Origin of the sequence: Burkholderia sp. Ac-20353 (assembly GCF_017104785.1) — a bacterium.
Classification (GTDB): domain Bacteria; phylum Pseudomonadota; class Gammaproteobacteria; order Burkholderiales; family Burkholderiaceae; genus Burkholderia.
Genome location: NZ_JAAGPL010000018.1, coordinates 1 through 57,671 on the forward strand (window position 1 = coordinate 1; position 57,671 = coordinate 57,671).

Below are 57,671 nucleotides of genomic sequence, written 5' to 3' on the forward strand. Positions count from 1 at the left end.
GCGGACGTCGTCGCGTCGGCGGCGCGCGTCGCGGCTGCCGCGCTCGCCGCCGGCGGCTGATCGCTTCGCCATGCGCCGACTTCCGCCCTTGCACGCGCTGCAGATCTTCTCGACGGTGGCCCGCCATCGCAGCTTCACGCGCGCAGCCGAGCAGCTCTGCATCACGCAGGGCGCGGTCAGCCGGCAGATCCAGACGCTCGAGGCGCACTACGGATTCCCGCTGTTCAAGCGGCACGCGAAGGGATTGACGCTGACGGCCGAAGGCGAGCAACTGCTGCCGGTCGTCAACGAGAGTTTCGCGCGGATCGAGGACATCTCGCTGAAGCTCACGCGGCAGCGCACCGATCTCGCGCTGAAGGTGCCGACCTGCGTGATGCGCTGGATGCTGCCGCGCATCATGCGTTTCCAGGGCGAGCATCCCGATCTGCACGTGCAGATCACGACCGCCTGGCAGCATGACGTCGATTTCGCGAGCGAGCCGTTCGATGCGGCAATCGTCTACGGGAAGTCGCCGGGCGCCGGCGTAGCCGCGCTGCCGCTGTTCGACGAGCGGCTGACGCCCGTCTGCGCACCCGAGTTGCGGCAGACGTCGCCGCTGCACGCGGTCGACGACCTCGCGCGCCACACGCTGCTGCATCCGACGCGCGACCATCGCGACTGGCGCGCATGGCTCGATCATGCGGGCGCGCGCACGGTCGATCCCGAGCGCGGACCAAGCTTCGACACGCTCGATCTCGCGACGAACGCGGCGATGCAGGGTTTCGGCGTCGCGATCGGCGACGTGACGCTCGTCGACGACGATGTCAGCGCGCGACGCCTCGAACGGCCGTTCGATATCGTGCTCGAAACGGGCGCCCGCTATTTCTTCGTGTATCCCGAGAGCCTCGGCAACCAGCAGAAGATCCGCGCGTTCAGCGACTGGATCGCATCCCATCGCGACTGACGCGGCGGCGTGCGTACACGCCGCACGAATCGCACGAATGCGATGCGAACCGATGCCGGCGACTGCGTTATTGATAGGTGACGATTGCAATCATTGGTGAATGCGCGTTATTTGCGCGATTCGGTAAATCGATCGAATGCGACAATTGCGTAAATGTCGTCGTCCTGACGGTCTGTTGAGTGGCGGCATCGACGAATGCGATCTGGCCGGAAGCCGGGCGCGGACACTCGGGACGCACGCTCGCTCGAGCGGCATTGGCCGCGTCGACGGCGAACGAGCACGGCGGCTCGACGATCATGCCGATGAAGCGGATGGTGCCGGAAACCCCGTCGGCAAAGGACGGCGGCGACACCAGAAGCGAAGCAGCCAACAGGAACGAGGCGGCAGACAAGCGGTGCTTCATGACAGGCTCCAGGGTGGCAGCGCGTCGCAGCGAGGCCGCTCGAATGGCAGTCCGTCAACGCTGCGAAGCTACCTGCGTAAACGGCAAATGCATCCAACCTCTTGAATGAAAAATTCCAGATAATTGGCCTAAGCCAATAAGCTGCGTATTGCTCGATTCAATATATGCGGAATCTGCGCATTCGCAAGTCGGGGTAATACCGGACGCGATACGATCGGCAATGGCGGCGTGAATCACCGGACACGGCCCGAATGCAAAACGGCCGCTCGTTGTTGCGAGCGGCCGTTGTCGATTGCGATGAGGGCGACGCGCGATCAGCCGCCGGGCTTGTGCACTGCGGCGTCCGCGTCGAGCGCCGGATCGATGCGTCGATAGCCCTCGGTCGCGCGCAGCAGCGAACGCGTGTAGTCGCGCGTGACCTGCCCGGCGCGCACGTGCTCGACCGATAGCTGCTCGACGATCTCGCCGTGCTGCATCACCGCGACGCGCTGGCACAGGAAGCCGACCACCGCGAGGTTGTGGCTGACGAGGATCATCGTGAGGCGCCGCTCGCGGTGCAGGCGGCGCAGCAGGTTCAGGATCTCGGCCTGCACCGACACGTCGAGCGCGGACGTCGGCTCGTCGAGCAGCAGCACGCGCGGCTCGACGATCAGCGCGCGCGCGATCGCGACGCGCTGTCGCTGGCCGCCCGACAGCTGATGCGGGTAGCGGAACCGGAACGCAGGCCCGAGCCCGACTTCGGCGAGCGCACGCGCAATTCGCGCGTCGGCGTCGCCGATTCCGTGGATCGACAGCGGCTCGCGCAGCGTCTGGTCGATCGTAAAGCGCGGATGTAGCGATGCGTAAGGATCCTGGAACACCATCTGCACGTTGCGGCGAAACGCGCGGTCGAGCTTGCCGCCGATCGGCCGGCCATCGATCGACAGGCTGCCGCCCGCGACCGGCACGAGGCCCGTCAGCGCGCGCAGCAGTGTCGATTTGCCGGAGCCGGACTCGCCGACGAGGCCGAACACCTCGCCATCGCGCACCGCGAAGCTGGCGTCGCGCACCGCGTCGACATGGCCGGTACGGGTCGGGAAACGGATCGAGACGTGGTCGACGTCGATCATCGGGAAGCCTCAATGAGCCAGGCCGGATCGCGTTGCAGCACCGGCAGTTCGTCGGGCGGATTCGCGAGCGGCGGGTTCGCCGCGAGCAAGCCGCGCGTGTACGGATGCGTCGCGTGCCGCAGGTCGCGCGCCGCGCAGGTTTCGACGACGCGGCCCGCATACATCACCGCGACGCGATCGCAGAACGACATCACGAGCGGCAGGTCGTGGCTGATGAACATCAGGCCCGTGCCGTGCCGCGCGATCATCGCGTCCAGCACCGCGAGCACCTGCATCGACACCGCCACATCGAGCGCCGACGTCGGTTCGTCGGCGATCAGCAGGCGCGGGCCGGTCGACACCATCATCGCGATCATCACGCGCTGCCCCATGCCGCCCGACAACTCGTGCGGATACGCATCGGCGACGCGTGCGGGATCGCGGATCTGCACGGCCGCGAGCGCGTCGACGATCCGTTCGCGCAGCGCCTTCCCGCGCAGCCCCGGCTCATGCAGCCGGAACGCCTCGCCCATCTGCTTCGCGACCGTCATCACCGGGTTCAGCGAATATTTGGGATCCTGAAGGATCATTCCCATCTGGCTGCCGCACAGCTGCCGGCGTTCGCGCGCCGGCATCGCGAGCAGGTCGTGGCCCGCGAAGCGCAGCGTGCGCGCGGACCAGCGCGCGGCTTCGGGCAGCAGGCCGAGCAGCGCACGGCCCGTCAGCGATTTGCCGGAACCCGATTCGCCGACGATGCCGAGCCGTTCGCCGGGCGCGAGCGTCAGCGACAGGTCGCGCACCGCGTCGCTGACGCTGCCGTCGTGACCGCGAAAGCCGATCTTCAGGCCGTCGATTTCGCACAGCGGCGGCACATTCGGATGATTGGCGCTCATGTCACGCTCCATGTCGCGGATCGAAGACGTCGCGCAGCCCGTCGCCGAGCAGGTTGAACGCGAGGCTGACGAGCAGGATTGCCGCGCCGGGCAGCGTCGCGACCCACCACGCGTCGAGCAACACGTTGCGGCCCGACGCGACCATGAAGCCCCATTCCGGGCTCGGCGGCTGCGCGCCGAGGCCGAGGAAGCCGAGGCCCGCGACGGTCAGGATGATGCCGGCCATGTCGAGCGTCGCGCGCACGATCACCGACGACATGCACAGCGGCACGATATAGCGCAGCAGGATGCGCGCGCCGGACGCGCCCTGCAGCCGCGCCGCATGGATGTAGTCGGCCTGCGCGATGCGGATCGTCTCCGCGCGCGCGAGCCGCGCATACGCGGGCCACGCGGTGATCGAGATCGCGACGACCGCGTTGATCACGCCCGGCCCGAGCGCGGCCGCGAACGCGAGCGCGAGCACGATCTTCGGGAAGGCGAGCGCGACGTCGGTGACGCGCATCAGCACGCTGTCGACGAGCCCGCCGCAGTAGCCGGCCGTCGTGCCGATCGCGAGCCCGATCGGCACGACGATCGCGACGACGAGCAGCGCGATGCCGAGCGTCAGCCGGGAGCCGTCGATCAGCCGCGACAGGATGTCGCGGCCGAGCTGGTCGGTGCCGAGCCAGTGCGATGGCGAGCCGGGCGGCAGCAGCCGGTCCGCGAGCACCTGGCGCAGCGGGTCGTGCGGCATGATCAGCGGACTGGCGATCGCGACCGCGATCAGCGCGACGAGGATCGCGAGCCCGAACAGGTTGAGCGGATTCGTGGCGAAGCGGCGCCAGCGGCGGTACGCGAGGCCGCACGCGGCCTGCGCGCGCGACGCGGGCGCGTCGGACAGCAGCCACGCGCGCAGGGTCGGTTGCTCGGCATTCATGATCGGATGGCCTTGTGCATCGATGGGGAAGGAAAACGCAATGGTTCCATATGCAAACCGACCCTAGCGCGCACGCGGATCGAACACGCGATACAGCGCATCGGTCAGCAGGTTGACGGTGATGAACATCGCGCCGATCACGAGCGTCGCGCCGAGCACCGCGTTCATGTCGGCATTGAGCAGCGCGCCCGTCAGATACGAGCCGAGCCCCGGCCACGCGAACACGATCTCGGTCAGCACCGAGCCTTCGAGCAGGTTGCTGTAAGTGAGCGCGATCACGGTCAGCAGCGGCACCGCGATGTTGCCGAACGCGTGGCGCCAGATCACGCGCCGTTCGGAGAGCCCCTTCGCGCGCGCGGTGACGATGTATTCCTGGCTCAACTGGTCGAGCATGAACGAGCGCGTCATCCGGCTCAGGTACGCGACCGAGTAGTAGCCGAGAATCGCCGCGGGCAGCGCGATGTGCGACAGCGCATTGCGAAACACGTCCCATTCGCCGGCGAGTGCCGAATCGATCAGCAGGCTGCCGGTGCGCGGGTCGACCATCCCGTCGAATACCGGGTCGAGCCGGCCAGGCCCCGCGACCCAGTGCAGCCGCGCGTAGAACAGCAGGAGCCCCATCAGGCCGAGCCAGAACACCGGCACCGAGCTGCCGATCAGGCCCACGAAGCGCGCGACGTGATCGATCGGCCGGTTGTGCTTGACCGCAGCCACGACGCCGAGCGGCACGCCGATCGCGATGCCGATCAGCGTCGCGAGCGTCGCCAGCTCGAGCGTCGCCGGAAACACGCGCCTGATGTCGTCGAGCACCGGGTTCGACGTCAGCAGCGACATCCCCAGATTGCCGTGCAGCACGTCGCGCACGTAGATCAGGAATTGCGTCGCGAGCGGCTTGTCGAGCCCGAGCGCGATGCGCTCGGCCGCGTACGCGTCGGCCGACGCGCGATCGCCGAGGATCGCGAGCACGGGGTCGATCGGCACCTTGCGGCCGATCACGAACGTCAGCGCGAGCAGCCCCGCGAACGTGATCGCGAGCGTGAGCACCCAGCGCAGCACGCGCAGCGCCCGGCGCACGCCCGGGTGCCGCGCGGGCAGCGTGCGCAAGGTTTCGACGGAGGAGGCAGGAGTCGACATGCGGTGAATCTCATTGCTTGTTCAGGTTGCGGTACGACACGAGATCGTTGATCGGCCCGACTTCGAGCCCGCTCACGCCAGGCCGCGTCGCGACCTGCGCGACCTTCTCGAACATGATCACGAACGGCGCGCGCGCGAGCATCGCCTTCTGCATCGCCTGGTAGCGCTGCGCGCGTTTCGCGGCGGACGGCTCGGCGAGCGCCGCGTCGGTGTCCTTCGTGAGCTGCGGAATGTCCCAGCCGTTGCGCCAGGCCAGCATTTTATAGCTCGACTTGTCGCTGTTGTCCGGATTCCACGCAAAACCCTGCGCGTTGCTGTGCGGATCGATGTAGTCGGCCGACCATTCGCCGATGTAGATGTCGTGCTGGCGCGCGCGGTATTTCGCGAGCGTCTGCTTGTTGTCACCCGGGATCAGCTGCACCTTGATGCCGGCCTGCGCGAAGTTCGCCTGCACGGCCTGCGCGATTTCCGTGTATGGATAGTCGTTGCGCACGTCCATCGTCAGCGAGAACCCGTTCGGCACGCCGGCCTTCGCGAGCAGCGCCTTCGCCTTCGCGACGTCGAGCTTGTACGGGTTCGCATCGAGCGTGCCGAGGAAGCCGTCCGGCAGGAAGGTCTGGTGCACCTTGTAGGTCGTCTTCACGACGTGGCCCTGGATGCCCGCATAATCGACGAGGCATTTCAGCGCTTCCTGCACGTCCGGTTTCGCGAGCGTCGGGTTCTTCGTGTTCAGGCCGAGATACAGCAGCGTCGCCTGCGGCGACGGCGTCACTTTCGCGCGGCCGGATTTGACGACGGCCGCGAGATCGTCGGGGCTCAGGTCGCGGGCCGCGTCGACGTCGCCGTTCTCGAGCAACAGGCGCTGGCTGGCCGCCTCGGGCACGTGGCGCAGCACGATGCGCTTCATCGCGAGCGGCAGCCGGTAGCCTTCAAAGCGCTGCAGCACGATGCTGTCGCCGGCCGTCCACTTGACGAGCCGATACGCGCCGGAGCCCGCTTCGTTGGTCTTCAGCCAGCCGTTGCCGAAATCGTTGGCTTGCTGGTGCGACAGCAGCAGCTTCCTGTCGAGCACCGACGCGGGCCACGAGCCGAGCACGTTCAGCACGAAGGTCGGCGCGTATTTCTGGTCGGTCGTGACGGACACCGTCTGGTCGTCGAGCTTCTTCACGTTCGCGAGCACGTTCGCCTTCGTGAGGCCGATGCCTGTCAGCACCGCGGCCGGACCCTTGTCGAGCAGCACTGCGCGCTGGATCGACCATGCGACGTCGTCGGCCGTCAGCGGATTGCCCGAATGGAACTTGAGGCCGTCGCGCAGCCTGAACGTATAGGTCAGCCCGTCGGGGCTCACGGTCCACGACTGCGCGACGTCGCCGTTGAATTTCGATGGATCGCGCAGGTCGACGCGCACGAGGCGATCGTAGGTGTTCGCGACGTATTCCTCCGGCACCAGCTCGTAGATCTCGCCCGGATCGAGCGTCGTGAATTCGTCCAGCAGCGTGGCCATCACGAACATGTCCTTCGGCGTTTCCGCACGCGCGGCGAGCGGCGCGGCAGCGACGAAGGACGCGGCGGCCAGCGCCGCGACGAGCCGGGATGTCAGGGGTTTCATGTGCGCTCCATCGGTCGTTGAACGGGGAAGGGGACGTGCATCACATCAGGCGCCACGGGCCGCTGTCGGCGTTGTCGATCTGCGGCAGCACGCGCGAGCCAGGCAGTTCGTAGTGCCACCATTCGCTCGCGATGTGCGCGAACCCGGCCGCGTGCATCACGCCGAGCAGCAGCAGGCGGTTGCGCTGCGCGGCCTCGGGCAGCCCCGCACGGAAGTGGCCCGACGCGGCCACCATCTCGTCGAAGCCGGTGCCCATGTCGAGCGCATGGCCGTCCGGGCCGACGAGCGTGACGTCGAGCGCGGTGCCGCGGCTGTGGTTCGAGCCGCGGCCGAGATCGGCGACGAAGTCCGGATCGGGCAGGAAATCCCACAGCACCTGCTGCGCCTGCGGCGGGCGGTACGCGTCGTAGATCCGCAGCGTGAGGCCCGCCTGCGCGGCGACGTTGACCGCGCGGCGCAGCGCCGCTTCGGCCGGTTCGAGCAGCAGGCAATGCGCGCGCCGGTAGATCGGCTTGCCGGTCAGGTTGCGGTCAGTCGCGTAGACGAGATCGATCTCGACGCGATGCGTAGCGGGCGTGATTTCGACGAGGCGGGGTGCGTTCATCGGCATTCAGGGCTCGAATTGGTCGAACGCGCGCTGCAGTTCGCGGTTGCGCGCGACGCGCCGGTCGATCGCGGGGCCGAGGCGGTCGACGACGGCCGTGATCAGCAGGTTGAACAGGCAGGTCAGCGGCGCGAGCGAATCCCAGAACTGGCCGACATCGGTCTTCACCTGCAGCAGGTCGGCCGGCCACTCGCGCGCCCACGGGCAGTAGAGGTCGGTGACGAGCGCGAACGGCTGGCCGCGCTCGGCGGCGGCCTCGCAGTAGCGGCGCGCGACGCGCGAATACGCGCGGGTGTCGGTGACGACGCAGTACGGATGGGCGAATTCCGAGTTCAGCGAATCGACATACGAGCCCGACTGGCCGTCCGTGTAGAACACGCGCGGGCGCAGGTATTCGAGGTAGCTGCTGAATGCGTTGCTGATGCCGCGCGTCGACTGGATGCCGAGGATGAACACGGCGTCCGCATGCGCGATCCGGTCGGCGACCTGCGCGAACACCGGATCTTCGGCGAGCCGGTACACGTGACGGATGGCATCGAGCTCGCGTTCGAGCGACTGCGCGAGCGCGCCGTCGGCGCCGGCCGGTGGCGTGCCGGCGACGCGCCGGTATTCGTCGAGGCGGTCGGTGATCATCCACGGCCGGTCGCCGCCGCCGCGCAGTTCGCGTTTCAGGTCGTCGAGATTGCGGTAGCCGACGCTGCGCAGGAACCGCCCGACCGAGATGCCGCTCGTGCCGGCCTGTTGCGCGATCTGGTCGGCGGTCTCGAGGCCGAGCCGATCGAGATTCGCGAGCATGTAGCTCGCGATGCGCTTTGCGGTGGGCGTCAGGTCGGCGAAACGGGCTTCGACGGTTTGGACGAACGCGCAGGTCATCGATTGTTAGATCGTTGTCGCCGGTTGACGAGTTGTCATTCATCTAACAAAGCCAAAATAATTCGCGCCAGACGATAAAAACTATGACGCACGGATCGGCGATAGATGTTGACGGGTGCGTAGAGGGCGGGTGAAGCGTCAGAACATTACTGTCGGGAATATCACGCGTTTATTTGTTTGATGAATATTTTGTATTTATGCGTGACAGGAATATACTGCATTTATTATCCACAGGAATCCGCGCCGTGAACCTGATCGTCAACACCCCCGCCCAGCTTGGCGAGATCCTGTCGTCCGCGCGCCAGGCCAAGAGCATGACGCAGGCCGAGGCCGCCGCCCGCATCGGCATCGGCCAGCCGCGTCTGTCGCTGCTCGAAACCACCCGCACCGCCGGCCTGTCGCTGACCCAGCTCCTCGCGCTGACCGCGCTGTACGACCTCGAACTCAGCATCCGCACGAAGGGCGAGAGCGGTGCGGCCGACGCCGAGTGGTGAGCATGGGCCGCAAATCGCACGGCCGCGCACTGTCGATCTGGGCGAACGGCCTGAGGGTCGGCGTCTGGCGGATTCCCGCGCGCGGCGACATGGAGCTGCAGTACGACGCCGGCTGGAAGCAGTCGGCGGCGGGCCGGCCGTTGTCTCTGTCGCTGCCGTTCGGCATCGGCGACGCGCCGTTGCGCGGCGAGCGCGTGAACCACTATTTCGACAACCTGCTGCCGGACAGCGACGCGATCCGCCGGCGCCTCGCGACGCGCTTCGGCACCGCGACGCTCGAGCCGTTCGACCTGCTCGCCGCGCTCGGCCGCGATTGCGTCGGCGCGGTGCAATTGCTCGGCGAGGACGAGACGCCGGCCGGCTTCGACCGCATCGACGGCTCGCCGCTGTCGGACGACGACGTCGCGCGGCTGCTCGACCAGGCGAGCGGCGTGGCCGCCGGCGTGTGGGACGATGACGACGACTTCCGTCTGTCGCTCGCGGGCGCGCAGGAAAAAACCGCGCTGCTGTATCACGACGGGCGATGGATGCGTCCGCACGGCGCGACGCCGACCACGCATATCCTGAAGCTGCCGCTCGGCCTCGTCGGCAACAAGCGCGCGGATCTGACGACGTCGGTCGAGAACGAATGGCTGTGCCTCGCGATCCTGCGCGCGTTCGGGCTGCCGGTGCCGGATGCGGAGATCGTCAGGTTCGGCGCGCACAAGGTGCTGTCGGTCGCGCGCTTCGACCGCGCGCTGCATCGCGACGGCCGATGGCTGCTGCGCCTGCCGCAGGAGGATTTCTGCCAGGCGCTCGGCGTGCCGCCGCATCTGAAATACGAGTCGCACGGCGGCCCGGGCGTGCCGGACCTCGTCGGCATCCTGCGGCGCTCGGAGGCGCCGGCCGACGATCTCGACACGCTGTTCGCCGCGCTGGTCGTGTTCTGGATGCTCGCCGCGCCGGACGGCCACGCGAAGAATTTCAGCCTGCGGCTGTTGCCGGGCGGGCGCTTCAGGCTCACGCCGCTGTACGACGTAATGTCGATCTGGCCGGTCGAGGGTGACGGCGCGAACCAGTGGTCGTGGCACAAGGCGAAGCTCGCGATGGCGATGCACGGCAAGCGCAAGCACTACGCGATGCGGGACATCACGCGGCGCCATTTCAGCGCAATGGCCGAGCATTGCCTGCTCGGCGACATCGCGACGCCGATCGTCGAGCGGCTGATCGCGGCGACGCCGCGCGTGATCGACACGGTTGGCGCGGCGTTGCCGCAAGGGTTTCCTGCGAAGGTCGCCGACCGCATTTTCGAAGGGTTGCGGCGCGCGGCCGAGCGGCTGGACGCGATGCCGGCCATATGACGCGCGTGCAGGCCGGCCGGCCGCGCCGGCCGCGCCGCGCGCAGGCGGCCAGGGCAACACTTACTTCTTCAGCGTCCGATACGACACGAGATCGTTGATCGGGCCGATTTCCGGGCCCGTCACGCCCGGCCGCGTCGCGACCTGCACGACTTTCTCGAACATGATGATGAACGGCGAGTTCGCGAGCACGGCCTTCTGCAGCGCTTCATAGCGTTGCGCGCGCTTTGCCGGCGACGGCTCGACGAGCGCGGCCTCGGTGTCCTTCGTGAGCTGCGGGATGTCCCAGCTGTTGCGCCACGCGAGCATCTTGTCCTTCGACTGGTCCGAATTGTCCGGATTCCACGCGAAGCCACGCGCATTGCTGTTCGGGTCCATGTAGTCCGGCGACCACTCGCCGATGAAGATGTCGTGCTGGCGCGCGCGATATTTGCCGATCGCCTGCTTCGCGTCGCCCGGGATCAGCTTCACGCGGATGCCGCCCTGCGCGAAGTTTGCCTGCAGCGCCTGCGCGATCTCGAGGTACGGATAGTCGTTCGGCATGTCCATCGTCACGTCGAAGCCGTTCGGCAAACCGGCCTTCGCGAGCAGCGCCTTCGCCTTCGCGACGTCCTGCCTGTACGGGCGCGCGTTCGACGTACCGAGGAAGCCTTCCGGCAGGAACGTCTCGTGCACCTTGTAGGTCGTGCTGACGATGTTGCGCTGGATGCCGTCGTAGTCGACGAGCCACTTCATCGCCTGCTGAACCTCGGGCTTCGCGAGGTTCGGGTTCTTCGTGTTCAGGCTCAGGTACAGCAGCGCGGACACGGGCCACGCGGCGACCTTGATCTTGCCGGCCTTCGTCAGCGTGGCGAGGCTGTCGGGGCTCAGGTTGCGCGCGGCATCGGCGTCGCCGTTCTCGAGCAGCAGCCGCTGCGCGGAGGCTTCCGGCACGTGGCGCAGCACGACCCGCTGCATCGGGTACGGCGTGCGGTAAGCGTCGAAGCGCTGCAGCACGATGCTCTCGTTCGGGGTCCACTTGACGAGCTTGTACGGGCCCGAGCCCGCATCGTTGGATCTCAGCCACGCGCTGCCGAAGTCGTTGCCTTGCTGGTGCGACATCAGCAGCTTCCTGTCGAGCACCGAGGCGGGACATGCGCTCAGCACGTTGAGCACGAAGCTCGGCGCGTACTTGCGGTCGGTCTCGAGCACGACGGTCTGCGGATCGATCGCGCGGACCTTCTGCACGACGTTCGCCTTCGTGAGGCCGAGATCGCCAATGACGCCGGCCGGGCCCTTGTCGAGCAGGATCGTGCGCTGCAGTGACCACGCGACGTCGTCGGCGGTCACCGGATTGCCGGAATGGAACGTGAGCCCGGAGCGCAGCTTGAACGTGTAGCTGACGCCGTCGGCGCCGACACTCCACGACTGCGCGATCTGTCCGTCGAAGCGCGTCGGGTCCTTCAGGTCGACGCGTACGAGCCGTTCGTAGGTGTTGGCGACGTACTCGGACGGCACGAGCTCGTAGATCACGCTCGGGTCGAGGGTCGTGAATTCGCCGAGCTGCGTGGCGACGACGAAGATGCCGGGCGGCGTCGCGGCCTGGGCCGGCGAAATGGACAACGCGGACAACGCGGACAACGCGGACAACGCGGACAACGCGGACAACGCGGGTGTGAGCGCGGTGAGCGCGGCACTGACGAACAGCCTGGACAGCAGATGCTTCATGCGGGCTCCATCGGAAAGAGATCGTGGTGCGATTCTCTCATCGACGGGCGCCCGGATGAAAATAAGTCAGATCAAGCAGCGCGCGATCGCGAAGCGCATCGCTTCCTCGGGCGGCTCGCTGCCGGAGCCGCGCACGACCTTGACGACCGAACCGGCGCCGGACGGCGTGAGCGTGACGAAGTACGAGCGCGAGCCGACCGTAATGTCGGTCACGCCGTTGTGGTGCGACCGCTGCGTGTCCGACAGCCGGCTGTCGAGGCAGTTCGCGATCGCGTCGGCCGGGCGCTGCGACGATACGTAGATCATCGCGCCGTCGCCGCCGGATGCGGCAGTTTCGGACGACGGCGCGGTTCCGCAGGCGGCGAGAACGGCGGCGGGAAGGAGCAGCAGGAATCGTTTCATGGTGGGGTGGTCGTGTCTGTCGTGTCGAGGCGGGAACGCGGGTGCAGGTGAAACGCGGCTGGCGTCAGAGTATACCCGCAGGGTCCGACACGAATCGCATGCTGAAACGATTCGATACAACAAGCACCCGCTGCCGGCGGGGCGGCAGCGGGCGTTCGAAGTTCACCGAAGCGGAGCGCTTATTGGCCGATCTTGTTGCTGACCGCATTTTCCTGCTGGTTCAGCACGCGCTGTTCCGGCTTGGTGAGGTGGCTGTGGTTCTGCGCAGCCATGTCCCGCTCTTCCTGGCGGATTTTCCGGTCGTCGCGATGCAGGCGTGCAGCCTGTGCATGCGACATCTCGCCTTCCTTCACTTCGTGATGGATCCGGCGGTTCTGGTTCGCGAGGCGCTGGTTCACCTCTTCGCGGCGCGGATGCGCTTTCTGCCACGGCGTGTCGGCGAAGGCCGTGCCGGTCAGCACCGACATCAGCGTGGCGGCGATCGCGAGATTGCGGGTGAGGGCTCGCATGGTGTTTTCTCCTGTCGTTGCGCGGAGGAATTTCCGGCGCTTGCCCCAAGAACGCGTCGCGAATCGCCTGTGTTGACGGTCGGTTTGTATCGATTGTGAGGGTTTATTACGCGCGACCCGGTGACGTGCGGCTCGGCGCGCGTCAGGTGAGGCGGTAGTACTTGCCGGGCTTCACTTCGTCCGGCAGCGGCTCGCCGTTGAGTTCGAGCAGCGTGCGCTCGATCTGCCGCGTCATCGCATCGAGCGCGAGATGGTTCGGGCCGGTGCCGAACGGTTCGGCGATCGCATGCGCGATCGCGTCGAGCGCAATCAGCGTGTACGCGACGAACACGGTGACGAACGGCGTCGCCGCACCGATCGAATCGACGAGGCCGAACGGCAGCAGAATGCAGTACGCGTAGATCGTGCGATGCAACAGCACGTCGTACGAGAACGGGATCGGCGTCGACGCGATGCGCTCGCAGCCACTGACCATCGCAACGAGATCGTCGAGCCGCGCGTCGAGCATCCACAGGCGCGTGTCCGGGAGGCGGCCGGCGTCCGCGCGCGCGGCGAACGCGGTGCGCAGCAGGTGCACGATCGCGACCGGCCGGAACTTCAGCGGCGCGACATGCGCGTAGGTCTGTGCATCGAGCAGCGGACGCAGGTCGGCGTCGGGATCGGTGCCGCGCAACTGGTGCTTGAGCGCGTAGACGAACGCGATCACGGTGCGCACGAACGCGCGGCGCTCGTCGTCGGTGTCGAACACGCGGTACGCGAACGCCTGCGACGTCAGCGTGCGCGTAGCGGTCAGCACGCCGCCCCACAGCACGCGCCCTTCGCGATAGCGGTCGTAGCTCGCGTTGTTGCGAAACGCGGCGAAGATCGCCAGCGTGAGGCCGATCAGCGTGAACGGCGTCGGGTTCAGCGGCACCTTCTCGCCCATCACGCGCCCGCCGGTCCACAGTGCGACGATGCTGATCGCGAGTGTCAGCGCGAGCTGCGGCAGGATCGCCTGCAGCACCGAGCCGTTCCAGACGAACAGCATCCGCAGCCAGTGCTCGCGGGGGCGCACGATCATGACGACACTCCTTCAGGCCGCTTGCGACGCGGGCGCGGCGGCGCGGTGCAGCAGCACCGGCACCGACTTCGACGTCGGCGTGTTGCAGACGTCGCCGACGCTGTCGAGCGGCACGAGCGGGTTCGTCTCCGGATAATACGCGCCGATGCAGCCGCGCGGAATGTCGTACGCGACGAGCAGGAAGCCGTTCGCGCGCCGCTCGATGCCGTCGTGCCACACCGTTTCCATGTCGACCCAGTCGCCGGCCTTCAGCCCGAGCATCGCGAGATCGTCGGGGTTCACGAACACGACGCGGCGCTGGCCGAACACGCCGCGATAGCGGTCGTCGAGCCCGTAGACCGTCGTGTTGTACTGGTCATGCGAGCGGGTCGTCATCAGCGTCATCAGGCGTTCGCCGTGCAGCGCGCGGGCGCGCTGGATCGGCGTGTCGGACGGCAGCGCGTGCGCGATGAAGTTCGCCCTGGCCGTCGGCGTCAGCCATTCGCGGTCGCGCGACGCGACGCGCAGGTGGAAGCCGCCCGGCTTCGCGATGCGCGCGTTGTAGTCGTAGAAGCCGTCGAGGGTCGCTTCGATCGCGTCGCGAACCTTCGCGTAGTCGCTCTTGTAGCCGAGCCAGTCGATCTTGCCGCTGCCGAACAGCGCATGGCCGATGTGCGCGACGATCGCCGTCTCCGACATCAGGTTCGGCGACGCCGGCTTGTTCATCCCGTACGACACGTGGACCATGCTCATCGAATCCTCGACCGTCACGCCTTGCGGCACGTTGTCCTGCAGGTCGATCTCGGTGCGGCCGAGCGTCGGCAGGATCAGCGCGTGGCGGCCGTGGATCAGGTGGCTGCGGTTCAGCTTGGTCGTGATCTGCACGGTCAGGTCGCAGCGGCGCAGGCCTTCCCACGTGCGCGGCGTGTCGGGCGTCGCCATCGCGAAATTGCCGCCGAGACCGATGAACACCTTCAGGTGGCCTTCGAGCATTGCCTCGATCGTCTCGACGACGTCGTAGCCGTGCTCGCGCGGAGGCGCGAAATCGAACACCTTGCCGAGCCGGTCGAGGAACGCCTGCGCCGGCTTCTCCTCGATGCCGACCGTGCGGTTGCCCTGCACGTTCGAATGGCCGCGCACCGGGCACAGCCCCGCGCCGGGGCGGCCGATGTTGCCGCGCATCAGCATCAGGTTGGTCAGCATCTGCACGGTCGCGACCGAATGCTTGTGCTGCGTGAGGCCCATCCCCCAGGTCGCGATCACGCGTTCGCTGCGCGCGTAGAGCTGCGCGAGCCCGTCGATCTGCTCGTACGGCACGCCGCTTTCGGCGGTCAGCGCGGACCAGCTTTCGTTGCGCAGGTCGTCCGCGAACGCGTCGAAGCCGGCCGTGTGCTCGGCGATGAACGCGGTGTCGAGCACGCGCGCCGCGCCGTTGTTCCGCGCGTCGTCGTCGAGTTCGAGCACGCGCTTCGCGATGCCCTTGATCAGCGCGAAATCGCCGCCGATCGTCGGCTGGATGAACGTCGATGCGATGCTGGTGCCCGACATCGTCAGCATCTCGAGCGGGCTTTGCGGATCGGCGAAGCGTTGCAGCCCGCGCTCCTTCAGCGGGTTGATCGACACGATCGTCGCGCCGCGCTTCGCGCATTCGCGCAGCTCGCCGAGCATCCGCGGATGGTTCGTCGCCGGGTTCTGGCCGAAGATCAGCAGCGTGTCGGCCAGCTCGAAGTCGTCGAGCGTGACCGTGCCCTTGCCGACGCCGACCGACGGCGGCAGCCCGCGGCTCGTCGCCTCGTGGCACATGTTCGAGCAATCGGGGAAGTTGTTCGTGCCGTACACGCGCACCAGCAGCTGATACAGGAACGCCGCCTCGTTGCTCGCGCGGCCGGACGTGTAGAACGCGGCCTGGTTCGGGTCGGGCAGCGCGCGCAGATGGCTGGCGATCATCTCGAACGCGTCGTCCCATGCGACCGGTACGTAACGGTCGGTCTGCGCGTCGTAGATCATCGGGTCGGTGAGGCGCCCGTGCTGTTCGAGTTCGTAGTCGGACTGTTCGAGCAGTTCGGTGACCGTGTGCCCGGCGAAGAATTCGGGCGTCACGCGCTTGCTGGTCGCTTCGGCCGCGACGGCCTTCACGCCGTTCTCGCAGAACTCGAACGTCGACGCGTGCTTGCGGTCCGGCCACGCGCAGCCGGGGCAATCGAAGCCGTCCGGCTGGTTCTGGCGGAGCAGCGTCCGGTAGTTGCCGCCGGTGACCTTTTCCTTGATCAGGTTGATCGTGACGGCTTTCAGCGCCCCCCAGCCAGCGGCCGGGTGGGTATAAGGCTCGATGCGCGCGGTGGTGGATGTCTTTTTCATGATGCTGTCGTCGGGGTCGATGTGTGGAGCGTACGCGGGACCCGGCGTCGCCTGTGTGTACACCCGTTCACTTCAAAAAAGAGTACAGTTGCGCCAATCTGCCGCAGTGCAGAACGGAACTGTGCTGTTGAATGGTTTTTGAAAGGTGAGGCGGTGAAGCGCTACGAGAAACTGGCCGACGATCTGCAGTTGCAGATCGAGCGCGGCATGTACCGGCCGGGCGAACGGATTCCGTCGGTGCGGCAGGCGAGCCGGCTGCATCGGCTCAGCATTACGACCGTGCTGCGCGCGTACCTGGTGCTGGAAAGCCGTGGCGAGATCGAAAGCCGGCCGCAGTCCGGCTATTTCGTGCGGGCGCGCATGGAGCCGGCGGGTGAGCCCGAGCTGCATGCGTCGGCGCCGGTCGCGACGTCGTCGACCGTCGACGTGAGCCGGCTCGTGCTGTCGACGTTGCGCTCGATTGCGCGCGACGATGCGGTGCCGCTCGGGTCGCCGTATCCGGACGCAACGCAGTTCCCGGTGCAGCGGCTCGCGCGGCATGCGCAGTCGATTGCGCGGCGGCGCACGCGCTGGGGCGTGATCGACGACCTGCCGCCCGGGAACCAGGAGCTGATCCGGCAGATCGCGCGGCGCTACCTCGAAAGCGGCATCGCGGTCGAGCCGGACGAGATCATCGTGACGATCGGCGCGACGGAAGCGATCAACCTGTGCCTGCAGGCCGTCGCGCGGCCCGGCGATACGATCGCCGTCGAGTCGCCGACGTTCTACGCGATGCTGCACGCGATCGAGCGGATGGGGATGCGCGCGCTCGAGGTCGCGACGCATCCGGCCGACGGGATCGATCTCGCGGCGCTCGAGCGGATTCTCGAACGCGAGCGGATCGCCGCATGCATGGTGATGCCGAATTTCCAGAACCCGCTCGGCTTCCAGATGCCCGATGCGCGCAAGCGCGCGCTCGTCGAGCTGCTCGCGAAGCACGGCGTGCCGGCGATCGAGAGCGACGTCTATCACGAACTGTATTACGGCGATGCGCGGCCGAGCGCACTGAAGACGTTCGACCGCGACGGGCTCGTGCTGCACTGTGCGTCGTTTTCGAAGAGCCTGTCGCCCGGCTACCGGATCGGCTGGGCGATGCCTGGCCGATTTCGCGATCAGGTCGAGAAGCTGAAGTTCCTGAACACGCTCGCGACGCCCGTGACCGAACAGCTCGCGATCGCGGAATACCTGAAGCACGACGGCTACGACCAGCATCTCAGGCGGATCCGCAAATGCTTCGCGCAGCAGGCGAACCTGATGAGCGCGATGGTGCGGCGGTTCTTTCCGGACGGCACGCGGCTGTCGCAGCCGCAGGGCGGCTACGTGCTGTGGGTCGAGCTGCCGCCGCAGGTCGATGCGATGCGCCTGTACCAGATGGCGCTCGCGCAGCGGATCACCGTCGGGCCGGGCCACATGTTCTCGGCCACGACGGATTACCGGCATTTCATCCGGCTCAATTACAGCTATCCGTGGTCGGGGCAGATCGAGGCGGCGTTGAAGACGCTGGGGCGGCTGGCCGCCGAGTGCGCGACGGGGTGAGCGCGGCGGGCGAAGCCGTTCCGCAGGTGATGCGCCAGTTCGGTCGCCGCCGGCGAACCCTGGCCGCGCGGCAGATGCAGGTTGATCGCGAACGCGGGCAATTCGGGCAGGCCGCTGTCGGCCGGCAGGATGTCGAGGTCGGCGGGCACGGTGGACGCGAGCCAGACGGTCACCGCGAGGTCCGATCGCACCGTCGCGGCCGTCGCATCGACGCTGCCGTTTTCGAACACGGTGCGCCAAGCGAGATCGCGGTCGCGCAGCGCATCGAGCACGACCGGGCGGAATGCGCAGGTTTCCGCAACCATCGACACGGGCAGCGGCACCTTTCGATACGCGGCCCCGCCTTTCGCGCCGACCCACACCAGCCGATCGACGGCAATGCATTCGCCGCGCGACGAACCGACCGGCTCCTCGACCAGCGCGACATCGATTTCCCCTTTCGTCAGCGCGCGCAACAAGTCTGGCGACGCCGCGCACACGAGCGCCAGCGCAACCTGCGGCCGGGCCTGTGCAAAGCCTTTCAGGATCGGCCCAAGGCAGCTTCCGACGAGGTCTTGCGGCGCGCCGATCCGGACCGTGCCGTCCATCGCGTCCGCTGTCATGTCCGTCCACAGCGCGTCGTGCAGCGCGAGCAGGCGGCGCGCCTGCCCGAGCAGACGCTCGCCGGCCGCGGTGAGGTGCAGGTTGCGATGTTCACGGAACAGCAGTGGCCCCGACAGCGCCTCGAGCCGCGCGACCTGCTGGCTGACCGCGCCCTGGGTCAGATGCAGCGCATGCGCGGCGGCGGTCATGCTGCCGTGATCGGCGACGGTGACGAACGCGCGGAGCAGGGCGATGTCGAGATTGCGTGGCATTCACGCATTATGAACGCTAATGGATCGAATAAGGAATTTTCGCTTTTGTAATGCGTGATGCGCGGGTAAAAACGGAGCTTCATCGACGACTGCCGGGAGGCACTGTGCCGTTTCGCGAATATCTGCCATTGATTCTGTTCGTGATCGTCGCCACCGGCACGCCGGGCGGCGCGACCACGCTGGCGACCGCGTCGGGCGCGCATTTCGGGTTTCGGCGATCGCTTCCCTACATGACCGGTATCGCTGCCGGACTCGCGTCGATGGCCGCGGCCGCGGCGGCCGGGCTCGGCAGCGTTGTGGCCGAGTGGCCGACGCTGCAGTTCGCGTTGAAGGCGTTCGGCTCGCTGTATCTGCTGTGGCTGGCCGCGCGCATCGGGCGCAGCGGCCCACCCCATCTCGATGCGCAGCTGCGCAAGCCGCAGGGGTTCGTGAGCGGCGTCTGGATGCTGTGGCACAACCCGAAGGGATGGGCGATGACCCTCGGCGCCGCCGCGTCGTTTGCGGCGCTCGCATCCGGGCCGCTGCGACTCGGCACGTTGCTCGGCGTCGCGTTCGGCGTGGCCGCGATGGTGTCACTGTCGCTGTGGTGCGCGGCCGGTCTGGTGTTCGCGCGGCTGCTGCGCACCGATGCGCAGTGGCGCTGGCTGAATGCCGGGCTGGGCCTGCTGCTCGTGTTGTCGATCGCGCCGATGTGGCTGCCGTAGCAACGCGGTCGCGGTCGAGAGTCAGGACGTTTCGCGCGAATCCGCCGACGATTGCGCGGTATCCCGCTGGCCGGCTTGCGCGGTATCCCGCTGTCCGGCCGCCTCGGACCACAGTGGCAGCCGAAGCGCCATCACGAAGGTCAGCGCGTGCAACACGCACAGCAGCAGGAACGTCCACGCATACGCGTTCGTCGCGCTTGCGGCGACGTGCGGCGATTGCATCTGCCATGCGAGGAACAGTGTGCACAGCGTGGTGAACGTCGGCCCGCCGAGACGCTGGATGATGTTGAGCGATGTCGTCGCCATCGGCAGATTGCGCCGGTCGACCGACGCATACGCGGCGGAAATCGACGGCGTGCCGACCGCGCTCTGTCCCATTCCGCGCAGGAACAGCGCGGGAATCAGCACGGCCAGGTCGAGCCCGTGCGTCGCCAGAAACACGAACGGCAGCGTCGCGGCGAGCGCCAGTGCGGCACCGGCGGCGGACACCCGCCGCACGCCGAACCGGCTCGTCAGTGCGCCCATCGACGGATACGTGACCAGCATGCCGAGGCCGAGCGGCGCGAGCAGCCAGCCCATTTCGCCGGGCGACCGGCCGCATGCGTCGATCAGGAAGACGGGAATCAGCATCTGGCCGGCATACAGCGCGCCGTTCGACAGGAACTGCGTGCTCGCGGCTGCGCTGAACACCTTGCCGCGCAACAGCTGCAGGTCGATCAGCGCGTGCGCGCCCATGCGCCGCTCGATGCGGACGAACGCCGCGAGCAGCAGCGCGGACGCGGCAAGCACGGCGATGCCGAGCGGGCGGCCGATCCGCTCCGCGCCATACAGGAACAGCACGAGGCCTGGCGACAGCAGCGCGAGGCCGATCCAGTCCAGCGCGCGCGGCTGCGTTTCCTCGCGATCATTCGGCAGGAAGCGCGCGGCGAGCGCGATCGCCAGCACGCCGACCGGCAGGTTGACGAGGAAGAGCCAGCGCCACGACGCATGCTGCAGAATCGCGCCGGCGGCAACCGGCCCGAGGATCGGCGCGATCAGCACCGGCACCGCTGCATAGCCGATCACGCGCGCCATCTGCTTGCCGGCAACCCGCGCGATCATCATCTGCGCCATGGGCGCGAGCAGGCCGCCGCTCACGCCTTGCAGCACGCGAAACGCGATCAGCGACGGCGCCGACCACGCGAGCCCGCACAGCGCGGACGACAGCGTGAACGCCGAGAAGCACCACAGATAGAGTGCCTTGGCGCCGATGCGGTCGACCAGCCAGCCGTTCAGCGGCAGGACCAGCGTGAGTGCGAGCAGGTAGCCGCTCGTCACCCACTGGATCGTCGACAGGCTCGCGTGCAGGTCGGTCGCGAGGCTGGATAGCGACACGTTGACGATCGTCGCGTCGAGTTGCGACAGCAGTGAACCCAGCACGGCGACCGCGCTGACTTTCCAGATCGACGGATCGAGCCGGTCGGCGGCACTTGCGGGCCTGTCGTTCACGTTGGCATCGCGATCATGCATCGGGCGCGTGGAGCGTGTGGGGAGTGTGGGGCGTGTCGAGTGCTTCGAGCAGCGCGACGATGTCCTGCGTGGAACCCGTTTCGCCGAGCCGCGGGAAGATCCGGGCGACGCTGTTCGCGTGCGCGTCGGCGTTCAGGTCGGTCATCGCATCGACGGCGAGCGTCACGTTGTAGCCGAGTTCGTGGGCCTGGCGTGCGGTGGATTCGACGCCGATGCTCGTCGCGATGCCCGCCAGCACGATCTGCGTGACGCCGGCGGCCTTCAGGTGCGCGTCGAGACCGGTGCCGGTGAACGCGCCCCACGTCCGCTTCGTCACGACATGGTCGTGTGGCTGGCGGTTCAGTTCAGGCACGAGGTCGGTCCAGTCCGCGGGCAACGGGCCCTTGAGGCCCGCCTGTTCGGTCCTGCCCGGCGCGCCGCCGGCGACGTTGACGAGCACGACCGGCAGGCCGCGCCGGCGAAACGCGTCGGCCAGTGCGGCCGCGTGCCGGATCACGTCGGCGGCCGGATGGGCGGTGGGCAGTGCGGTGATGCCTTTCTGCAGATCGATGACGATCAGCGCGGGAGTCGGGTCGATGCAGGTTGCGCTCATGGATGGGGCTCCGAGTGGGTGAGGTGGCCTCCGGAACGCCCATGGATTCGCGGGGTTCCGGAGACAGGGTTCACGAGTCGCCGAGCCGCCTGATCAGCGGAATCGCGGCGACGAGCGTTCGGGTTTCGTCCGGATCGAGTTTCTCGAGGGCGGCGACGAGCCATGCGCGCTTCGCGACCGTGCGCTTGCGCCGTTCCTCGATGCCCGCTTCGGTCAGCAGGAACAGGATCTGCCGGCCGTCGGTCGGGTGCGCGCGGCGCTCGACGAGGCGTTCTTCCTCGAGGCTCGCGAGGATCGCCTTCATCGACTGCGGCTTCATCGATTCCGCGCGGGCGAGATCGGCGGTCGTCATCGGCCCGTTCTGTTCGAGCCGCGCGAGCGCGCTCATCTGCGACAGGTTGAGTCCGCTCGAATCGACTTCGGAGCGGAGTCGTCGGATGAGCTGGCCGACGGCAAGCGTCAGGTCGGCGACGACGGTTTCGACGGGGAGATCGGTTTTGCGCGATGAGTTCATGGAGCGGATCATAGAAGAAGACAGTTTAACTTGCAAGTTAAACTGTCAATTTGGATCGGACGAGAGGGCTGATGCCCCCGGTCCGGGGGCGTGCGGACGCGAGACGGTGAGTTACTTCAACGAGCAGGTGAGCCAGCGGTGGATCGTGAGCGCATCGCTCGTCACGCCGGCGCGCGTCGGCGAGCCGAGCAGCACGACGGTTTCCGGCCGGCTGTGTACGTGCATGCGCATCACGACGCCGTACCCGGATTCGTTGATGAAGCCCGTTTTCTGCAGCCGGATCGGCAGGCGGCCGGATCGGACGAGCGGGTCGGAGTTGACGTAGAACAGTTCGTCGTCGCCGGGGCGAACGGTCTTCGACTTGTCCGTCGAGAAGCGCCGGATCAGCGGATCCTGCGCGGCGGCGTCGACGAGCCGCGCGAGTTCCTCGGCCGTCGACACGTTGTGCGGCGACAGCCCGGTCGGCTCCCGGAAACGCGTGTGGCGCATGCCGAGCCGTTTCGCCTCGCGATTCATCGCGGCGACGAACGCGGGGCGTCCGCCCGGATAGTCGCGGCTCAGCGCGGCCGCCGCACGGTTCTCCGACGACATCAGCGCAATGTGATACATGTCGCGCCGCGACAGCGTCGAGCCGACCGCCAGCCGCGAACCCGTGAACTTGATCGCGTCGCGATCGTGTGCGCTCACGCGCAGCATGCCGTTCAGCGGGCGGTCCGCGTTGCGCGCGACGACGGCCGTCATCAGCTTCGAGATCGATGCGATCGGCCGCACCGTGCGCGCATTGCGCGCGACGAGCGGTGTGCGCGTGTCGACGTCGAGCACATAGGCGGCGCGCGAATGGAGCGAATTCACCGCGCGCGTGCTGTAGCCGCAGCTTGCGAGCAGACGCGGCTTTGCGGGGGCCGTGCGGGGGCGGACGGCCGATGCCTGTTTCTTGCCGCGGGACGGCTGCGCGGACGCGTGCTTGTGTGGGGTTGCGCGATGCCGTGCGCGTTTCCGTGTGTCAGGGCGGCGATGCTTGGTGGCCTTGTGGCGTACTGACGGTTTCTTGACCGACGTCGCATGTCCGTGCGCGACACGCTGGGTTGCGCGGTGGGCGGACGCGTTCGTCACGAACGCACACAGGATGATCGAGATGGCGATGAGCCAGTACGTCCGGGCGCGGGGCAGGCGCGCGATGATGCCAGTCAAGCAGCAATCTCCTTGTGTCACGCGGGTTGTGGCGGCGCGCAGCGCGCGAGCGCGGCGAGGGCGGCGGTGGCGCGGGAAATTATACGAGCGAACGCAAACGGGATGCGCCACGGCACGCGCGCGCCGGCGCGCTCAGCGCGGCCAATGCCGGCGCGACACGACGGCGAAGCTGATCGCGATCGAGCCGGTCGTCGCGCGACGTTCGGTGTCGGATATCGCATCGGCGAAGCGCGGGCGGCGGCGCGCGTTGCGTGGGGCCGGCGCGGCTGCGGCGGCCGGATCCGGTTCGCTGTCGCCGGCCGGAGCCCTGTCAACAGCAGGTTCGAGCGCCACGCAGCGCGCCGGATTCATCGGGTGACGGAAAGGCATGACGGAGGGTTCCGGAATGAACATGACCGTATTGAACCGCTCGGCATTCGATCCGTAAAATGAATGTTTTGATCGATACGATTCCTGTCCGGAATGGAACTGAAACTGCTGAGAACGTTTCTGACCGTCACCGAGTGGCGTCATTTCAGCCGCGCGGCGGAGATGCTGCACATGAGCCAGCCGGCGCTCAGCAAGCAGATCGGCGCGCTGGAGGCGAGCCTGGGCGGCAAGCTGTTCGAGCGCGGGCGGCATGGCGCCGAGCTGACGCCGTTCGGCGAACGGTTCCTGCCCGATGCGCAGGCGCTCGTGCGCGATGCCGATGACATCGTGCGGCGCGCGCGCGAGGCGAGCAGCGGCCAGCGCGGGCATCTGCGCGTCGGCATCTGCCTGTCCGTGCTGACGATCGTGCCACGGCTCATCGCCGAATTCCGCCGTCAGCATCCGGATGTGGCCGTCACGCTGAGCGACCTGTCGTCGTCGGAACAGACGCGCCGCTTGCTCGCAGGCAAGCTGGAGGTCGGCTTCCTGCGCCTGCCGGCCGAGGAGGGTCTGTCGTCGTTCCGGATGGTCGACGAGGGGCTCGCGCTGGCATTGCCGCCACACCTTGGATATACGCGCGTTCCCGCCGATCTGGAGGTGCTCAACGAGATCGGCTTCATTGCGCTGCAACGTGCGCGGGGCGCCGGGCTCGCCGCGCAGATCGACCGCTGGTGCATCGAGCGCCGCTTCGTGCCGAACGTCACGCAGCAGGCAGAGGATGTCCAGTCGGTGCTCACGTCGGTCGCGGCGGGCGTCGGCGTTGCATTCATCCCGTCGCGTGCGCAGCATCTGCTGCGTGACGCAACGGTGCTGCCGCTACCCGGCAAGGATGCAAAGTGGCGCGTGGGGCTTGCCTGGCCGTCCGCGCGGAAGGACCCTGTTACCGCGCGTTTTGTCGCGCATGTGCGGGCTGCGATGAAGGTGACTTGAGCGACGCGCGTGTGCTGCCGCACCGCGCGTCAATCAGGCCGATAAACAAGTTAACCGCGGAGTTAACCGCGGAGTTACCGCGGCGTTACCGCGCACCGACGCCCATCACGTCATCAACGGCAGCAGCGTGGCCGCAATCGCCGCGAACGAAGGCCTGCTCTCGACCGTTTCGCTCACGCATGAGGCCGCGAGGGCTTCAAGCTCGCCCGCGCCGGGCAGCGTTCCCGGCTCGCATCGCTCGATCAGTTCCTCGAGCAAATGGCCGAATGCGCGCACTTCCAGCCGCTGCAGTGCCGATCCGAGCGCTCGATCGTCGGTGTCATAGAACGACGCCGCGCCGAAATCTCCGAGCAACGCGCGCCCCGCGCCGCAATGCAGGATGTTATGCGCATACAGGTCGCCATGCATGATGCCTCGCTCGTGCAGATGGCAGGCCGCCGATGCGATGCCATGCGCGATACGCAGTGCCGACGCCGGATCGAATCGCACGTCATCCGCGTAGACATCGCGCGTGCAGGAATCGAGGCTCGGCGGCGCAGCGAGATTCGCGAAGGCCGGATCGATCAGCTCCATCACGAGGCCGTGCGTGTCCGACGGATGGTCTTTCACTTTGCCGATCACCGGGATCAGGTTCGGGTGCTGCCCTGCGTGAATGCAGGCGGCCATTTCGCAGTCGGGCAAGCCGTCGCTCGTCACGGCACCCTTGAAGAGCTTGACGGCGGCCGGCTGCGACGAACGACCGTCATCCGCCAGCCGCGTCGCCCGATAGATGATGCCCGATGCGCCTTCGCCCAGCTTTTGCTCGACCGCGAGCGAAGCCCAGCGCACGTCGGCGATCGACGTGTCGGCGGACGCCGCCGCTTCCAGCGCGCCGGTGAACGGATTGCCTGCGTACGCGAGCCACGCGAGGCGGGGCATCCGCAACAGCCACGCGGGCAATTCGCTCAACCGGTTGGCCGACAGACGCACGAGTTCGAGCCGTGAGCACGCAGCCATTTCCTCAGGCAACGCGCGTAACCGGTTGCCCGCGAGCATCAGCTTCTGCAGCCGTGCGCAGTCGCCGATCTCCGCGGGCAGCGATTCGATCTCGTTGTCGGTCAGGATCAGCCAACGCAGTTCGCGCGGCAGTGATTTGCCCGAAACCTTGCGGATGCGATTCGCCTTGAAGCCGATCATGCTCAGCTGCGGACACTCGCCCAGAACATCGGGCAACTCGGTAAACGGGTTATTCGAAGCAAAGAGGATGCGCAGCCGGCGCAGGCGCGGCAGATCGTCCGGCAGCGTCGAAAGCGAGTTGCCGGACAGGTCGAGCGTTTCAAGCGTGTCGGCAAGATCGAAGATCTCGCGCGGAAATTCGGTCAGCCCGCAAGCGAGCTTCAGATGCCGGGCACCCGCGAGCTGTCCGGACCGGAGTTGTTCAATGGAGGCTGTCACGATGGAGGATGGAAATCGGCTGCCGGTGTTGATCGGCCAACCGCGCCAATTCTACTAGGAGCGGATTCCGGCAGGCGTGCATTTCGGCACCCGACAGGCTGTCGTTACCGTCGCGGCGGGATGCGGCGCCAGGTGACCACCACGACCAGCAGAAACGCGACGTACACGACGGCAAACACCCAGGCCGGCAGATCGTAGTACATCCACACGCTCACCCAATGCTGAATGAATCCCTGTGGGCCGGCCCTGCCGATGCGCAGCCAGTCCTCGAGGACGGTGAGCGGGCAAGGCAGGTCGAGGGCCGCCAGTGCGGCGACGATGCCGATCGCGCCGAGGTGCGCGATCCGGAATGCCCGGTTACGCACCCAGTTGCGCTTGAACGCGGCGCCCACCCAGATCGCGAGCAACCCGCCGACGATGAAGATGACGAGCATCGCGTGCACGACCAGAACCGTATTCGCCAGCCAGATCATCGCGTCCTTCCTTGTGCGTTCGCGCGCGCCGCGCGCGATGCAACCGGCGGGCGTATCCTTGATCGTGGACGCGTCAGCGTACAGGGCGTCGCGCCAACGCGCGTGCGGGAGCCTTGTACAGCGTAGTGGAAAACAGCCCGAATCGTGACGCGTGTCGCCGTCGCGTGTCTGATCTTCTTCGCAGGAGTCGCGATGATGCAGGATCGGTTCATCTACTTTCCCGAGCGTGCCGAGGTCGGCGACGTCGAATCCGGCGGGCTGCACGCGTGGCCGTCGCGAGATGCGTTTCGGGGCTTGCTGGCCGAGCCGGCCGGACCGGTGCGCGGAACGGCCATCGCGTTCCATGGCAACGCCGGGCATGCCGGGCACCGTGCGTACTACGTGACGGCACTCACGCGCTTGGGGTTGCGTGTGATTCTCGCCGAATATCCGGGCTACGGGCCACGTGAAGGTACGCCATCCGAAGCGAGCCTGGTTGCCGACGCGCAGCAGACGATCGAAATCGCGCATCGGCGTTACGGCGCGCCGCTGTTGCTCGTCGGGGAATCGCTCGGCGCCGGCGTGGCGGCAGAGGCCGGTGCACACGAGCGCGACAAGGTCACGGGACTGCTGCTGATCACCCCGTGGGACACGCTCGAGCACGTCGCCGCGCATCACTATCCGTGGCTGCCGATGAACTGGATGCTGCGGGACCGATACGACAGCACGGCCCATCTGGCGTCGTTCGGCCATCCCGTCTTCGTGGCGGTCGCGGAGCGGGACAGCATCGTGCCAGCCCGCTTCGGCAACGCGCTTTACGATGCGCTTGGCTATCCGAAACGACGGGTAGTCGTGAAGGCGGCGGAGCATAACGACTGGGTCGGCTTCGTCGACGATGCGTGGTGGCAGGACGCGATCGGCTTCCTGCTCGAACCGTCCCATTGAACGATGAAATCCCGTTCCGTTCCGCCCAAGGGACGACGCTTCTATGTGCTCGATGCGGACGACGTGCCCGTCGAAGTCTTCGACGAAGATGCGTGGTCGCGCTGGATGTCCGAAACCGACCTCGTCTTCCGTCGTACCGTGCTGGATGATTCCGGCGTGACGATCACGACGCGTTTTCGTGGCGTTGCGGATGCGAAGTCCGCGGACGTCTGCCTGTTCGTGACGCGCATCGCCGGAATGGCCGAGCAGGAGAACAAGGCCTTCGCCGCACGTACCGCCGACGAAGCGCTGGAGCAGCACGAGCGCGTGCTGCAGGAGATTCTCCGGAAGTTGACCGGGCGGTAGTCGCCCTCGGTTGCGTAGCTGCGCACCGCGCTATTCGTTCCGGAGATATTGCCGATTTCCGATATCGCGGTGCGCGATAACAGATGCTCGATGTCGCGAACGCAGGCGTTTGGTTAAAGTAGCGGTCATGTGACGGGCGAGCCGGCGCTGCATCTGCTGCGCGCTGCGACCCGAACGACGAAACCTCGATACCTCGATACGCACGACCGATGACCACCGAACAGAACGACGACGACCTCGACCCCGCCATTGTCGCGATCCTCGCGGCGCTGCACGAAGCGGCGCACGACCCCGCGGGCAAGCCGTGGTCGCTGCCGAAACTCGCGAAGCGCACGCAATTGCCGATGAGCTCATTGCGCCGAGTGTTGACGCAGCTCGACGCCGGCGGTCTGACCGCGACGACCCTGCACGAAGACGGCACGGGCACCGCGGCATTGACCGAAGACGGTCGTGCAGTGTGTGCACAGCTTTTCGATGCGGCGTAACAAGGGCGGGGTGGGCCGCCGAAGCGACCCGCCTTCCGTCCAGATGGCCTGACGCGACGCGCAATCGATCACCAGCGCGCCGTCACCCCGGCCATGACCGAATGATCGTACGTTTGGTCGTTCAACCCGCGCCGGTACCCGATATCGAGATCGAGCCACGGTTTTGGTGAATAGATCGCGCCGGCGATCACGAATGCGGGATTCGCCGACGCGTTGCGCTCGGCATTGCGTGACGTGCCGACATCCACGACGATCTGGAACGTATCCGTGGCCCGATAGATCGCGGCCCCCGACACCTGCCAGATCGAAGTCAGGTCGTCCTGCCGATTCGGCTGGTACGTGATCCCGGCATTCGCGAGAAACGAAAACCGCGCGACATCGACCTGCGCGAGCATCGTCGCGCCGGCGCCGACGCGCCCGGTGCCGAGGCCGCGCTGATCGTCCCCGGTCGGGAACGATACCGTCGGCTTCAGCGCAAGCGTGAACGGTCCGCGTTCGAGGAAGCGCCATTTCATGCCGACCTCGACATCGCCGAAGCCCGAGCCGTTTTCGTCGGATCGCGTCTGCAGATGCGTATACGGCGCGTTGACGTACAGATCGACCCGTTCGCCGAACCCGCGCGTCAAGGTCGAATTCCAGAGCTGCTGACGTCCGGTTTCCTCCTGTTTCGACGTCTGCTCGGCGTTCAGTTCGATCTGCCAGTTCGCGTTGCCCTGCGTGCCCGTGTCGTCGCTGACGAGCGGATGGGCGGCGTCCGCACCGATCGGCGCGAAGAAGGCGCTCGCGGCGGCGAGCGGTAGCATTCTTTTCATTACATCACCTGTGAAGCGTTGCAGATGTCCGGCCCACGCGTCGAGCGCGAGCCGGACGGCTGTCAGTGGATCGCCACGGCGGGCATCAGAACCATTGCTTGTAGCGGCGCACGTAGATCGTCTTCACGATCTGCGCGAGCAGGATGTAGCCCGTCATCGTTGCCGCGAGCCACAGCCAGTAGCTGTTCGGCAGGTGCATGAAGCCGAGCTTATCCGCGAACGACGAGAACGGCAGCCAGCAGCCGATCGCGATCGCCGTGAACGTCGACAGCAGCACCGGCAGCGCCGCGGTGCTTTGCAGGAACGGAATCTTCTGCGTGCGCAGCAGGTGCACGACGAGTGTCTGCGACACGAGGCTTTCGATGAACCAGCCGGAGTTCATCACGATCTGACCGCTGGAGCCGCCGTTCAGGTGGAACATCGCGCCCGCGCCGAACACGGTCCACATCAGCACGTAGGTGGTGATGTCGAACACGGACGACGTCGGCCCGACCCACAGCATGAAGCGGCTGATGTTGCCGGCTTCCCACTTGCGCGGCTTCTTCAGGAACTCGGGATCCATCTTGTCCCACGGCAGCAGCATCTGCGACGTGTCGTAGATGAGGTTCAGCACGAGCAGCTGTGTCGCGAGCATCGGCTCCCACGGCAGGAACGCACTGGCGACGAGCACCGAGAACACGTTGCCGAAGTTCGAGCTCGCGGTCATGTTCAGGTACTTGAGAATGTTGCCGAACGTCTCGCGGCCCTTGAGCACACCTTCCTCGAGCACCATCAGGCTCTTCTCGAGCAGGATGATGTCGGCGGTTTCCTTCGCGATATCCGCGCCGCTGTCGACGGAGATGCCGACATCCGCGTCGCGCAGTGCCGGCGCGTCGTTGATGCCGTCGCCGAGGAAGCCGACCGTGTGGCCGTTCGCCTGCAGCGCCTTGACGATGCGCGCCTTCTGCAGCGGCGTGAGCTTCGCGAACACAGTCGTGCGTTCGACCACCTGCGCGAGCGTCGCGTCGTCGAGCGCTTCGATCTCGGTGCCGAGCATCGGCTTGCCGGGTTCGAGGCCGACCTGGCGGCACACCTTCATCGTGACGGTCGGGTTGTCGCCGGTCAGCACCTTCACCGCGACGCCGTTCTCGCGCAGCGCGGCGAGCGCGGGCGCGGCGGAATCCTTCGGCGGATCGAGGAAGGTCAGGAAGCCGCGCACGACGAGGTCGTGCTCGTCGGCGGTGCGGTATTGCTTGAGTTCATCGCCGCGCGTGATCGCGCGCGTCGCGACGAGGAGCACACGGAAGCCGTCCTCGTTGTAGGCGCTCGCCTGCTCGATGAGCCGCTTGCGTGCGACGAAGTCGAGCGCCCGCACGCCTTCGTTGTCCTGCACGTGGGTCGATACCGCGAGCATTTCCTCGACGGCGCCCTTGCAGATCAGCAGGTGCTCGCCACGCGTGTCCTCGACGACGACCGACAGGCGCCGCCGCACGAAATCGAACGGCAGTTCGTCGATCTTCTTGTAGCCCTGCGGCTTCACGCGATCGCCGATCTCGTTCGCGCGATTCACCACCGCGATGTCCATCAGGTTCTTCTGGCCGCTCTGGTGGAAGCTGTTCAGCCAGCCGAGCCGAAGGATTTCCTCGTCCTTCTGGCCGAATATGTCGAGATGGTGCTCGAGGATGATCTTGTCCTGCGTGAGCGTGCCGGTCTTGTCGGTGCAGAGCACGTCCATCGCGCCGAAGTTCTGCACGGAGTTCAGGCGCTTGACGACGACCTTGCGGCGCGCCATCGCGACCGCGCCGCGCGCGAGGTTCGCGCTGACGATCATCGGCAGCATCTCCGGCGTCAGGCCGACGGCCACCGCGAGTGCGAACGTGAGCGCGCTCAGCCAGTCGCCCTTGGTGAGGCCGTTGATCATGAAGACGATCGGCACCATCACGAACATGAACTTGATCAGCAGCCAGCTCACGCTCGCGACGCCACGGTCGAAGCTCGTCTCGATGCGCTTGTGGCTCACGACGTTGCGCGCGAGCGAGCCGAAATAGGTGTCCTCGCCGGTCGCGACGACGACGGCCGTTGCGGTGCCGCTGACGACGTTGGTGCCCATGAAGCAGACGTTCTCGAGATCGAGCAGCGACAGCGATGCATCGTTCGCGGCACCGGCCGCGCGCGCATTCGCGGACTTGCCGGCGACCGCGCCGAGCGTGTCGTACTTCTCGACGGGCAGCGCTTCACCCGTCAGCACGGCCTGGCTGATGAACAGGTCGCGCGACGCGATCAGGCGCACGTCGGCCGGAATCATGTCGCCGGCCGACAGGTGCACGATGTCGCCGATCACCACTTCGCGCATCGGCACGTCCCGCTTCGCCGGCTCGGCCGTGTCGGTCACCGCGCGTTGCACGGTCGCCGTCGTGCGCACCATCGCCTTGAGTTTCTCGGCGGCGCGCAGCGAGCGGAATTCCTGCACGAAGCGCAGCAGCGCGCTGATCGTGACCATCGTCAGCAGGATCGTCATGCCGACGTAGTCGCGGTCGTCGGGGGCCGCGAAGTAGACGTCGGTGAGGAAGCTGATCGTGGCGAGCACCAGCAGCACGTAGACGAACGGATTGTGGAACGAGTGCAGCAGCTGGCGGGCCCAGTGCGGCGGCTTGTCATGCGCGATCTCGTTCGGCCCGTAATGCTGCAGGCGGTCGGCGGCCTGCCCGTAGGTCAGGCCGCGCGTGCTGGTGCGCAGCGATTTCAGCGTGTCGTCGAGCGGGCCGGCGGCTTCCTGCGCGGCGCGCATGATGCGCGGTTCGTTCTGCTGGCCGGCGCCGCCGGTCTTGATGAAGCCGCGCTGTTTCTTGTGCGAGGGGTTGCTTTGTGTCATGTGTCGCTCCATGCGCGTAATGCGGCGGGCGGGGAGCGCACGTTATCGACGAACGAACGCTCCCTGCCGCGTCGCGTCGGGCGCGATCGGCTGTGGATCGGTGAAGAGGGGGCCGCTCGCCGGCGCGCCGTGCATCGTCAGGCAGTGGGCGCGCAGGGCCGCACCGGCGAGCGGTAATCGACTACTGTCGTCTGAGTTCATCTGCACTCCTGTCGTTATCGGTCAGCGGCACGGGCGGTCGGTGGCGTTGCGTGCGTGACGGCACGAACGCCGGACGGCGCGCGAACGGATTGCGCGCGCAGCCGGGCTGCGTGCGCGACGAGCGTGCGCTACCGCGTCGGCGGTCGCACGTCGTTCAAGAAATCTGGCGGGGATTCTGGCCAATCAGGCCGGAAGGACGCCGCATCCTGCTTCCCGGGATGCGGCAGAAGACGAGGCTCTGCGCGGTTTCCTCAGGCGGCAGTCATGTTGGTCAAGCACCAACTACAACTCGCATCGGTGTTCACAGAACACTCCATATGTTTAGACCGGGGCGATGTTAAAGGGACGCAGTGCGAAGCGTCAACCCTTTTGTAAGAGATTTATTTTGAGATCGTCATGCGTCGTTGGGCAGATCGTAAGGCAGCACGGGTTTCCTGTTCGCCGGGCGCGTTGCGCGCGCACCGGCGAAGCCGTATGTGGCGTCCTTCCAGCAACGAAACACGCGTTCGGCGGGGTGCCGAACGCGTGTCCGTTGCCGCGTCGCTGCTTGCGTGCGTTACTGCGTCGACGCGGTCACCGCGGCGGCTGCATCGAGGATGCCCGAGCCCGCGGGCATCGCCGTGCACGACGTGCCGGCCGCGAGCTTCGTCGTGCGCGCGCCGCCCTGCAGCTTTTGCTGGATCTGCGCGGGCGTGAGGTTGCCGTTGACCGCGAGCATCAGCGCGGCGACGCCCGACACCTGCGGCGTCGCGAAGCTCGTGCCGACCGCGAGGCCGTAGCTGTCCGTGCCGGGCACGGTCGTCCCGGTGTTCGACGTCGACAGGATGTTGACGCCCGGCGCGCTCAGCGCAACGTCGGTGCCGAAGTTGCTGAACGATGCGCGCAGGCCGGTCGTATCGGTCGCGCCGACGCTGATGACGCCGCGGCAGTTCGCGGGCTGATCGAGTCCGGTCGACAGGCCGTCGTTGCCGGCCGCGACGACGACCGTCACGCCTTTCGCGGTCACGTCGTCGATCGCCTGCTGGAACGTCTGGCTGCACGTACCGGTGCCGCCGAGGCTCAGGTTGATGATCTTCGCGGGCGTCGGGTTGGCCGGCGCGCCACTGACCGCAATGCCGGCTGCCCAGCGCATCGCGTCGGCAATGTCGCTCGTCACGCCGCCGCACTTGCCGAGCACGCGTACCGGCAGGATCTTGCCGAGCCACGACACGCCCGCGATGCCGATGTTGTTGTTCGCGGCCGCGCCGATGATGCCCGCGACGCGCGTGCCGTGCCAACTGCTGTCGCTCGGCGTGCTCGCGCAGTGATAAAACGGGCCGCTCGAGTTGTCGATTTCCTGCTGCGTGACCCAGTCGCCCGGATCGGTCGCGTCGGGGCCGCGCGTATTGCCATTGTTGCTCGTGTTGACGTCGGAGATGAAGCTGTAGCCGGGCAGCAGGTTGCTGACGAGATCGGCGTGCGGGCGGTAGCCGGTGTCGAGCACGGCGGTGACGACCGTCGGCGAGCCCTTGGTGCGCGTCCAGGCCGCAGGCAGGTCGATGCCGGCTGTCGGATCGGATAAGTACCACTGCTGGCTGTAGTCCGGATCGTTCGGCGTGTCGCGCACGCTCATCCGGCGATCCGGTTCCGCGTAATCGACGTCGCCGTCGGCCGCGAACACCTGCGCGAGCGCAGTCGCGTCGGCCGCCGCGATGCGCTGCCCGAGCGTCAGCACGGTTGCACCGTTCGCCATCGTCCGCTCGACCTGCACGTTCAGCTGGGTTTGCGACACCGTGCTCGAGTACGCGTGTGCGGCGCCGTTCGGCGAGCCCCACGCAGTCATCGCGCGCTGGATCACCGCATCGATGCGCGACGTGCCGTTGGCGGCCGACATCGCGTACGCGGCCGTCACGGTTTTCAGCTTCACGATCAGGTGATCGACTGGCGGCTCGTTCGCGGTGGCGGCGGCTTGCGCGGCCATCTGCACGGCGGCCTGCTGGGTTGCGCACGCGTTGCTGCTGGTCGACGACGGATTGGGCGCGGGGGCGGGTGACGGAGCCGGCGAAGGGGCCGGTGCGGCGGTGGACGGCGACGGGCTGTTGCCGTCGCCGCCGCCGCCTCCGCAGCCAGCGAGCGGCAGCAGCGCGGCGGCGGACAGCATGCCGGCCAGTGCGCGGGCGTGAGCGAACCGTGCGACTGCGGGATTGAAACGTTTGGCGCTCATGTTGAAACTCGATCCTGATAAATAACCGTCGTGCCGGCGGTGTGGCAGTCGGGCCGGTCACCGCGGCCGTCGCATGCATCGTGCGTCATTGCGTCGGCGTCGTTCTGCGGGCATCCGGTCCTTCTCGTTGTCGTCTGGTGGCTCGGCAGCAACAGTTGCTGCAGCGCGCCACGCTCTGGGTAACGGCTTGCTCAGCGGCTTCTTGAGTGCGTTTCAAAAGAAAACATGGTGGGCGCGCAAACGATAGCGTTGCTGCATGCCAGCATGAACGCGCGTTTGGAACGGCTGGTACACCCGCGTGCCCGGCCGCGCAGCGAGACCGGGCGGCGCGGGGCGTGTCGAAGATGTGCCATCGCGACGTTGCGGCGGCACGGCAGCGCATCTGCAGGGCTCGGATGACGACAGCGGACCTTACGCTTTCCCTGATGCGGCGCGATTTTGGCGGGCGTAGGATCGCGGTTCGATCCACGATTCGTCAGGAGAAAGGCATGGACCGTCGTTATCGCTGGCTGGCTGTCGCGCTGTCCTGTGCGCTGGCCGGCGCCGCGCATGCGCAGGCGCCTGTGGGTACGCTGAAGAAGATCAAGGACACCGGCGTCGTGTCGCTCGGCATCCGCGAATCGTCGGTGCCGTTCTCGTATTCGGACAACCAGCAGAAGAACATCGGCTATTCGCGGGACATCGCGTCGCGCATCGTCGACCAGATCAGGACGGATCTGAACCTGCCCGGCCTCACGGTGAAGGAGATTCCGATCACGTCGCAGAACCGGATTCCGCTGCTGCAGAATGGCACGATCGATTTCGAATGCGGATCGACGACGAACACGCTCGAGCGGCAGAAACAGGCGGCGTTCTCGAACAGCATCTTCCTGTACGGCATTCGCTTCAGCACGCGCAAGGATTCCGGCATGAAGGACTTCCAGGATCTCGCGGGCAAGACCGTCGCGACGACGGCCGGCACGTCGGACGAGCGGCTGCTGCGCAAGCTCAACGAAGAGAAGAACATGAACATGACGATCATCAGCGCGAAGGACCACGCCGAGGCGTTCATGAACGTGACGACGGGCCGCGCGGTTGCATTCGTGATGGACGAGCCGCTGCTGTTTGGCGAACTCGCGAAGGAACGCAATCCTGCTGCGTACACGGTGACGGGCACGCCGCTCGTCCACGAGAACTACGCGTGCATGATGCGCAGGGACGATCCGGTGTTCAAGCATGTCGTCGACGGCGTAATCGCGAAGATGCAGACTTCGGGGGAAGCGGAGAAGCTGTACAACCGCTGGTTTACGCAGCCGATTCCGCCAAAGGGGATGAACCTGAACTATCCGGTTTCGGACGAGATGAAGCAGCTGTTCAGGAATCCGACGGATCGGGCACAGTATTGAGCGCGTGGTGTCGAGCCGGGCGCGAGCAGCGCAGAGTGGATGCCGCCACGATGCCCGAATCGAGGGCGGCACGTGTCGGTATCTGCAAACGATGCTTGCGGTCGCCTGACGATCCATCGATGACGCTCCACACTGAGGCTGATTTCAGATTAGACGATTCCTGCGCTTCTCACTATTCGTTGCCGATATTTTTTTGCTACACCCAACGCAAAACGTTGCGCACGCAACGCCGCCGGGTTGTATCGGCCGTTGAGCGTGACGCACGTGCGGTTCCGCAGGAGCGTCTTGTAATTCGGCGATAGTTTCCTACCATGTATTGCATTCGACGCCGACAGCGAATTGTCCCGGCTTGATCGGGAATAGAACGACAGGAGCTGCGGCGCGAATATTCAATTTCGCATCGTATTCCGGGGAATCGTTGCATTGAATAAAACCATGGCCATCCCGAGTGCTCGCTCGGGGAATCGTCCGGGATAGTACGACCGGCATTCACCCATCATCGATGTCAGCGCGACGTTCTCGGCGCGGGGAGAGGATTTGCCGCCGATGTTTCGTCGACGATAAAAATTCGAAGTGCAAACTATAAAGGGGGATCGCCTGTCTCCACCGTCGAAGCCCGCCGACCCGGACGCGCGACGCGCGCCTCGATGCGGCACCGGCACGCGCTGTCCTGTCGCGCGCCGGGGATCTGCCTTGGCTTATACCCACTATTTGCGCCCGCCGCTAACGTTCCGCACTCGTGTGCCGATAAACCATGCTGGCCACGACCGAGCAAACATAGAGGGGTTTCAATGCACTTCTGGCGCAAGCTATCCATTCAGAACAAGCTGATTCTCAGCATGACCAGTTGCCTGCTGGTCTTCGTTGCGATTTCGACCGCGCTGAGCCTCCGGTTGATCGGGAGCGCCGTGCGCGAGCGCGTCGTGCATGACGAGCTGCCGACCGCGGTGAACAGCATCCGCGCCGACGTGCAGCGCCAGCTCGCGGGGCCGATCGCGGCGTCGCGCGTGCTGGCGCGCGACGCGTTTCTGCTGCAATGGGAGGCCGATGGCGAACCCGACGCCGGCACGCGCAACTGGATGCAACTTGCGGAGAACGTGAAGGCGGAGCAGAAGGCCGCGTCCGTGCAGTGGGTGTCGCTGAAGAGCGGCAACTATTACAGCGAGGCCGGCCTGCAACGGAAGATCGGCGACAAGGATCGGTGGCTGTCGGCGTTCATCGCGACCGGCAAGCCGTTCGAGGTCAACATGGACCACGAGGTGACCGTCGGTGGCTACATGATGTTCATCAACAGCCGCGTGGAGCTCGACGGAAACCCGGTGGGCGCGACCGGCATGAGCCTGTCGGTGGATGCGCTGGCCAGGGGCATCGCCGCATACCGGATCGGCGAGACCGGGTATGCGTATCTCGTGCGTCCGGACGGCGCAATCATGATGCATCGCGATACGGCGCTGATCGACGGAAAGCACTTCCTGGCGAACGAGGCCGGCTTGGCCGGCGACGCCGCATCCGCGCTGCTGGCCGGCAAGCCGTACGCGTGGCTGAGCTATGCGGGAGCAGGCGGCGCGCGTTTCATCGCGACGTCCTTCATTCCGGAGCTGAACGCGTACGTAGTCGTCGAGGTGCCGGAGGCGGAAATGCTCGGGCCCGTCACGCATGCGATCCGGAATGCCGCGCTGGTCGCCGCTGTCGCGGGCCTCGGTGTCGCGCTGGTGGTCATTCTGCTGGTCGGGCGAGCGATTGCCGCTCCGATCCGGCGTGCGGCGTCATTGCTGTCCGAGATCGCGAGCGGGCACGGCGATCTGACCCGTCGCATGATGGTCGAGAGCGAGGATGAGATCGGGCAGTTGTCGGACGCGTTCAATCGTTTTGTGTCTTCGCTGGCGACGCTCGTTCATCGTATCCGGGCCGCATCGACGTCAATTGCGACCGGCTCCGCGCAGATTGCGTCGGGCAACGCGGATCTTAGCGAGCGTACCGAAGGACAGTCGAGCAACCTCGAGAAGACCGCAGCGTCGATGGAGGAGATCACCGCCGTTGTGAAGAACAACACGGAAACCGCGCGCACCGCGGCCCGGCTGGTCAACGGCGCGTCCGATACCGCCGTGCGCGGTGGGCAGGTGGTCGGAGATGTGGTGAGCACGATGGAGCAGATCAGCGACGCGTCGAACCGGATCTCCGAGATCATCGGTCTGATCGACAGCATCTCGTTCCAGACCAACATCCTCGCGCTCAATGCGGCAGTGGAAGCCGCGCGCGCCGGCGAACAGGGCCGGGGCTTCGCGGTGGTGGCCTCGGAAGTGCGCAATCTCGCGCAGCGCAGTGCGCAGGCGGCGAAGGAGATCAAGGTGTTGATCGAGCACAGCGCCGGGACGGTGAACGTGGGTTCGCGGCTGGTCGGCGAAGCGGGCGCGGTGATGCGCGACGTCGTCTCGCAGGTGCAGGGCGTCAGCACGATGATGAACGAGATCGCCGATGCGAGCCTGGAGCAGAGTGCCGGTATCGATCAGATCGGCAGCGCGGTACAGTCGCTCGACGAGATGACGCAGCAGAACGCGGCGCTGGTCGAGGAGAGTGCGGCGGCGGCGGAGAGTTTGAGGCAGCAGGCAGCGGAGTTGACGCGGTTGGTGGCGGCGTTCAAGGTCGATGCTTGACGGTCATTGTCCTTCGCCGAACTGCTGCAGCACGAAATCCACGAAGCTGCGCAGTTTGGGGGTGCGATGGTCCGGCGGGTACATCAGGTACATCGGGCGGCTGGGCAATTGATAGTCGCTGAACAGCGAGACGAGCCGGCCGGCCTCGACATCCGCCTTCAACAGCGCCGCAGGTTGCATCACGATCCCCATGCCGTGCAGCGCGGCGACACGCAATGCCTGGCCCATGTTGACGCTGAGCCTGCCGTTCGCCCTGATGCTGAGCGTTTCCTCCTGAAGGCTGAATTTCCACGGCGCAGCGGCTGAAATGCTGAATGCAAGACATTCGTGCTGCGCGAGTTCGTCGGGGTGCCGCGGGGTTCCCCGTTCGGCAAGGTACTCGGGCGACGCGCAGACCATCATCCGGTAGGGGGCCAGCGGGCGCGCGACCAGTCTTGCGTCCGTGAGCTTGCCGATGCGGATCGCGGCATCGAAGCCATCGTCGAGCAGGTCCATCGCTCGATCGCTGAGCGTCAACTCGACGTCGATTGCGGGATAACGCGCCAGATAGTCGGACAGCGCGGGGACCAGCACTTCGCTGCCGAACGACACGGGGGCGGTCACCCGCAGTTTGCCGCTCGGAAGCGTCTGCCGATTCTGCGCGTGTCGGTCCGCGTCGCCGACGAGCCGCAGGATTTCCTGGCAACGCGCGTAGTAGGTCTCGCCGAACTCCGTGAGACTCAGGCGCCGCGTGGTCCGATTGAGCAGTTTCATGCCGGTGCGCTTTTCCAGCGCGCGCAAGTGGTTGCCGGCCATCGTCGGCGACATCCGGCACTCGATTGCGGCTGCGCTCAGGCTTCCCCCGTCCACCGCCCGAACGAAAACCTCCATGCTGCTCAGCAGATCCATTTAACACTCTCGCTGGAAACTGAATCAATTTATCGAGAGATTATCCAATAAAACTTTTCAATGATACTGGCGGCTCCCGTCACTGCGGCGTCCACTGCCGCTCATACAAGGAGCCTCGATATGGCGACACCTGATCCCGGATTTCGATTGACGTCGCGGTTTGCCGGACGCACTGCGTTGATCACCGGAGGCGGCACCGGCATGGGGAGAGCGGCGGCGCTCCGCCTGGCCAGGGAGGGCGCCAATGTCGTCGTTGCGGGCCGGCGACCCGCGGAGCTCGACTCGGTGGTTCGGGAGATCACGGCCGACGGCGGGCGTGCGCTGGCCGTGCCGACCGACGTGACCGATACGACGCAGGTTCAGCGTCTGGTCGCGCGCGCGGTCGACGCATTTGGCGGCCTGCACGTGGCCTGGAACAACGCCGGGATGCTCGGCGAGTTCGCGCCGCTGCATGACGCGGCGATCGAGACGTTCGACGCCGTCGTAGCGACCAATCTGCGGGGTGTGGCGGCCTGCATGAAATACGAGCTTCAGGCGATGCTGGCTGCGGGTGTGGGCGGCGCGATCGTCAATACGTCATCGTGGACGGCGCACGGCGCGATACCGGGGACGTCCGGCTACGCGGCCAGCAAGGCCGCGCTCGATGCGCTGATGCGTACCGTGTCGCTGGAAGTCGGGGCGAGCAACATTCGCGTGAACAACGTCAGCCCGGGCGTCATCGCGACGCCGATGTCCGAAGCGGCGCTCGGCGACGAGCGCGCGATGCGGCCGTTCTTGCTGCATACGCCGCTGCGGCGTATCGGCCAGCCTGACGATGTTGCCGATGTCGTGGCGTGGCTGCTGTCGGATGATGCTCGCTTCGTGACCGGGCAGAGCATTCTCGTTGACGGGGGCTTTACGTTGGGCGGGTTGCGGCCGTGGCTCAACGAGGTTGTTGCCGAGCACGGGTGAGGGTGCTGATCGACGAATGGCCGACGTGCGTTCGAGAACTGCCGCTCCATGTTGATCGCTTGAGTACGGCGACTGCTTCCGTCGTGCCGCCGGTAATGGTTGCACAACCCGTGGTCAGCGTGACGAGTCCCATGGAAGAGACCAGACTGACTTCTCCGATCAAGCGGTCGTTTTGAAGATGAAGTGGACTTGTGATCCTCTGCCAGCGTCGATGGACGGCCGCGGACAGCAACTCGTTTCCGTTGCATGCCGGGTTGGCGTGGCCACGAAGGTGCAATGTCAGACATGTTCAGGAAGCGGCCGCTACCAGCCGATACCAGCCGATACCAGCCGCTACCGACCACTACCCGCCGTCACTCGCCGGCCGATTGCCGGCAAACGACAGGACCAGTGTCCCCGTTCCAGCTACGCCTTCCCCTTCTCCTTCTTCTTCCTGGCCTGAAGCGCCGCGACGACAAAATACCCTGCCGCCGATAGCCACAGGCATCCAAACAGCAGTTGCGCATCGTTCGACGACTCGAAATTCCCTGCATTCTGGTAGCTGCACTTGATCTGCACACCCACCTGCAAGCAGCCAGTGTGGATGGCGTCAAAGAACGTCCACAGGTGATACAAGCCTAACGACAGGAAAATCACGGCAACCCGTGTATATGTTGTGGACTTCGTCATCGCGCTTACCCGTTCCCCGATAGGGCCGCACACTTCGGTTCGATTGTGTCTGACGTGATGACGCTACACGAAGGCGACGGGCGTGTAAATCCGCACAAGTGGCGTCTCTGGCCAGACGGGCGCGCGCACGAGACGTCTGCGTGGGGCAGCGCCCGACTGTCGTCGATGCAAACCGACACCTTCCGATTCCTCAGGTGATTGGTTTATCCTGCGGGGCGACTAATAGAAAACAACGAGAGAACGCCCCGATCCTGACAGACCGGTGCGTGGCTTCGACCGATGAATTTCAAACGAATGATTGCCGGGCTGTGCCCGGCGGGCAACGAGGGCGAACGGGCGCCGGGAGAACACCCCGCCCGAAGTGCGGTTCGACAGGAACAGCCGCAACGGGCGGCGATGCAGATCCGTTCGTGGCAAGCCGTTGCCGCCGCCATGGTGATGTTTGCCGCGGCCATATCGGCGCCGGTCCATGCGGCGCCGGCCGACAGCAACAGCGCCGTCACATCGGCAGGCGACGTTCCACCCGGATACGCGTCTTCGGCCTGCAGCCATGTCGCCAGCACAGCCGCCAAATACCCGATCGCCAACGACCCCGAGGCGCCGCCACCGCTGAAAGGCCGCGTGACGGACCTGACCGGCGCGCTGAGCGCCGACTGCGCATCTGACCTGACCAATCGCCTCGCGGAGCTCGAGCGCAAGCTCGGCGTGCAGATGGCCGTCCTGCTGGTCGGCTCGACCGGCCAGTCGACGATCGAGCAGTTCGCCACCGCCGTGTTCGACAAATGGCGCCTTGGCGAACGCAAGCTCGACAACGGTCTGCTGCTCGTCGCCGCGCTCAACGACCGTCGCGTGCGGATCGAAGTCGGATACGGGCTCGAAGGCGCGATACCGGACGTCGTCGCGGGCCGGATCATCCGCGAGCACATCGTGCCGGCGTTTCGCGAGGGCCATGTCGAAGCCGGCGTGAGCGATGCGGTCGATGCGCTGACGCGCGAGATGACGCCTCCGGCGATGGCATCTTCCGAGACCGCGCGTTCCGACGCGACGTCCGACGACATCACGTCCGGCAACGCACCGACGCGCGACGAAAGGCTGCTGCCCAACGGTCTGCCCGTCCCCAAGCCGGTCGACACGGGCAGCATCGCGTTCTGGTTCGCGCTCGGACTCGCCAATGTCGCGATCGGCATCGTTGCCGCGTGGCGCAAGCTGCGCTGGCAGGTCGTTCTCCCGGCCAGCTATGGGTTCGCGGCGGTCGTGCTGATCGTCGCACTGCCCGTCGGCGCGATCCTCAACGGCAAGCTCGATGCCGTGCTCGCCGCCGCCGCGTTCGTCCCGACGGGGATCGGTGTCGGGTCATGCCTGCTCGGCATCGGCCTCGTCCGTTCCGCGCGGGTCCGCAAGTATGCGGCCATCGTATTCGGAACGCTGTTTGTGCTGATCGCGATCGGACGCGCGATGGGCTATTCGGCCGGACAGGTGCTGTCGGCGGTGTTCGGCACGCTGATGGTGATCGGGGTGATCTGGGCGAAGCTGACGGGCGGCAATTCGTCGTCTTCGTCATCCGGCTTCAAATGGTCGTCGTCGAGTTCGAGTTCCGACTCGTCGGATACGTTTCGCGGCGGCGGCGGCTCGAGCGGGGGCGGCGGCGCGTCGGATCGCTGGTAGCCGCGTGTCCGTGCGACATGCTCAAGCTTTTACTTTTTCCCAATATGCCCCGTCCGGGGCACTCAACAGGAAGCAAAAAATGAAGTGGCTTCGAATCCTGCTCGTATGCTGTGTGCTGGCTCCGCTTGCGGGCTGCGGCTATAACGCAATTCAGTCGTCCGATGAAGACGTGAACGCCGCGTGGTCCGAGGTACTGAACCAGTATCAGCGCCGCGCGGATCTCGTGCCGAATCTGGCCGCGACCGTGAAGGGTTACGCGACGCATGAAGAGCGCGTGCTGACCGAAGTGGCTGCGGCGCGCGCGCGCGTCGGCAGCGTCCAGATGACGCCCGAGATGGCGAAGGATCCCGACGCGCTCGCGGCATTCGATCGTCGGCAGGGCGAACTGTCGGGTGCGTTGAGCCGCCTGATGGTGGTGTCCGAGCAGTATCCGCAACTGAAGGCGGACACGGCGTTCAGGGATCTGCAGGTCCAGCTCGAAGGCACCGAAAACCGCATCGCGGTTGCGCGCGGCCGCTACATCAAGACGGTTCAGAACTACAACGTGCAGATCCGGCAATTCCCCGGCGTGCTGATCGCGAAGGTCTTCGGCTATCAGCCGCGTGCGAACTTCAGCGTTGCGAACGAAGCTGCGGTGTCGACCGCGCCGGCGATCGATTTTTCGGCGCCTGCGCCGGCGCAGAAGCCGAACGCGGCAGCCGGCCAGTAGTCCAGCAGTCCAGCAGTCGGCCATCAGGCGGCCATCAGGCGGCCGTCCACCACCACCTGCTCAAGGCCGACGCGCACCGGCCTTCGCAAACGCGCCGCGCACCTCGAAGCTGATCGCGTCCGCGACCTTGCCGCGCGCATCGAGCAGTTCGAGCCGATGCCTTCCGGGCCACGGCAGCCACGCGACACGATCCGCGTGTCCGATCAGCTTGTCGTCGAGTCGCCACGAAAACTTCGTCGCGTGCCCGGTGGTGCGCTCGAACCAGATGCGCTGATTCTTCGGCGGAATATCCGGATCGATCGCGAAGATCGTGCCGTCGGTCGGCGCGCCGATCGTCAGCGGCGCGCGCGGCCCGTCCTTGCCGGAAGTCACGGGCGCCGCCAGCCGGACCGTGTCGACCGCGGTACCCGCAACGAACCATTCGTTGCGCGACGGCTCGATGTCACGCTCGAACGTGATGCGGTGCGCTTCGACGCCCGCGGGCGGGCGCGGCGCGCGGCTCGCGAGATCGCGATGCAGGTAGCCGACGACCGCCGACCAGACGGGCGCCGCGCCGGTGACGCCTGACACGTCCCACATCGGCGAGCCGTCCGCATTACCGACCCATACGCCGACGGTATAGCGCGACGTGTAGCCGACCGCCCAGTTGTCGCGCATGTCCTTGCTCGTGCCGGTTTTTACCGCCGAGAAGAAGCGCGTCGCGAGCGGGCTGTCGAAGCCGAAGGTCCGCACGCGCGCGTTGTTGTCGGCGAGGATGTCGGTGACGACGAAGGTCGCGGCCTCGCTGAACACGCGCGTGCCGTCGGCCGTGCGTGCGGGCGCAGCGGCCGAAGCAGCCGAAGTAGTTGATCCAGCCGATCCAGCCGGCGCCGGCAGATCGACAGCCTTGCGCGCGACGCCGCCATTCGCGAGCGCTCGATACGCATTGGTCAGCGACAGCAGCGTGACGTCCGCGCTGCCGAGCGCGAGGCTGAATCCGTAATAGTCGCCTTCCTGCGCGAGCGGCAGGCCGAGCGCGGTCAGCGTGCGCGCGAAGCGGTGCGGTGTGACGAGCACAAGCGTGCGCACGGCCGGCACGTTGAGCGAGCCGCCGAGCGCGCTGCGCACGCTCACCCAGCCCTTGAATTCCTTGTCGTAGTTCTGCGGAATGTAAAGGCCGCCGCCGGCGGCGAGGTTGATCGGCGCGTCGTCGAGCAGCGATGCGGCGGTCAGCCGTTTCTCGTCGATCGCCTGCGCATACAGGAACGGCTTGAGCGTCGAGCCTGCCTGGCGCGGCGCGAGCACCGCGTCGACGTCGCGCGCGTTCGACAGCGCGCCGGACGAGCCGACCCACGCGCGGATTTCGCCGCTCGCGTTGTCGATCACGACGACTGCGCCGTCCTGCACGTTGCGCCGATGCGCGGGCGCATTGAGTTCGGTCAGCGCACGCGTCAGCGTGTCGCGCGCAAAGCGCTGCAGCGACGCGTCGAGCGTCGAGCGGACCTGCGCGCCCGCGGCTGGCCTGACCTCGGCCGCGATGCGCCGCGCGAAATGCGGGGCAAGCGCGGCGCCGTCGTCGCGCCCGGCGCTTAGCGGGCGGGATGTCACGAGCTGCACGTAGCCGTCGAGCGACGCGCACGCATGCTCCGCATGCATGTCCTGCAGAATGCGGCACGCGCGTTCGGCGACTTTCGCGGCGTTCGCGTTCGGCGCGCGCACGAGCGCCGCGGCAACGGCGGATTCGCGCACGTCGAGTCCGGACGGCGCCTTGCCGAACAGCGCCTGCGACATCGCATCGAGCCCGATCGTCTCGCCGCGGAACGGCACGAGGTTCAGGTAGGCCTCGAGGATCTGGTCCTTGCGCCAGCCGCGTTCGAGCAGCAACGCGTTCATCGCCTGCGAGGCCTTCTGCGGCAACGAGCGCTGGCCCGAACGGCGTGGCGAATCGCCGAGCAGGCCCGCGAGCTGCATCGTGACGGTCGACGCGCCACGCGTGCGCTCGTTCCACAGGTTGCCCCATGCGGCGCCCGCGATGCCGCGCCAGTCGACGCCGCTATGCGCATAGAAGCGCTTGTCCTCGGAGACGACGATCGCTTCGCGGAACGCGGGTGACACGTCGGCAAGCGCGATCCAGTCGCCGCGCCGCTCGGTGAGATCGATGCGGGTGCGCTGCAGCGGCGTGCCGTCGCGCGCGAGCAGCAGCCAGTCGGAGCTGCGCCAGCGGTGGCGCACGTCGTCATAGGAAGGCAGCGCATGTGCGACGAGCGGGGCCGCGAGCACCACGGCGATGAAGAGGCGGCCGGCGATGCGCGCCGGCCGCGGCGAAGCGGAACCCTTCATCGCGCGCTCACGACTTGCCGGCGTCGGCCGGCTTGACGGTCACCGGCGGATTCGGCCAGAGCCCGTACACGGACGGCGCATACAGCGCTTCGACGCGTGTCGGCGGCAGCCCGAACGTGCCGACGTTGTTCAGTCGCACCGTGTATTCGACCGACAGTTTGCCCTTCGGCAGATAGGCGTAATACGCGCGGTAGCCGTCGAAATCGCGCTCGACGAAAGCGGGCCACGCACCGTCGGTCGACTTCTCGCCCTGCGTCGCCGCCTCGGAATCGCGGCCGAGACCGGAACCGAGGATCGTTGCGCCGGACGGGATCGGGTCGTTGACGACGACCCACGTCATGTCGCTTTGCGCATCGATGTCGAGATGGACGCGAACCACGTCGCCGCGCGTCAGCACGCCCTTGACCGCCGGCGACACGGGCGTGACCGTCTTCGTGATCCGGTAGCCGGCGGCAAACGGCGCGCGCAACGGCACCGCGGCGAGGCTTTCGACCGTCGCCCACGGGCGGCCGGTGCCGTCCTGCACGACGCTCAGCGTGCCGGGCTGCGCAGCGCGCGGCCACGGCAGCATCACGCTGCGCGCGGCGGCTGCCCGAGTCGCGGGGGTTGCCGGGATTGCCGGAGTCGCCGATGCAGGCGCGGCGGGCGCAGGCGCCGCAGCCGGCGCTTGCGACCACGCGATCGTGCGCACGTCGCCGCCGAGCGCGACCTTCGTCGTGCCGCTGACCGGCGTGCTTTCGTAGGTGCGCGAGAAACGGTCGATGGCGAGCTGGCCGAGCGCGTTCGACGTCGTCGTCTGCCACGCCCCCTGGCGTTGCAGCGCGAGCAGGCCGGCCGTCACGCGCGGCATCTCGTCCTTCCATCCCGCGTCGCCGGCGAATTCGAGCGCGAGGCGTGCCGCGTTGGTCTCGTTGTTCGTCATCAGCCACCACAGATCGTCGTCGCGCGCGGTCGAGAACACGAGCTGCGTGCCCTGGTACGTGAGACGCGCACGCAGGATCTGCTCGACCTGTGTGCGTTTCTCGTCGCGTTGCGGGATGTCCTTCACGCGCGTCAGGATCGCGTGATAGTCGATCACCGCCGACGTCGGCCACTGGTTCGGCGCGATCTCGAGCGAGCCGAGCATCCGGCCCTGCGCGGCGCCGTAGCGGGACAGTGCCTCGATTGCCGCGAGCTTGCGCAGGTCGCGGTCCTGGCGCGGCGCCCACGTGTCGCGCTCGATGCGGCCTTCGACGAAGCGCGCGAGCCCGGTTTCGAGCTGCGTGCGCACGTCTTCGGGCAGCGCAAAGCGCGCGTCCGCGCGGCTCGCTTCGTCGGCCAGCACGAGCAGGTACGAAGACAGCGTCGGGCTGCCATAGTGGTCGTTGTCGGACGGCGGCGGGAAGTAGCTCGCGAGCCCGTCGCGGTCGAGGTAGACGGGCATCCGCGCGGTCAGCGCCTGCCATTGCGCGGCGTCGCGCAACCCGATCGCACGCGACGCCTGCTGCTCGAGGCAGCGGTACGGATAGCGCTCGAACCAGCGCCGCACGCCCGGCAGGCCGTCGGCGAGCTTCGACTGCAGCGACACGGCGATGCCGCCGCGCGGTGCACCTTGCGCGTTGGGCGCGGCGCCGGCCGGCGCCGCGACGGGCAGCGTGAACGTGCCGTCGACTTGCGTGAGCGTGGCCTGCTGCACGGTGACGGGCAGTGCGGGCACGACCTTCTGCGCGATCGCGAGCGCGTCGGCCGCGCGCGCGCCGCCTTGCTCGGCGGCTTCGATGCGCCAGTTCAGCGCGCCGGCCGCATCGAGCGCCTGCTCGGGCACGGTCACGGTCCACGCCACTTCGCTCGCGCTGTTCGGCGCGAGCGACACGGTCTGCGGCGCGATGTCGAGGCCCGTCGCATGCGGCGTCACGACGACCCGCATCGTGCGCTCCGTCGTATTGCGCAGCGTGACCTGTGCGCGGAATGCGTCGCCTTCGCGCACGAGCGGCGGCAGGCCGGAGATCAGCTGCAGATCCTGCGTGCTGCGGATCGACGTGCTGCCGGTGCCGAAGCGGTCGGGGCCGACGGCCGCGATCGCGACGATCCGGAAGCGGGTCAGCGCGTCGTTGAGCGGCACGTCGACGGTCGCGCTGCCGTTCGCGTCGAGCGTTACGCGCGGATTCCACAGTAGCAGCGTGTCGAACAGCTCGCGCGTCGGCGCGCTGCCGCCGCCGCCACCCGCGGGCACGGCCTTGCGGCCGAAGTGGCGGCGGCCGATGATTTCCATCTGCGCGGTGGCCGTTTCGACACCGTACGCGCGCCGTCGCAGCATCGCGTCGAGCAGGTCCCAACTCTGGTTCGGCATCAGTTCGAGCAGCGCCTCGTCGACCGCGGCGACCGCGATCTGCGTGCCGGCCGGCGCCGGCTGGCCGCCCGGCAGCGTGACCTTCACATGCGCCTGCGCGTGGCCGCGCACGGTGTAGCGGGTCGCGTCCGTCGTCACGGACACGCCGAGCCGGTGGCTGCCGGTGCCGACCTTGATCTCGCCGAGGCCGTAGCGGAATGCGGGCTTCGACAGGTCGACGAACGCGGTCGGCGCCTCGTAGTGGCGGCCTTCGCGCCAGAATGCGCGCGCCCATTCCAGCGGCGCCTTCCAGCCCCACGTGAAGAACGAGTACCACGGCACTTCGCGGATCCGGCCGCGCAGCGCGAGCACGGATACGTACACGTTCGGCCCCCACGATTCGCCGACCTTCAGGTCAACGGTCGGGTTCTTGCCGTTCAGCTCGACGATGTGCGTTTCCATCACGCCGCCGCGTTCGACGGCGACGAGGGCGCTCGCGTAGCGGAACGGCATCCGCACCTGGAAGCGGGCCGTTTCGCCCGGTTCGTACGACGTTTTTTCAGGGATCACGTCGATCCGGTCGGTGTTGTCGCCGCCGAACCAGAGCTCGTCCTCGCGCGTGACCCACACCGACGACGATGCGTTCGACGTGCGCCCGTCGCCGTCCTTCGCGACCGCGATCAACTGCACGTTGCCGGCCTGCTCGAGCGTCGCTTCGCACGACATCCGGCCCTTGTCATCGGTCTTGCCGGAGCACAGCACGCCGAGGTCGCGCGTGTCGCTCTTGTTGTCGTACGCGTAGAAGCCGCCGACCATCCGCTTGCGCGACGACGTCGTGATGTGCGCGACACCCTTGATCTCGATCGGCACCGACGCGCGCGGCTTGCCCTGCAGGTCGAGCGCAATCGCCTGCACGGGCACGCGCTGGCCGACCGATACCCAGCGGCCGGCCTTGATGCCGGCGACGACCGCGGCCGGCCACAGGATCGTGTCGCCGCGGATCGTCTGCACTTCGCCGTTCGGGTCCGCAAAGGTCGCTTCGAGCGCGACGCGCTTCGGCGCGTCGATGGCCGGCAATCCGTTGAGCGTCACCGTGCCCGCGCCGTTGCGGTCGAGCGTCAGCGGCAGCTTGTCCGCGATCAGCTTCGTCGCGTCGGGATCGTTGTCGGCGCGCGATGCATTGTCGCCGTCCTGCTCGTCGTCGGCGGCCATCCCGTCGCTCGTTTCGGCACGGTACGGCGTGAACGTGAAATCCTCATAGCGGTCCGCGAACGGCGGCGACGCCGCTTTCATCAGCGCGGACACCTGCACCGGCAGGTTCGACGCGCCGCCGCCCGATACGTAGTCGATCTGCACCGCGAGCGGCGCATCCTTCACCGCGACGAGCGGGCTCTTCTGCGCATCGCGCGCGCCGATCGTGCCTTTGAGCACCGGCAGGCGGAACGCCTCGACCCGGAAGCTGCCGCTGTAGTAGCTCGACGTCGGCGCATCCTCGGGGCCGCCTTCGAGTTCGACGCTGTATTCGCCGAGCTTCGCGGCGGGCGGCAGCGTAAAGCGCGTGTCCGCGCTGTGGTCGGCGGCCCAGGTCAGCGGCAGCCGGTAGGTCTGCCCGCTGCCGAGATGGCGGATCGTCACGCGCGTCGGGTACTGCGACGGGAACGCGAGGCTCTGCAGCGTCTCGGTGCGCACGAAGTGCTTCATCGACACCGTTTCGCCGGCGCGCAGCAGCGTGCGGTCGAACACGGTGTGTGCGCGCACGGTCGGCGCGCTGTCCATGTCGGTCGGCACGTTGAAGCGCCATGCCTCGATGCCGCGGTTCCAGCCCGAGCTGACGAACGCCATGTCGGGGCCGGTTTTCGGATCGTCGACGCGGGCCGACACGAAGTAGTCGTCGAAGCGATCCGTCTTGCATTCGTGCTTCGACTCGAACGGCCCGTCGATCTTCAGCAAGCCTTGCGCGTCGGTCTTGCCTGCCGCGATCTCGTCGCCGTTGCAGTCGGACACGCGCACCTGCGCGTTCGGCACCGGCTTGCCCTTGTCGAGCGTCGTCACCCACACGACGCTGTTCTCGCGGCCCTGTTTCAGGTGCACACCGAGATTGGTGACGAGCACCGCAGTCCGCACGTACATGCTCGACGGCTTCCCGAGCAGCGAGCGGCCGAGCGCGGGCGATGCGAGTTCGAGCACGTAGAAGCCCGGCTTGTCGATCGGCACGCCGACGATCTCGAACGGCCGCAGCGTCTTCGGGTCGGCCTTCGGCAGCGTCAGCGTCTGCGAGCCGGCTTCGCCCTTGAGCAGCGACAGCGAGCGCACGTCGATGCGGCGGTCCTTCGGTGCGGGTTGCCGTTCGCCTTCCGCGAGCGGCACGTAAACAGGATGTTGTCCGCCGCGCCGCAGCAGGCCAGGGATCTGCTCGTCGATCGAGCCGGCCGTCATCGACCAGTTGTCGAAGCGGTCGACGCGCCGCATCCACTGGCGGATCGCGGTGTCGTTCTCGACCTTCAGGTTAGCGAACTGTGCGCCGCCCGCGTTGAGGCCTGCGATGTGCAGGTCGGCCTCGACGTTGCGCAGCGTGACCGGCACGAGCGCCGGCATGCCCGGCTCGGCGAAGCGTTCGACGATGCCGAACGTGCCCGACGAAAACTTCGCGAGCGGCGGCATCGGCGCGGTGCGCGTCGCGAGCGGGAACAGGTCGGCGTTGCCGAGCGCGCGCCCGGTGACGTCGCGCAGACCGGAAGGCAGCTCGATCGTCAGCGCAGCCTGCGCGGGCAGCGGCGGGTTGAACGTGACGGTCGTCACTTCGTCGCTGCGGTCGTCCGCCGCGAAGTTCGGCGCCTGCGAGCCGTCCGGGCCGCGCAGCCGGATCGCTTCGGCGGACTTGCGCGCGATCGGCGCGTTGAACGACAGGGTCAGCGGACGCAGTGGCGTGCAGGGCGCCTTCGCGTTTTCGCGTTCGCACGAGAAGCTCGCGGCGAACGGTGCGCGCACGGTGAAATCGAAACGGCGCTCGGTGTCGTTCGCGATCCCGCTCGGGCTCGCGACACCCTTGCCGTAGACGAGCTGCATCTTCGCGCTGGCCGGCAGCGCCTGTGCGCACGACAGCGTCAGCACGCGCGCGGCCTCTTTCTTCAGCCCGAAGTGGTCGAGCAACGCGTTGCGCGTGTCGTCGGCGGCGGCCGTGACGGGGATGCGGTTGCCGATGCCGGCCGCTTCGCACCAGATGTTCGCGAGCGCGGAGCGCGGCTCGGCGGGGCCGTTCAGCTTCAGCACGAACACCTGCCGTTCCTCGATTTCGCGCGAGCCGGGCCGCACCGACACCGGGAAAGGTCCGCCCGTCTGGAACGTGAAGCGGCGCGGGCCGGTGGCCGCGTTGCCGGCGACCGAGCGTAGCCCGTCGTTGAGCGCGACCGCGCAACGCACGCCCGGCGGCAGGTCGTTCTCGAAATCGTAGACCCAGGTCTTGTCGTCGAGCCAGTGGCCCTGGCCGCGGCCGGCGGCGGAATCGGTGCAGGTGACGCGGGCGGGATTCGGCGCGGACGCCGAGCCGAACGCGACCATCGGTTCGTCGAACTTGACGACGGACTGCCGCACTTCGGTCACGGTCCCCTGTGGCGACACGCTCACCGTGCGTGCCGCGTCGGCCTGCAGCGACAGCACCGCGGCGGCCCCGAGCGCTGCGACGGCACCGGTGTGCGTCAGCAGCCTTGTGATGCTTCCAAAGGATGGGTTTTGCTTGTTGTTGTCGCGTTGCTTCATCGCTCGATTGCCCTCGGAGGGAAGCTTTCTGTTTGATTGCACGCGATTCTAACTGACGGATTTCCACGCGCATGCGATCGAGCAGCATGCCGCGCTTGTGCGACACGACAGTGCACGTCGCGCACCTGTCGCGCCAACGATACAAAAATGCGGCGAAAAGTCGATTGTCACGGATTGCGGAACATTTAATGGACTATAAAAAGATTGTCCGATCCGAATTGTGCGCGTACATTTCAGGCCCCGCGCCAAAGTTTGAGAAATATCAAGAGTGGTTTTCCCGAATCTGGCGTTCGAGAGAAGGAAGCATGCACAACGACAACACCCCCCATTCGCGTCGCGCCGGCGATGCTGCCGCAGGCATTACGCGGCGCCAATGGCTGCAGGGCGCACTCGCGCTGACTGCCGCGGGCCTCACGGGCTCGCTCGCGCTGAAGGCGCTGGCCGATAACCCGGCTGCCGCGCCGCTCGACACGTTCATGACGCTGTCCGAAGCATTGACCGGCAAGAAAGGGCTGAACCGCGTGATCGGCGAGCGCCTGCTGCAGGCGCTGCAGAAGGGCGCGTTCAAGACGACCGACAGCCTGTCGCAACTCGCGGGCGCGCTGTCCGCGGGCACGCTGAATTCCGATCAGGAAGGGCTTGCGCTGAAGACGCTCGAGGCGTGGTACCTCGGCATCGTCGACAACGTCGTGATTACCTACGAAGAAGCGTTAATGTTCGGCGTCGTGTCGGATACGCTCGTGATCCGTTCGTATTGCCCCAACAAACCCGGCTTCTGGGCCGACAAACCGATCGAGAGGCAAGCCTGATGGCCGATACACAGAAAGCCGACGTCGTCGTCGTCGGGTCGGGAGTCGCGGGCGCGATCGTCGCGCACCAGCTCGCGATGGCAGGCAAGTCGGTGATCCTGCTCGAAGCCGGACCGCGCATGCCGCGCTGGGAAATCGTCGAGCGCTTCCGCAACCAGGCGGACAAGATGGACTTCATGGCGCCGTATCCGTCGAGCCCGTGGGCGCCGCATCCGGAATACGGCCCGCCGAACGACTACCTGATCCTGAAGGGCGAGCACAAGTTCAACTCGCAGTACATCCGCGCGGTGGGCGGCACGACGTGGCACTGGGCCGCGTCCGCGTGGCGCTTCATCCCGAACGACTTCAAGCTGAAGACCGTGTACGGTGTCGGCCGCGACTGGCCGATCCAGTATGACGACATCGAGCATTACTACCAGCGTGCGGAGGAAGAGCTCGGCGTGTGGGGTCCGGGGCCCGAGGAGGACCTGTACTCGCCGCGCAAGCAGGCGTATCCGATGCCGCCGCTGCCGCTGTCGTACAACGAGCTGACGATCAAGACCGCGCTCAACAACTACGACCCGAAGTTCCACGTCGTGACCGAGCCGGTCGCGCGCAACAGCCGTCCGTACGACGGCCGGCCGACCTGTTGCGGCAACAACAACTGCATGCCGATCTGCCCGATCGGCGCAATGTACAACGGCATCGTGCACGTCGAGAAGGCCGAGCAGGCCGGCGCGAAGCTGATCGAGAACGCGGTCGTCTACAAGCTCGAGACGGGCCCGGACAAGCGCATCACCGCAGCGATCTACAAGGACAACACGGGCGCGGACCACCGCGTCGAGGGCAAGTACTTCGTGCTGGCGGCGAACGGCATCGAGACGCCGAAGATCCTGCTGATGTCCGCGAACCGAGATTTCCCGAAAGGCGTCGCGAACAGCTCCGACATGGTCGGCCGCAACCTGATGGACCATCCGGGCACCGGCGTGTCGTTCTACGCGAGCGAGAAGCTGTGGCCGGGCCGCGGCCCGCAGGAAATGACGTCGCTGATCGGCTTCCGCGACGGTCCGTTCCGCGCGACCGAGGCGGGCAAGAAGATCCACCTGTCGAACATTTCGCGGGTCGACCAGGAAACGCAGAAGATCTTCAAGGCCGGCAAGCTGCTGAAGCCCGCCGAGCTGGACGCGCAGATTCGCGACCGCTCCGCGCGCTACGTGCAGTTCGACTGCTTCCACGAGATCCTGCCGCAGCCGGAGAACCGCATCGTGCCGAGCAAGACGGCGACCGATGCGATCGGCATTCCGCGTCCCGAGATCACCTACGCGATCGACGACTACGTGAAGCGTGGCGCGGTGCATACGCGCGAGGTCTACGCGACGGCCGCGAAGGTGCTCGGCGGTACGGACGTCGTGTTCAACGACGAGTTCGCGCCGAACAACCACATCACCGGCGCGACGATCATGGGCGCGGATGCGCGCGACTCGGTCGTCGACAAGGACTGCCGCACGTTCGACCATCCGAACCTGTTCATCTCGAGCAGCGCGACGATGCCGACCGTCGGTACGGTGAACGTGACGCTGACGATCGCGGCGCTCGCGCTGCGGATGTCGGACACGCTGAAGAAGGAAGTCTGACCGTGCTGAAACATACTCTCACCTTCCTCGTGGCCGGCTGCCTCGCGTTGCCCGGCCTGGCCCGCGCCGACGACGCGTCCGGCAGTGCCGATGCGGCGCTCGTGAAGCGCGGCGAATACCTGGCGGTTGCCGGCGACTGCATGGCGTGCCACACCGCGAAGGGCGGCAAGCCGTTCGCGGGCGGCCTCGGAATGCCGGTGCCGCTGCTCGGCAAGATCTACACGAGCAACATCACGCCCGATCCGGACACCGGCATCGGCAAATGGACGTTCGAGGATTTCGAGCGTGCGCTGCGGCACGGCGTGTCGAAGAACGGCGACAACCTGTATCCGGCGATGCCGTACGTGTCATATGCGAAGATCAACGACGACGACGTGAAGGCGCTGTATGCGTACTTCACGCACGGCGTCGAACCGGTCAGCCAGACGCCGCCGAAGAACGAGATCCCGGCGCTGCTCAGCATGCGCTGGCCGCTGAAGATCTGGAACTGGCTGTTCTTCAAGGAAGGCGCGTACGAGCCGAAGCCGTCGCAGAGCGTCGAGTGGAACCGTGGCGCGTATCTCGTGCAGGGTCTCGCGCACTGCGGCACGTGCCACACGCCGCGCGGCTTCGCGATGCAGGAGAAGTCGCTCGACGAGACGGGCGGCAGCTTCCTGTCGGGTTCGCTGCTCGCGGGCTGGGACGGCTACAACATCACGTCGGACGCGAATGCGGGGATCGGTGGCTGGACGCAAGCGCAGCTCGCGCAGTACCTGCGCACCGGCAGCGTGCCGGGCGTCGCGCAGGCGGCCGGCCCGATGGCCGAGGCGGTCGAGCACAGCTTCTCGAAGATGACCGACGCGGACATCGGCGCGATCGCGACGTACGTCCGCACGGTGCCGGCCGTTGCCGACAGCAGCGTGAAGCAGCCGCGTTCCGCGTGGGGCAAGCCCGCCGAGGACGGCCTGCGGCTGCGCGGCGTCGCGCTTGCGGCGTCGGGCATCGATCCGGCGCGGCTCTATCTCGGCAACTGCGCGTCGTGTCACCAGATGCAGGGCAAGGGCACGCCGGACGGCTACTATCCGTCGCTGTTCCACAACTCGACGGTCGGTGCGTCGAATCCGACCAACCTCGTGCAGGTGATCCTGAACGGCGTGCAGCGCAAGGCCGGCAGCGAGGATGTCGGGATGCCGGCGTTCCGCCACGAGCTGTCGGATGCGCAGATCGCCGCGCTGACGAACTACCTGACCGGACAGTTCGGCAATCCGGGCGCGAAGGTGACCGAGCAGGACGTCGCGAAGCTGCGTTGATTTGACGTGGCGCGGCGCGCGACGGCGGGCAGCATACTTACTCGAGAGGAGGGCGCGCAGCACATCGGGCGGCGCCCGATGCGGTTGTTGCAGAGCGGGACGGGCGGTGTCGCCGCCGCCTGTCCTGGTTCGTTGACACGCGGATGCGCGGCCGCCGCGCATCCCCTTCGTTGATCGACCACCATGACACCGAGCCAATCGTTTTTCGCGTCTCGACGCGACGTGCTGCTGTTGCTTGCCCGCATCCTGATCGTCATCCTGTTCATCCCGTTCGGCTGGCAGAAACTCATGCATTTCTCCGGCACGATCGCGTTCATGGGCAAGGAGGGTGCGCCTGCGCCGATCATCTCGGCCGCGATCGCCGTCGTGATGGAGCTCGTCGTCGGCATCGCGCTGCTCGTCGGGTTCTACACGCGGCCGCTCGCGCTGCTGCTCGCGCTTTACACGGTCGGCACCGCGCTGATCGGCCACCCGTTCTGGACGATGACGGGCGCCGAACAGATGAACAACATGATTCATTTCTACAAGAACATCGCGGTCACCGGCGGCCTGCTTGCGCTCTGCGCGGCCGGCCCCGGGCGTTTTTCGATCGATCGCGACTGACCGGGCGCGCGCATGGGGCGCGCGTCGTATGGTCAAGATAACGAGGGGGCAATACCTTGCGACTCAAACACTTCGCATTGCTGATGGCGGCGGCCGCGCCCGCGGCCGCTGTCGCGCAGACGAGCGTGACGCTTTACGGCCGGATCGACGGCGGCGTCGAATACCTGAACCACATCGCGACGCCGAACGGCAGCGCGACGCGCTTCAGCGCCGAGGGCGGCGACTGGGGCACCAGCATGTTCGGCCTGAAGGGCTTCGAGGATCTCGGCGGCGGGCTGTCGACGGTGTTCGACCTGGAAACCGCATTTCAGGTGATGAACGGCACGACGGGCGGCGGGCGCATGTGGTCGCGGCGTGCGTATGTCGGCCTGAAGAGCAATACGTGGGGGCAGCTGCAGGCCGGCCGCAACCTGTTCATCGACAGCGACGGCGTGTGGGAATTCGACCCGTTCGTGCAGCAGGCGTTTTCGTCGGCGTCGCTCGTGCGCGGGCGTAACTGGCAGCAGACCAGCAACAACGTCGAATATCACAGCCCGGTGATCGGCGGCTTCGACGTGCAGGCGCAGTATGCGTTCGGCAACCAGTCGCGCGGTTTCAACTACGGCGCGCCGGACGATTTCGGCCGCTCGGACGGGATCATGATCTCGTATCACTCGCCGCTGTTCGACGTGCGCGGGATCTACGACGAGCTGCGCGACCGCAACGGCAAGTTCAGCAATATCTTCTCGAGCTCGCGCGAATACTTCGTCGGCGCGAACGTGAAGGTGTCGCAGTTCAAGATCCAGGGTGCGTATACGCACTACCAGGCGCCGGACAGCCCCGCGGGCGTTCCCGATCGCGCCGATCACTACTGGCTCGGCGCGACCTGGACCGCGAACCCGCAATGGGCGGTGACGGGCGGCGGCTACTACGTGAAGGTCGGCGACGGCGGCAGCGATGCGTCGCACGATCCGTCGGGGCACGCGATGATGTACGTGCTCGGCACGACCTACAACCTGTCGAAGCGCACGTTCCTGTACGGCACCGTCGCGTATGTGCGTAACGGCGGCAACTCGAACTTCTCGCTGCTGGCGACGCCGCGCGACGCAAGCCCGAACACGAGCCCGTTGGCGGGCGAGTCGCAGACGGGCGCGTATGTCGGGATGATGCACAACTTCTGATCGGCGCTTGCCGGATCAGAACGTGCACGCATCGGTCGTCGTCAGCGTCGCGAACGGTCCGTCCAGCGTCGCGTTGTGATGCGCGACGATGCGCTCGGCCGACAGTGCCGGCGTGTCCATGCAGGTATGGGCGTCGGCGACGAGCACCGCGCGGAAGCCGAAATCGGCCGACGCGCGGCACATCGTGTCGATGCAGTACTGCGTCTTCATCCCGGCAATCACGATCTCATGCACGCCGGCGGCGTGCAGCCATTCGGCGAGTTGGGTGCCCGCGAAGCAGTTCGGCCGCATCTTGTCGAAGACGATATCGCACGCCAGGTCCAGGTCGAGCTCGGGCAGCAGCGGCGTGAGTGGCCCGTTCGGGTCGAGCGGAGAACCTGCCGGGCCGACGTGGCGCGCGACGAAAACCGGCGCGCCGGCGTCGTGTGCCGCGCGGATCAAACGGTTGATGTTCGCGAGCACGCGTTCGCCGTCGTGCGGCCGGTCGGGGCCATGGAACAACCCGACCTGCATGTCGACGATCAGCAGTGCGCGCTTCGGTGGGACAGCTTCGGACATTGCGTTTCTCCTGAATGACCG

Annotated in this window: 48 protein-coding genes and 1 pseudogene; 19 read left to right on the plus strand and 30 right to left on the minus strand. The window is 66.9% G+C overall.

Translation table 11 applies throughout. The annotated features are described in order from the left end of the window. Positions 1-70: 70 nt before the first annotated feature. On the plus strand, positions 71-943 hold the full coding sequence (locus G3N94_RS08960; protein ID WP_205792091.1) for a LysR substrate-binding domain-containing protein: 873 nt from the start codon (positions 71-73) through the stop codon (positions 941-943). A 67-nt stretch (positions 944-1,010) separates the two neighbouring features. Here the strand turns inward: G3N94_RS08960 and G3N94_RS08965 are convergent, their stop codons facing one another. The 8 genes from G3N94_RS08965 to G3N94_RS09000 all read right to left on the minus strand — a co-directional run bounded on the left by G3N94_RS08965 (position 1,011) and on the right by G3N94_RS09000 (position 8,463). Further along, positions 1,011-1,346, minus strand: a complete 336-nt coding sequence (locus tag G3N94_RS08965) for a type 1 fimbrial protein (RefSeq protein ID WP_205792026.1) — start codon at positions 1,344-1,346, stop codon at positions 1,011-1,013. A 314-nt stretch (positions 1,347-1,660) separates the two neighbouring features. Then, entirely contained in the window at positions 1,661-2,455 is a 795-nt protein-coding gene (locus G3N94_RS08970) for an ABC transporter ATP-binding protein (RefSeq protein WP_205792027.1), read from the minus strand. After that, complete coding sequence (locus G3N94_RS08975; protein ID WP_205792028.1) at positions 2,452-3,327, minus strand: ABC transporter ATP-binding protein; 876 nt, start codon at positions 3,325-3,327, stop codon at positions 2,452-2,454. The genes G3N94_RS08970 and G3N94_RS08975 overlap by 4 nt, the downstream gene beginning before the upstream one ends. Position 3,328: 1 nt before the next feature. Beyond that, positions 3,329-4,243, minus strand: coding sequence for a nickel transporter permease (gene nikC, locus G3N94_RS08980; protein ID WP_205792029.1), 915 nt, complete (start codon positions 4,241-4,243; stop codon positions 3,329-3,331). A gap of 63 nt (positions 4,244-4,306) precedes the next feature. Beyond that, on the minus strand, positions 4,307-5,377 hold the full coding sequence (locus G3N94_RS08985) for an ABC transporter permease (protein WP_205792030.1): 1,071 nt from the start codon (positions 5,375-5,377) through the stop codon (positions 4,307-4,309). A gap of 10 nt (positions 5,378-5,387) precedes the next feature. Next, complete coding sequence (locus G3N94_RS08990; protein ID WP_205792031.1) at positions 5,388-6,986, minus strand: ABC transporter substrate-binding protein; 1,599 nt, start codon at positions 6,984-6,986, stop codon at positions 5,388-5,390. A 40-nt stretch (positions 6,987-7,026) separates the two neighbouring features. Continuing rightward, positions 7,027-7,596, minus strand: a complete 570-nt coding sequence (ddpX, locus tag G3N94_RS08995; protein ID WP_205792032.1) for a D-alanyl-D-alanine dipeptidase — start codon at positions 7,594-7,596, stop codon at positions 7,027-7,029. Continuing rightward, a complete protein-coding gene (locus G3N94_RS09000; protein WP_205792033.1) occupies positions 7,597-8,463 on the minus strand; it encodes a MurR/RpiR family transcriptional regulator in 867 nt (288 codons plus the stop codon). Positions 8,464-8,708: 245 nt separating this feature from the next. Between G3N94_RS09000 and G3N94_RS09005 the strand changes: the two genes are divergently transcribed. Beyond that, positions 8,709-8,957: an XRE family transcriptional regulator gene (locus G3N94_RS09005; RefSeq protein WP_205792034.1), complete on the plus strand. Its 249-nt coding sequence runs from the start codon at positions 8,709-8,711 to the stop codon at positions 8,955-8,957. A 2-nt stretch (positions 8,958-8,959) separates the two neighbouring features. Then, positions 8,960-10,297, plus strand: a complete 1,338-nt coding sequence (locus tag G3N94_RS09010) for a type II toxin-antitoxin system HipA family toxin (protein WP_205792035.1) — start codon at positions 8,960-8,962, stop codon at positions 10,295-10,297. Positions 10,298-10,357: 60 nt separating this feature from the next. Here G3N94_RS09010 and G3N94_RS09015 read toward each other — a convergent pair whose 3' ends face one another. From G3N94_RS09015 to G3N94_RS09035, 5 genes are all read right to left on the minus strand, one after another. Beyond that, positions 10,358-12,001 carry an ABC transporter substrate-binding protein gene (locus G3N94_RS09015; RefSeq protein ID WP_205792036.1) on the minus strand — a complete coding sequence of 548 codons (1,644 nt, stop codon included), beginning with the start codon at positions 11,999-12,001 and terminating at the stop codon, positions 10,358-10,360. A 66-nt stretch (positions 12,002-12,067) separates the two neighbouring features. Beyond that, a complete protein-coding gene (locus G3N94_RS09020) occupies positions 12,068-12,403 on the minus strand; it encodes a sugar ABC transporter ATPase (RefSeq protein WP_205792037.1) in 336 nt (111 codons plus the stop codon). 179 nt (positions 12,404-12,582) lie between these two features. Next, a complete protein-coding gene (locus tag G3N94_RS09025) occupies positions 12,583-12,912 on the minus strand; it encodes a hypothetical protein (protein WP_205792038.1) in 330 nt (109 codons plus the stop codon). 142 nt (positions 12,913-13,054) lie between these two features. Beyond that, the gene (locus tag G3N94_RS09030; protein WP_205792039.1) at positions 13,055-13,972 is read right to left on the minus strand and encodes a bestrophin family ion channel; all 918 of its coding nucleotides are present in this window, start codon (positions 13,970-13,972) and stop codon (positions 13,055-13,057) included. 12 nt (positions 13,973-13,984) lie between these two features. Then, positions 13,985-16,309: an FdhF/YdeP family oxidoreductase gene (locus G3N94_RS09035; RefSeq protein WP_205792040.1), complete on the minus strand. Its 2,325-nt coding sequence runs from the start codon at positions 16,307-16,309 to the stop codon at positions 13,985-13,987. Between the two features lie 153 nt (positions 16,310-16,462). On the opposite strand from G3N94_RS09035, the gene G3N94_RS09040 reads away from it, so the two are divergent. Beyond that, positions 16,463-17,884, plus strand: a complete 1,422-nt coding sequence (locus G3N94_RS09040; RefSeq protein ID WP_205792041.1) for a PLP-dependent aminotransferase family protein — start codon at positions 16,463-16,465, stop codon at positions 17,882-17,884. Here G3N94_RS09040 and G3N94_RS09045 read toward each other — a convergent pair. Beyond that, positions 17,809-18,738: a LysR substrate-binding domain-containing protein gene (locus G3N94_RS09045; RefSeq protein WP_205792042.1), complete on the minus strand. Its 930-nt coding sequence runs from the start codon at positions 18,736-18,738 to the stop codon at positions 17,809-17,811. The genes G3N94_RS09040 and G3N94_RS09045 overlap by 76 nt on opposite strands. Before the next feature lie 50 nt (positions 18,739-18,788). On the opposite strand from G3N94_RS09045, the gene G3N94_RS09050 reads away from it, so the two are divergent. After that, complete coding sequence (locus G3N94_RS09050; protein WP_205792043.1) at positions 18,789-19,442, plus strand: LysE family transporter; 654 nt, start codon at positions 18,789-18,791, stop codon at positions 19,440-19,442. Positions 19,443-19,463: 21 nt separating this feature from the next. Here G3N94_RS09050 and G3N94_RS09055 read toward each other — a convergent pair whose 3' ends face one another. The 5 genes from G3N94_RS09055 to G3N94_RS42300 all read right to left on the minus strand — a co-directional run bounded on the left by G3N94_RS09055 (position 19,464) and on the right by G3N94_RS42300 (position 23,761). Beyond that, the gene (locus G3N94_RS09055) at positions 19,464-20,930 is read right to left on the minus strand and encodes a DHA2 family efflux MFS transporter permease subunit (protein ID WP_346778675.1); all 1,467 of its coding nucleotides are present in this window, start codon (positions 20,928-20,930) and stop codon (positions 19,464-19,466) included. Between the two features lie 13 nt (positions 20,931-20,943). After that, entirely contained in the window at positions 20,944-21,543 is a 600-nt protein-coding gene (locus tag G3N94_RS09060; RefSeq protein WP_205792045.1) for an isochorismatase family protein, read from the minus strand. 70 nt (positions 21,544-21,613) lie between these two features. Next, positions 21,614-22,057: a MarR family transcriptional regulator gene (locus G3N94_RS09065; RefSeq protein ID WP_205792046.1), complete on the minus strand. Its 444-nt coding sequence runs from the start codon at positions 22,055-22,057 to the stop codon at positions 21,614-21,616. A 111-nt stretch (positions 22,058-22,168) separates the two neighbouring features. Beyond that, a complete protein-coding gene (locus tag G3N94_RS09070) occupies positions 22,169-23,248 on the minus strand; it encodes a serine hydrolase (RefSeq protein ID WP_205792047.1) in 1,080 nt (359 codons plus the stop codon). Positions 23,249-23,380: 132 nt separating this feature from the next. After that, a complete protein-coding gene (locus tag G3N94_RS42300) occupies positions 23,381-23,761 on the minus strand; it encodes a hypothetical protein (RefSeq protein WP_241021708.1) in 381 nt (126 codons plus the stop codon). On the opposite strand from G3N94_RS42300, the gene G3N94_RS09080 reads away from it, so the two are divergent. Then, on the plus strand, positions 23,711-24,586 hold the full coding sequence (locus G3N94_RS09080) for a LysR substrate-binding domain-containing protein (RefSeq protein ID WP_205792048.1): 876 nt from the start codon (positions 23,711-23,713) through the stop codon (positions 24,584-24,586). The two genes, G3N94_RS42300 and G3N94_RS09080, sit on opposite strands and share 51 nt — an antisense overlap. Before the next feature lie 105 nt (positions 24,587-24,691). Here G3N94_RS09080 and G3N94_RS09085 read toward each other — a convergent pair whose 3' ends face one another. Further along, complete coding sequence (locus G3N94_RS09085) at positions 24,692-26,020, minus strand: leucine-rich repeat-containing protein kinase family protein (protein ID WP_205792049.1); 1,329 nt, start codon at positions 26,018-26,020, stop codon at positions 24,692-24,694. Positions 26,021-26,124: 104 nt separating this feature from the next. After that, positions 26,125-26,493, minus strand: a complete 369-nt coding sequence (locus tag G3N94_RS09090) for a DUF2784 domain-containing protein (RefSeq protein ID WP_205792050.1) — start codon at positions 26,491-26,493, stop codon at positions 26,125-26,127. A gap of 192 nt (positions 26,494-26,685) precedes the next feature. Here G3N94_RS09090 and G3N94_RS09095 point away from each other — a divergent pair, with 192 nt between their 5' ends. The 3 genes from G3N94_RS09095 (at position 26,686) to G3N94_RS09105 (ending at position 28,247) form a co-directional block, all read left to right on the plus strand. Then, complete coding sequence (locus G3N94_RS09095; protein WP_205792051.1) at positions 26,686-27,417, plus strand: alpha/beta hydrolase; 732 nt, start codon at positions 26,686-26,688, stop codon at positions 27,415-27,417. 3 nt (positions 27,418-27,420) lie between these two features. After that, complete coding sequence (locus G3N94_RS09100) at positions 27,421-27,762, plus strand: hypothetical protein (RefSeq protein ID WP_205792052.1); 342 nt, start codon at positions 27,421-27,423, stop codon at positions 27,760-27,762. Between the two features lie 209 nt (positions 27,763-27,971). After that, positions 27,972-28,247, plus strand: a complete 276-nt coding sequence (locus G3N94_RS09105; RefSeq protein WP_205792053.1) for a transcriptional regulator — start codon at positions 27,972-27,974, stop codon at positions 28,245-28,247. 68 nt (positions 28,248-28,315) lie between these two features. On the opposite strand, the gene G3N94_RS09110 is transcribed toward G3N94_RS09105, so the two are convergent. The 4 genes from G3N94_RS09110 to G3N94_RS09125 all read right to left on the minus strand — a co-directional run bounded on the left by G3N94_RS09110 (position 28,316) and on the right by G3N94_RS09125 (position 34,314). Further along, positions 28,316-29,059 (minus strand): transporter, encoded by a 744-nt coding sequence (locus tag G3N94_RS09110; protein ID WP_205792054.1) that lies wholly within the window; start codon positions 29,057-29,059, stop codon positions 28,316-28,318. An 85-nt stretch (positions 29,060-29,144) separates the two neighbouring features. Then, positions 29,145-31,910, minus strand: coding sequence for a magnesium-translocating P-type ATPase (mgtA, locus tag G3N94_RS09115; RefSeq protein WP_205792055.1), 2,766 nt, complete (start codon positions 31,908-31,910; stop codon positions 29,145-29,147). A gap of 42 nt (positions 31,911-31,952) precedes the next feature. Then, positions 31,953-32,111: a hypothetical protein gene (locus G3N94_RS09120; RefSeq protein ID WP_205792056.1), complete on the minus strand. Its 159-nt coding sequence runs from the start codon at positions 32,109-32,111 to the stop codon at positions 31,953-31,955. A gap of 556 nt (positions 32,112-32,667) precedes the next feature. Beyond that, positions 32,668-34,314, minus strand: coding sequence for a S8 family peptidase (locus tag G3N94_RS09125; protein ID WP_205792057.1), 1,647 nt, complete (start codon positions 34,312-34,314; stop codon positions 32,668-32,670). 488 nt (positions 34,315-34,802) lie between these two features. Between G3N94_RS09125 and G3N94_RS09130 the strand changes: the two genes are divergently transcribed. Further along, on the plus strand, positions 34,803-35,699 hold the full coding sequence (locus G3N94_RS09130) for a glutamate/aspartate ABC transporter substrate-binding protein (RefSeq protein WP_205792058.1): 897 nt from the start codon (positions 34,803-34,805) through the stop codon (positions 35,697-35,699). 791 nt (positions 35,700-36,490) lie between these two features. Beyond that, a complete protein-coding gene (locus tag G3N94_RS09135; RefSeq protein ID WP_205792059.1) occupies positions 36,491-38,353 on the plus strand; it encodes a methyl-accepting chemotaxis protein in 1,863 nt (620 codons plus the stop codon). Between the two features lie 3 nt (positions 38,354-38,356). On the opposite strand, the gene G3N94_RS09140 is transcribed toward G3N94_RS09135, so the two are convergent. Continuing rightward, positions 38,357-39,241, minus strand: a complete 885-nt coding sequence (locus tag G3N94_RS09140) for a LysR family transcriptional regulator (RefSeq protein WP_205792060.1) — start codon at positions 39,239-39,241, stop codon at positions 38,357-38,359. A 120-nt stretch (positions 39,242-39,361) separates the two neighbouring features. Here G3N94_RS09140 and G3N94_RS09145 point away from each other — a divergent pair, with 120 nt between their 5' ends. Next, positions 39,362-40,192, plus strand: coding sequence for a glucose 1-dehydrogenase (locus tag G3N94_RS09145; RefSeq protein WP_205792061.1), 831 nt, complete (start codon positions 39,362-39,364; stop codon positions 40,190-40,192). Between the two features lie 405 nt (positions 40,193-40,597). Here G3N94_RS09145 and G3N94_RS09150 read toward each other — a convergent pair whose 3' ends face one another. Beyond that, positions 40,598-40,861: a hypothetical protein gene (locus G3N94_RS09150; protein ID WP_205792062.1), complete on the minus strand. Its 264-nt coding sequence runs from the start codon at positions 40,859-40,861 to the stop codon at positions 40,598-40,600. A gap of 279 nt (positions 40,862-41,140) precedes the next feature. Between G3N94_RS09150 and G3N94_RS09155 the strand changes: the two genes are divergently transcribed. Further along, positions 41,141-42,526 (plus strand): TPM domain-containing protein, encoded by a 1,386-nt coding sequence (locus tag G3N94_RS09155; protein ID WP_241021709.1) that lies wholly within the window; start codon positions 41,141-41,143, stop codon positions 42,524-42,526. Positions 42,527-42,605: 79 nt separating this feature from the next. Further along, on the plus strand, positions 42,606-43,235 hold the full coding sequence (locus G3N94_RS09160; RefSeq protein ID WP_205792063.1) for a LemA family protein: 630 nt from the start codon (positions 42,606-42,608) through the stop codon (positions 43,233-43,235). Positions 43,236-43,295: 60 nt separating this feature from the next. On the opposite strand, the gene pbpC is transcribed toward G3N94_RS09160, so the two are convergent. Both pbpC and G3N94_RS09170 read right to left on the minus strand, forming a co-directional pair. Continuing rightward, positions 43,296-45,554 carry a penicillin-binding protein 1C gene (gene pbpC / locus G3N94_RS09165; protein WP_205792064.1) on the minus strand — a complete coding sequence of 753 codons (2,259 nt, stop codon included), beginning with the start codon at positions 45,552-45,554 and terminating at the stop codon, positions 43,296-43,298. Between the two features lie 7 nt (positions 45,555-45,561). After that, positions 45,562-51,618, minus strand: coding sequence for an MG2 domain-containing protein (locus tag G3N94_RS09170; protein WP_205792065.1), 6,057 nt, complete (start codon positions 51,616-51,618; stop codon positions 45,562-45,564). A 305-nt stretch (positions 51,619-51,923) separates the two neighbouring features. Here G3N94_RS09170 and G3N94_RS09175 point away from each other — a divergent pair, with 305 nt between their 5' ends. From G3N94_RS09175 to G3N94_RS09195, 5 genes and pseudogenes are all read left to right on the plus strand, one after another. Continuing rightward, the gene (locus G3N94_RS09175) at positions 51,924-52,427 is read left to right on the plus strand and encodes a sugar dehydrogenase complex small subunit (RefSeq protein ID WP_205792066.1); all 504 of its coding nucleotides are present in this window, start codon (positions 51,924-51,926) and stop codon (positions 52,425-52,427) included. Continuing rightward, positions 52,427-54,040, plus strand: a complete 1,614-nt coding sequence (locus G3N94_RS09180; protein ID WP_205792067.1) for a GMC family oxidoreductase — start codon at positions 52,427-52,429, stop codon at positions 54,038-54,040. Before G3N94_RS09175 ends, G3N94_RS09180 begins: the two co-directional genes overlap by 1 nt. A 2-nt stretch (positions 54,041-54,042) precedes the next feature. Beyond that, the gene (locus G3N94_RS09185; RefSeq protein ID WP_205792068.1) at positions 54,043-55,329 is read left to right on the plus strand and encodes a cytochrome c; all 1,287 of its coding nucleotides are present in this window, start codon (positions 54,043-54,045) and stop codon (positions 55,327-55,329) included. A gap of 143 nt (positions 55,330-55,472) precedes the next feature. After that, a pseudogene (locus G3N94_RS09190) lies at positions 55,473-55,932 on the plus strand (DoxX family protein). Between the two features lie 56 nt (positions 55,933-55,988). Further along, positions 55,989-57,092: a porin gene (locus G3N94_RS09195; protein ID WP_205792070.1), complete on the plus strand. Its 1,104-nt coding sequence runs from the start codon at positions 55,989-55,991 to the stop codon at positions 57,090-57,092. 15 nt (positions 57,093-57,107) lie between these two features. Here G3N94_RS09195 and G3N94_RS09200 read toward each other — a convergent pair whose 3' ends face one another. Continuing rightward, entirely contained in the window at positions 57,108-57,650 is a 543-nt protein-coding gene (locus G3N94_RS09200; RefSeq protein WP_205792071.1) for a cysteine hydrolase family protein, read from the minus strand. Positions 57,651-57,671: the final 21 nt, after the last annotated feature.

Coding starts and splice junctions, on each gene's coding strand:
- G3N94_RS08960 (WP_205792091.1), top strand. CDS start 71: ATGCGCCGACTTCCGCCCTTGCACGCGCTGCAGATCTTCTCGACGGTG.
- G3N94_RS08965 (WP_205792026.1), bottom strand. CDS start 1,346: ATGAAGCACCGCTTGTCTGCCGCCTCGTTCCTGTTGGCTGCTTCGCTT.
- G3N94_RS08970 (WP_205792027.1), bottom strand. CDS start 2,455: ATGATCGACGTCGACCACGTCTCGATCCGTTTCCCGACCCGTACCGGC.
- G3N94_RS08975 (WP_205792028.1), bottom strand. CDS start 3,327: ATGAGCGCCAATCATCCGAATGTGCCGCCGCTGTGCGAAATCGACGGC.
- nikC (WP_205792029.1), bottom strand. CDS start 4,243: ATGAATGCCGAGCAACCGACCCTGCGCGCGTGGCTGCTGTCCGACGCG.
- G3N94_RS08985 (WP_205792030.1), bottom strand. CDS start 5,377: ATGTCGACTCCTGCCTCCTCCGTCGAAACCTTGCGCACGCTGCCCGCG.
- G3N94_RS08990 (WP_205792031.1), bottom strand. CDS start 6,986: ATGAAACCCCTGACATCCCGGCTCGTCGCGGCGCTGGCCGCCGCGTCC.
- ddpX (WP_205792032.1), bottom strand. CDS start 7,596: ATGCCGATGAACGCACCCCGCCTCGTCGAAATCACGCCCGCTACGCAT.
- G3N94_RS09000 (WP_205792033.1), bottom strand. CDS start 8,463: ATGACCTGCGCGTTCGTCCAAACCGTCGAAGCCCGTTTCGCCGACCTG.
- G3N94_RS09010 (WP_205792035.1), top strand. CDS start 8,960: ATGGGCCGCAAATCGCACGGCCGCGCACTGTCGATCTGGGCGAACGGC.
- G3N94_RS09015 (WP_205792036.1), bottom strand. CDS start 12,001: ATGAAGCATCTGCTGTCCAGGCTGTTCGTCAGTGCCGCGCTCACCGCG.
- G3N94_RS09020 (WP_205792037.1), bottom strand. CDS start 12,403: ATGAAACGATTCCTGCTGCTCCTTCCCGCCGCCGTTCTCGCCGCCTGC.
- G3N94_RS09025 (WP_205792038.1), bottom strand. CDS start 12,912: ATGCGAGCCCTCACCCGCAATCTCGCGATCGCCGCCACGCTGATGTCG.
- G3N94_RS09030 (WP_205792039.1), bottom strand. CDS start 13,972: ATGATCGTGCGCCCCCGCGAGCACTGGCTGCGGATGCTGTTCGTCTGG.
- G3N94_RS09035 (WP_205792040.1), bottom strand. CDS start 16,309: ATGAAAAAGACATCCACCACCGCGCGCATCGAGCCTTATACCCACCCG.
- G3N94_RS09045 (WP_205792042.1), bottom strand. CDS start 18,738: ATGCCACGCAATCTCGACATCGCCCTGCTCCGCGCGTTCGTCACCGTC.
- G3N94_RS09050 (WP_205792043.1), top strand. CDS start 18,789: ATGCGTGATGCGCGGGTAAAAACGGAGCTTCATCGACGACTGCCGGGA.
- G3N94_RS09060 (WP_205792045.1), bottom strand. CDS start 21,543: ATGAGCGCAACCTGCATCGACCCGACTCCCGCGCTGATCGTCATCGAT.
- G3N94_RS09065 (WP_205792046.1), bottom strand. CDS start 22,057: ATGAACTCATCGCGCAAAACCGATCTCCCCGTCGAAACCGTCGTCGCC.
- G3N94_RS09080 (WP_205792048.1), top strand. CDS start 23,711: ATGGAACTGAAACTGCTGAGAACGTTTCTGACCGTCACCGAGTGGCGT.
- G3N94_RS42300 (WP_241021708.1), bottom strand. CDS start 23,761: ATGACGCCACTCGGTGACGGTCAGAAACGTTCTCAGCAGTTTCAGTTC.
- G3N94_RS09090 (WP_205792050.1), bottom strand. CDS start 26,493: ATGATCTGGCTGGCGAATACGGTTCTGGTCGTGCACGCGATGCTCGTC.
- G3N94_RS09095 (WP_205792051.1), top strand. CDS start 26,686: ATGATGCAGGATCGGTTCATCTACTTTCCCGAGCGTGCCGAGGTCGGC.
- G3N94_RS09100 (WP_205792052.1), top strand. CDS start 27,421: ATGAAATCCCGTTCCGTTCCGCCCAAGGGACGACGCTTCTATGTGCTC.
- G3N94_RS09105 (WP_205792053.1), top strand. CDS start 27,972: ATGACCACCGAACAGAACGACGACGACCTCGACCCCGCCATTGTCGCG.
- G3N94_RS09110 (WP_205792054.1), bottom strand. CDS start 29,059: ATGAAAAGAATGCTACCGCTCGCCGCCGCGAGCGCCTTCTTCGCGCCG.
- mgtA (WP_205792055.1), bottom strand. CDS start 31,910: ATGACACAAAGCAACCCCTCGCACAAGAAACAGCGCGGCTTCATCAAG.
- G3N94_RS09120 (WP_205792056.1), bottom strand. CDS start 32,111: ATGAACTCAGACGACAGTAGTCGATTACCGCTCGCCGGTGCGGCCCTG.
- G3N94_RS09125 (WP_205792057.1), bottom strand. CDS start 34,314: ATGAGCGCCAAACGTTTCAATCCCGCAGTCGCACGGTTCGCTCACGCC.
- G3N94_RS09130 (WP_205792058.1), top strand. CDS start 34,803: ATGGACCGTCGTTATCGCTGGCTGGCTGTCGCGCTGTCCTGTGCGCTG.
- G3N94_RS09135 (WP_205792059.1), top strand. CDS start 36,491: ATGCACTTCTGGCGCAAGCTATCCATTCAGAACAAGCTGATTCTCAGC.
- G3N94_RS09140 (WP_205792060.1), bottom strand. CDS start 39,241: ATGGATCTGCTGAGCAGCATGGAGGTTTTCGTTCGGGCGGTGGACGGG.
- G3N94_RS09145 (WP_205792061.1), top strand. CDS start 39,362: ATGGCGACACCTGATCCCGGATTTCGATTGACGTCGCGGTTTGCCGGA.
- G3N94_RS09150 (WP_205792062.1), bottom strand. CDS start 40,861: ATGACGAAGTCCACAACATATACACGGGTTGCCGTGATTTTCCTGTCG.
- G3N94_RS09155 (WP_241021709.1), top strand. CDS start 41,141: ATGAATTTCAAACGAATGATTGCCGGGCTGTGCCCGGCGGGCAACGAG.
- G3N94_RS09160 (WP_205792063.1), top strand. CDS start 42,606: ATGAAGTGGCTTCGAATCCTGCTCGTATGCTGTGTGCTGGCTCCGCTT.
- pbpC (WP_205792064.1), bottom strand. CDS start 45,554: ATGAAGGGTTCCGCTTCGCCGCGGCCGGCGCGCATCGCCGGCCGCCTC.
- G3N94_RS09170 (WP_205792065.1), bottom strand. CDS start 51,618: ATGAAGCAACGCGACAACAACAAGCAAAACCCATCCTTTGGAAGCATC.
- G3N94_RS09175 (WP_205792066.1), top strand. CDS start 51,924: ATGCACAACGACAACACCCCCCATTCGCGTCGCGCCGGCGATGCTGCC.
- G3N94_RS09180 (WP_205792067.1), top strand. CDS start 52,427: ATGGCCGATACACAGAAAGCCGACGTCGTCGTCGTCGGGTCGGGAGTC.
- G3N94_RS09200 (WP_205792071.1), bottom strand. CDS start 57,650: ATGTCCGAAGCTGTCCCACCGAAGCGCGCACTGCTGATCGTCGACATG.